Below are 57,047 nucleotides of genomic sequence, written 5' to 3'. Positions count from 1 at the left end.
TTTCGCCTGCTCAGCGGTCCTGGCCAGCGGCCGGGCGCTCGGGCTGATGCAGTGGGCTGTCTGACGACTTGGAATTGACCGAGACGGGATCGCCGGTACGGTCGGGAAGCATTCGAAACAGGCGAACGCCTCGATACTAGTCAAGGCCGGCGACGAACGCAAGCCCCGCCGACGCGGACGATTGACACGGCCCCGGGATGGCCGCACCCTTTTTTCCAGACACGCCGAAGGAACTGCCATGACCTCGCCACAGGACCCGGCCGGCGGCGCCGACAGCAGCGCAGCCCTCTCCCCTTCCAACCCGCGGCGGCTCGCCGCCATCGACCTGGGTTCCAACAGCTTCCACCTGCTGGTGGCCAACTACCAGGACGATCGCCTGCAGGTGGTGGCCCGCCTGGGCGAGAAGGTGCAGCTGGCCGCCGGGCTCGACGACGACGGCATGCTCGACGAGGCCACCATGGCCCGCGCCCTGGACTGCCTGGCGCGTTTCGCCCCCTTCCTCGAGGGCGTCACCCCCGACCACCTGCGCGTGGTGGGCACCAACGCCCTGCGCGAGGCCGCCAACAGCCAGGCCTTCATCGAGCAGGCCGAGGCCCAGCTCGGCCACCGCATCGAGATCATCGCCGGTCGCGAGGAGGCGCGCCTGGTCTACCTGGGGGCCGCCCATGCCCTGGCCGAGGAGGGGCGCCGGCTGATCGTCGACATCGGCGGCGGCTCCACCGAGTTCATCATCGGCGAGCGCTTCGAGCCCCTGGCCCTGGAGAGTCTGCGCATGGGCTGCGTGACCTTCACCCGGCGCTTCTTCGAGGGCGGCGAGATCACCGACCAGCGCATGCGCCAGGCCGAGCTGGCCGCCCTCTCCGAGCTGGCCAATATCCGGCGTCCCTACCAACGGCTGGGCTGGGCCGACCCGGTGGGCTCCAGCGGCACCATCAAGGCGGCGGCCGCGGTACTGGCGGCCCACGGCGAGGCCCCGGAGGGGGTGATCACCCGTCAGGGGCTGGCCAACCTGCGCCGGCGGCTGATCAAGTGCAAGCGGCTGGACAGGGTCGCCATGGAAGGGCTCAAGGCCGACCGCGCCCGGGTCTTTCCCGCCGGCATGGCGATCCTCGGCGCCCTCTTCGAGGCCTTCGACATCGAGCGGATGCGCTACTCCGACGGCGCCCTGCGCGAGGGGGTGCTCTACGACCTGGTGGGGCGCAACAGCCCCGAGGACTCGCGTCTCAAGACCCTCGACGGCCTGGCGCGCAGCTACCAGGTGGACGAGCGACAGGCACAGAGCGTCGCCGCCACGGCCCTGGCACTGTTCGAGCAGGTGCGCGACGCCTGGGGCCTGAACGATGACCAGGCGCGCTTCCTGGGCTGGGGCGCGCGGCTCCACGAGATCGGCCTGGCCATCTCCCACAGCCAGTTCCATCGCCACGGCGCCTACCTGGTCGAGCACTCCGACCTGCCGGGCTTCTCGCGCCCCGAGCAGCGCCTGCTGGCCTTCCTGGTGCGCGGTCATCGCCGCAAGTTCCCGTTCAAGGAGTGGCAGGCCCTGCCCGCACCGGATCGCACTTCCCACGCCCGCCTGGTGCGGCTGCTGCGCCTGGCGGTCATCCTCAACCACTCACGCCCCGAGCAGCCGCCGGCGGTGCCGCGGCTCACCGCCGACGGGGAGACCCTGGTCCTCGCCCTGCCCGGCGACGACGACCCGGCGCTGCTGCTCAACGACCTGGAGCAGGAGGCCGCCTACCAGCGGGCCGCCGGCTACTCCCTGGTGGTGTCACGCGCCTGACCAGCCCTCGGCCACGACCAGCCACCCCCCTTTGCAGGGGTCGAGCACCGCCACGGCCTCGTCGCCACGCCGTACCACCAACAACCGCCCGCGCACCCAGGGCGGCACCCCCAGCTCCTGCAGCAGCCGCTTGAGGTCTCGCCGGCCACGCCCGGCCAGGCGCAGGCGCTCGCCGCCCCGGCGGCCGCTCACCCGCAACGCCACGGGGCCCTCGGGGGACGCCAGCCATACCCGGCACTCCCCCAGGGGCGTGACCAGCGGCGAGCGGCCGTCCCACTCGACCCGCCAGCCCGCCGGCAACTCGGCCGGCGGCGCCAGCAGGTGGAGATGGCCGCGCCACACCCGCGCCTCGGCACCGGGCCAGGCGACCCGCACCCCGGCATCCGCACGCGCCGCCAGTTGGCCCTGCAGGGTCGCCAGGCGGCGCGACGGGGGCAGCGGCAGGCCCAGGCGCTCGCAGCAGTGGCGCACCAGCAGCCGCTGGCGCGCAGGCGACAGCGCGATCATGCCGCCGACGGGCAGGCGGGAGGGGTCGCCACCGAGTCGTTCCAGGTCCAGCCCGGCCAGGTCCGCCAGCAGGCCGTCGGCCTCGGCGGCCAGGGCGGCACTGCGCGCCAGGGCCTCACCGGCCCCGGGCCAGTGCCCGGCGAGCCGCGGCAGGATGTCATGGCGCAGGAAGTTGCGGTCCTGGGCGCGGTCAGCGTTGCTGGGATCGTCCACCCAGGCGAGCCCCAGGCGCGTCGCCTCGGCCTCGATCTCGGCACGCGAGACGCCGAGCAGCGGCCGCCTCAGCCGCCGCTTTCGCCAGGCCCGCGCCGACGGCATGCCGGCCAGGCCGCGCACCCCGCTGCCGCGCAGGGCGGCCAGCAGGAAGGTCTCGGCCTGATCGTCGCGATGCTGGGCCAGCCACAGGGACTCGCCAGGCGCCACCCGGCGGGCGAAGGCGGCGTAACGCGCCTCCCGCGCGGCACCCTCCAGCCCCCGCCCTGCCGCGAGGTCGACGCTCACCCGCTCGACGACCAGCGGCACCCCCAGGCGAGCACAGAGCTCGCGGCAGCGGGTCTCGAAATCGTCGGCGGCGGCCTGCAGGCCGTGGTGGACATGCAGCGCGTGGAGCGGACGGGAATGGCGCCGGCAGGCATCGACGGCGAGCGTCAGCAGCAGCGTGGAGTCGAGCCCGCCGGAGAGGGCCACCCAGACGCGACGCCCCGGCGGGGTCGCCGCCAGGGCGTCATCGATCAGCGACTGGAGGGGCATGGCCAAGCGCAGGACGGGCCGTTAAGCGGGCGCCCCATAGCTCATCAGCCGCCGATAGCGCCGCTCCAGCAGGGCATCGGTATCCAGGGCCTCGAGGCGATCCAGGCTGGCCAGCAGCGACTCCTGGATGCGCTCGGCGGTGGTGACCGGCTGGCGGTGGGCTCCGCCCAGGGGCTCCTCGATCAGGGTATCGACGAAGCCCAACTCCTTGAGGCGCTCGGCGGTGATGCCCATGGCATGGGCGGCGTCGGAGGCCTTCTCGGCGCTCTTCCAGAGGATGGAGGCGCAGCCCTCCGGCGAGATCACCGAGTAGGTGGAGTACTGCAGCATGGCCAGCTCGTCGCAGACGCCGATCGCCAGCGCCCCGCCGGAGCCGCCCTCGCCCACCACGGTGGCGACGATCGGCGTGCGCAGCCGCGACATCACCCCCAGGTTGTAGGCGATGGCCTCACTCTGGCCTCGCTCCTCGGCATCGATGCCGGGATAGGCCCCCGGGGTATCGATGAAGGTCAGCACCGGCATCCTGAAGCGTTCGGCCATCTCCATCAGGCGGCACGCCTTGCGGTAGCCCTCGGGGCGCGGCATGCCGAAGTTGCGGCGCACCTTCTCGTGGACGTCACGGCCCTTCTGGTGGCCGATCACCATCACCGGCCGGTCGTCCAGGCGTGCCACGCCGCCGACGATGGCGGCGTCGTCGGCGAAGCGACGATCGCCGTGGAGCTCGTCGAAGTCGCTGAAGACGTGTTCCAGGTAGTCCAGGGTGTAGGGCCGCTGGGGATGGCGGGAGAGCTGGGAGACCTGCCAGGCCGAGAGATCCTTGAAGATCGACTCGGTGAGCTTGCGGCTCTTCTCCTCGAGCCGCTCGATCTCCTCGCTGAGGCTGACCTGGCTGTCGTTGCCGACCAGGCGCAGCTCCTCGATCTTGGCCTGGAGCTCGGCGATGGGCTGTTCGAAGTCGAGATAGTTGGGATTCATTGGCACGTCGCCTTGTAGGGGAAACACTGCACGAATGTCGGCGCGCGGCAGTCGCCGCATGGCGCGGGCAGAATGGCAGGCATTATCGCACCCTCAACGCGCCACGCAAGGCGGCGAGAAGAGGGGCGAGAAGCGCCGGGGATAGCCCGAAAGGGAGGTCCGAGGACCAGGGATGGCCGAGGTAGCGCCCAGGGAGGGGTTCACAGCGCCTCCCTGAAGGGCTATCGCCGGGATAGCTTCGAGCCCGGCACCTTCCTGCGTCAGCGATACTTAAGCCTTACCCCGTCCTGCCCCTGCACCTCGCGCAGCCCGGTGAGCAGCTCGTCGCTGGGGACGACCCTCCACTCCTTGGCCAGTTCCAGCCAGCCGGCCGCCTCGGCGTTGCGATAGCGCAGCCGCACCGGCAGGCCCCCGGCGTCGCGGTGGGGGTCGAGGCTTTCACGCAGCGAGTCCACCAGCCGGCCGTTGATGGCCGCGCCGTCCAGGGAGAGCTCCACCGCCTGGCCGTAGCGGGTGCGTGCCGCCACCATGGGGGTGACCTCCTTGCCGCGCAGACGCAGGCCGCCGGAGTAGTCGTCGGTGGACACCTCGCCCTCGACGATCAGCACCTGGTCGGCCTCCAGCTGGCCGCGCAGCGAGTCGAAGAGCTCGCCGAACAGCGAGGCCTCGATGCGCCCGGTGCGGTCGTCCAGGGTCAGGAAGGCCATGGTGTCGCCGCGCTTGGACTTCATGGTGCGCATCCCCACCACCAGGCCGGCCACCCGCTGGGGCTCGCGGGACGGCTTGAGGTCGCCGATGCGCGTCGCGACGAAGCGCGCGAGCTCGCCCTCGTACTCGTCGATGGGGTGGCCGGTGAGGTAGAGCCCCAGGGTCTCCTTCTCGCCGGCCAGGCGCTCCTTGTCGCTCCACTCGCGCACCCGGCGGTAGTCGGCGTAGACGTCGCCACCCTCGTCCTCGTCGACGAAGGCCTCGCCGAACATGTCCAGCATGCCGAGGTTCTGGTTGGTCTGGGTCTGGGCGGCGGCGCGGAGGGCGTCGTCCAGGGCGGCGGCGAGCAGCGCCCGGCTGGGGCCCAGGTTGTCCAGGGCCCCGGAGCGGATCAGCGCCTCCAGGGTGCGCTTGTTCATGCGCCTGGGGTCGACCCGGCGGCAGAAGTCGAAGAGATCGGAGAAGGCGCCGTCGGCCTCGCGGGCCTCGACGATGGCGCCGATGGGCCCCTCGCCCACGCCGCGGATGGCCCCCAGGCCGTAGACCACCCGCCCCTGGGTATCCACGGTGAACTTGTAGCCGCCGACGTTGACGTCCGGCGGCGTCACGGTGAGCTTGAGGCTGCGGCACTCCTCGATCAGCGGCACCACCTTATCGAGGTTGTCCATCTCGGTGGACATCACCGCCGCCATGAAGGGCCCGGGATAATGCGCCTTCAGCCAGGCCGTTTGATACGACACCAGCGCATAGGCTGCCGAGTGGGACTTGTTGAAGCCGTAGCCGGCGAACTTCTCCACCAGGTCGAAGATATTGCCCGCCAGTTCCGCATCGATGCCGTTCTTCTCGCACCCCTCCATGAAGCCGGCGCGCTGCTTGGCCATCTCCTCGGGCTTCTTCTTGCCCATGGCGCGGCGCAGCATGTCGGCCTGGCCCAGGGAGTAGCCCGCCATCACCTGGGCGATCTGCATCACCTGCTCCTGATAGAGGATGATGCCGTAGGTGGGGGCGAGCACCGGCTCGAGCAGCTCGTGCTGGTAGTCCGGGTGGGGATAGGAGATCTCGGCGCGGCCGTGCTTGCGGTTGATGAAGTCGTCGACCATCCCCGACTGCAGGGGGCCGGGGCGGAACAGCGCCACCAGGGCGATCATGTCCTCCAGGGAGTCGGGCAGCAGGCGCTTGATCAGCTCCTTCATGCCGCGGGATTCGAGCTGGAAGACCGCCGTGGTCTCGGCGCGCTTGAGCATCTCGAAGGTCGGGACGTCGTCCAGCGGAATGCTGTCGATATCCAGCGCCCCCTCGCCCGCCGCGGCGCGCACCTTGTCGACCATCTCCAGGGCCCAGTCGATGATGGTCAGGGTGCGCAAGCCCAGGAAGTCGAACTTGACCAGCCCGGCTTCCTCGATGTCGTTCTTGTCGTACTGGACCCTCAGGCCGCTGCCGTCCTCGTCGCAGAGCAGCGGCGAGAAGTCGGTGAGCCGGGTCGGCGCGATCACCACGCCGCCGGCGTGCTTGCCGGTGCCGCGGGTGATGCCCTCGAGCTTCTCGGCCATCTCCCAGATCTCGGCGGCTTCCTCGTCGGCCTCGAGGAATTCCTTGAGCGCCGGCTCGGCCTCCAGTGCCTTGGCCAGCGTCATGCCCACCTCGAAGGGGATCAGCTTGGAGAGCTTGTCGCCCAGCGAGTAGGGCTTGCCCTGGGCGCGGGCCACGTCGCGCACCACCGCCTTGGCGGCCATGGTGCCGAAGGTGACGATCTGGGAGACGGCGTCGCGGCCGTAGCGGTCGGCCACGTAGTCGATCACCCGGTCGCGCTTCTCCATGCAGAAGTCGACGTCGAAGTCGGGCATGGAGACCCGCTCGGGGTTGAGGAAACGCTCGAACAGCAGGTCGTAGCCCAGTGGGTCGAGGTCGGTGATCTTCTGGGCATAGGCCACCAGCGAGCCGGCGCCCGAGCCGCGCCCCGGGCCCACCGGGACGTCGTTGTCCTTGGCCCACTGGATGAAGTCCATCACGATCAGGAAGTAGCCCGGGAAGCCCATCTGGATGATGATATCCAGCTCGAAGTCCAGGCGCTTGCGGTAGCGGGCATCGATCTCGGCATACTCGGCACCGTCCCGCGGGTACCGCTCCGGCGGGTAGAGGAAGTCGAGGCGTTCGGTGAGACCATCGTGGGAGATCTTGCGGAAGAACTCGTCCTGAGTCATGCCCTCGGGGATCTCGAACTCCGGCAGGAAGATCTCGCCCAGGCGCACGTCGACACTGCAGCGGGCGGCGATCATCACGCTGTTCGAGAGCGCCTCCGGCACGTCCGAGAACAACTCGGCCATTTCCTCGGGACTCTTGAGGTACTGCTCCTCGGTATACTTGCGCTCGCGGCGCTTGTCGTCCAGGGCCTTGCCCTCGCCGATGGCCACCCGGGTCTCGTGGGCCCAGAAGTCGTCCTTTTCCAGGAAGCGCACGTCGTTGGTGGCCACCACCGGGGTCGCGGTCTCCACGGCGAGGTCCACCGAGAGGTGCACGCACTCCTCCTCCAGGGGCCGGCCGGTGCGGGTCAGCTCCAGGTAGAAGCGCCCCGGGAAGGCGGCGTTCCACGCCTCGAGGAGCTCGCGTGCCTCGGCGTGGTGGTCGCTGAGCAGGTGGCGGCCGATCTCGCCGTCGCGCCCGCCGGACAGGGCGATCAGCCCCTCGCTCTGGGCCAGCACCCAGTCGCGCTCGAGCAGCGCCCGACCCTGGCGCTGGCCCTCCACCCAGCCCCGCGAGATCAGCTCGGTGAGGTTGCGATAGCCCACGTCGTTCATGGCCAGCAGGGTCAGCCGGTAGGGGTGCTCCTCGTCGTGGGGATTGGCGAGCCACAGGTCGGCACCGATGATCGGTTTGAGGCCGGCGCCCTGGGCGGCCTTGTAGAACTTCACCAGGCCGAAGAGGTTGGCCTCGTCGGTGACCGTCAACGCCGGCGCGCCCTGTCCCTTGGCCGCCTTGACCAGCGGCCCCAGGCGCACCAGGCCGTCGACCAGGGAGTATTCGGTATGGACGCGAAGATGAACGAAGGGCGTGGTCATAAGGGGCTCGAGGCTTGGCGGTAAATGGTCGGCACGGAAGCAGGCCGTGATTTCCGATTCAGTAAACTCCAGGCTGTTCCGGGAGCAGGCCCCGGAACGCCGGACCGTCGAGGAGGCGCTGTGAACCCCTCCCTGGGCGCTACCGATGCCATCCCTGGCATAGGACCTCCTCTTCGACCTGCTCCCGGCGCCTCTCGTGGCTGAGGTTTGCGAAACTTCAGAACAGCGCCAGTTGGCGCCTTACCGGGCCGAAGGTGCGGCGATGCTCCGGCAGCGGCCCCAGGCGCTCCAGGGTGGCCAGGTGCTCGCGGGTCGGGTAGCCCTTGTGGCGGGCGAAGCCGTAGTCGGGATGCCGGGCGTCGAGGGCCCGCATCTGGGCGTCCCGGGCCACCTTGGCGAGTATCGAGGCCGCGGCGATGGCCGGATGGCGGGCATCGCCCTTGACCACCGCCTGCCCGGGCACATGATGCCCGGGCAGGCGGTTGCCGTCCACCAGCAGGTACTCCGCCGCCGGCGCCAGGGCATCGATGGCCCGGCGCATGGCCAGGTGGGTGGCGTGGTAGATATTGAGGTCGTCGATCTCGGCCGCCGTGGCCTCGGCCACGGCCAGGGCCAGGGCCCTGCCGCGGATCTCGCCGTCCAGGGCCTCGCGGCGCTTCGCGGTCAGCGCCTTGGAATCGCCGAGCCCCGCGATCGGCCGGGCCGGGTCGAGGATCACCGCCGCCGCCACCACGCTGCCCACCAGGGGCCCGCGCCCCACCTCGTCGACCCCGGCCAGGCGCTCGCCCCGATAGCCGATCACCAGCGGCGGCAACCCACTTGCCCCTTTCCCCTTCATGGCGCCACCTCCGCGGCCCGCTCCGGGGAGACGCTTTCCGGCAGCGGTTCGCCCGCCACCAGCGCCTCGATGGCCTCCGCGGCGCGGCGACTGGCATCGCGCTGCAGTCCGGCATGCATCCCGGCGAAGCGCGCCTCCAGGGCCGCCCGCCCCTCGTCATCATCGAGCAGCGCGGCGAGCTGCCCGGCGATCGCCGCGGGGCTGGCGGCGTCCTGGATCAGCTCCGGCACCAGGGTCTCCCGGGCGATCAGGTTGGGCAGCGCGATCCATTCGGTCTTGACCAGCCGCTTGGCGAGCCAGTGCGTCGCCGGCGCCATGCGGTAGGCCACCAGCATGGGCCGATGGCAGAGCATCGCCTCCAGCGCCGCGGTGCCCGAGGCGAGCAGCACGCAATCGCTGGCCACCATGGCCTCCCGCGACCGGCCATCGACCAGGGTGACCCGGTCGCGCAACGCCGCGTGCCCGGCGAGCAGCGCCTCGAGCTCGGCTCGCCGGGCCGGGGTCGCCGCCGGCATGACGATCGAGAGCCCGGGACGCGCCGCACAGAGCCGCCCGGCGGCGGCGAGGAAGGTCTCGCCCAGGAAGCGAATCTCGTTGGCCCGTGACCCCGGCAGGAGCGCCAGCACCTGGCCCTCGGCGGGCAGGCCCAACGCGGCGCGCGCCGCCGCCCGGTCGTTCTCCAGCGGCAGCTCGTCGGCCAGGGGATGACCGACGAAGGCCACGGGAACATGGTGGCGCCGATAGAAGGCCGCCTCGAAGGGCAGGAAGGTGAGCATGGCGTCCACGGCGCGGGCGATGCCCTTGACGCGGCCCTGCCGCCAGGCCCACACGGAGGGGCTGACGTAGTGGGCGGTGGTCAGGCCCGCCTCGCGCAGCTGCCGCTCCAGGCCCAGGTTGAAGTCCGGGGCGTCGATGCCGATCAGGATATCGGGCTGCCAGGCCAGCGCATCGCGCTTCAGCTCGCGGCGCACGCCGACCAATCGGGGGAGGTGCTTGAGCACCTCGACCAGGCCCATCACCGAGAGGGTCTCCAGGGGAAAGCGGCCGTCGATGCCCTCCTCGAGCATGCGCGGACCACCGATGCCCCGGAACTCGATCCCGGGGTGGCGCGCCTTGAGGGTGCGCATCAGGCCGGCGCCGAGGATATCGCCGGAGAGCTCGCCGGCCACCAGATAGACGCGACGCATACCGGCCTCAGCGCACGATGCCGCGGGTGGAGATCTCGATGGAGGCGGCGAAGGCCTCGGTCTCGGGGAGCCGATAGCGCGCACGGATCTCGGCCAGCGCCTGCTCCACGGTGAGGCCCTGCCGGTAGACCAGCTTGTAGGCCTCGCTCAGCGAGCGGATCGCCTCCTTGGAGAAGCCGCGGCGCTTGAGGCCCACCAGGTTGAGGCCATGGACCTGGGCCGGGCTGCCGTTGATCATCACGTAGGCCGGGGTGTCCTTGGTGATGATGGAGCCGCCGCCGGCCATGGCGTGGGTGCCGAAGTGGCAGAACTGGTGCACCGCCGAGAGGCCGCCGAGGATGGCGAAGTCGCCCAGCCTGACGTGGCCGGCCAGGGTCACCTGGTTGGCCAGGATGCAGTCGTCGCCGATCACGCAGTCGTGCCCCACATGCACATAGGCCATGAAGAGGTTGCGCGAGCCGATGGTGGTCTCGCCGCGGTCCTGGACGGTGCCACGGTGCAGGGTCGCCCCCTCGCGGATGACGTTGTCGTCGCCCATCACCAGGCGGGTCGGCTCGCCGGCATACTTCTTGTCCTGGCAGGCCTCGCCCACCGAGGCGAACTGGAAGATGCGGGTCCGCGCGCCGAGCACCGTGGGCCCCTGGACCACCACATGGGGCCCGAGGCGCGAGCCGGGGCCGATCTCGACGTCGGGGCCGATCACCGTGAAGGGCCCCACCTCGACGTCCTCGGCCAGTCGCGCGGCGGGATCGATGAGGGCAGTGGGATGAATCAAGCGACCTTCCTCTCGGCACAGATGATGTCGGCCTCGCAGGCCAGCTCGCCGGCCACCGTGGCCCGGCAGGCGAATTTCCAGATGCCGCGCTTCTCGCGCACCACGTCGGCACGCAACTCCAGTCGGTCGCCGGGCATCACGGGACGCTTGAAGCGGACGTTGTCGCTGCCCACCAAGTAGTAGACGTAGCCGTCGGCGGGCAACTTGTTGACGGTCTTGAAGCCGAGGATGCCGCAGGCCTGGGCCAGGGCCTCGATCACCAGCACTCCGGGCATGATCGGATGATGCGGGAAGTGACCATTGAAGAAGGGCTCGTTGATGCTGACATTCTTGTAGGCAACGATGGACTCGCCGAGGGCCAGCTCGGTGACCCGATCCACCAGCAGGAAGGGATACCTGTGGGGCAGATACTCTCGAATCTCGTTGATGTCCATTACCATCGTCACAACCTCTGAAATGTCAGGATGCCCGCCATCGGGCAGGCGCGAGCCGACGGCGACGTCCGTCGGGCAGGCGGTGGATTATAGCGCCCCCGGCGGCCCCCTCAACCGTCACGCTGCTTCTCGAGGCGCGACAACCGCTTGGCGATCTCGTCGAGCTGCTTGAAGCGTACCGCATTCTTGCGCCACTGGGCATTGCTCATGGCGCCGGTGCCGGATGAGTAGACTCCCGGCGCGTGGATCGAGTTGGTGACCAGGCTCATGCCGGTGACCTGGACGCCGTCGCAGATCGTCAGGTGGCCGGCCAGCCCCACCCCCCCGCCGAGCATGCAGTGGCGCCCCACCCGGGTGGAGCCGGCGATGCCCACGCAGCCGGCCAGGGCGCTGTGCTCGCCGACCTGGACGTTGTGGGCGATCTGCACCTGGCTGTCGATCTTGACGTCGTCGCCGATCACGGTATCGCCCAGGGCGCCGCGGTCGATGCTCGAGCAGCTGCCCACTTCGACGTCGTCGCCCAGCACCACGCCGCCCAGTTGGGCGATCTTGTGCCAGCGCGCCCCGTCATGGGCAAAACCGAAGCCATCCCCGCCGATCACGCTGCCACTGTGCAGGATGACCCGGCGGCCGATCGCCACGCCGTGGTAGACGGTGACGTTGGCATGCAGCCGCGAGCCGGCACCGATGAGGGTGTCGGCACCCACCACCGAGCCGGGGCCGACCACCACGTCGTCCCCCAGCTCCACGCCGGCCTCGATCACCGCCTGGGGGCCGATCTCGACCCGCGCGCCCAGGGTGGCGGTCGGATCGACCACGGCGCTGGGATGAACGCCCGACGGCTCGCGGCCGACGAGGGGGTCGAAGAGGCGCGACAGGGCCGCATAGCCCAGATAGGGATTGTCGAGCTCGAGGCGGGCCACCGGGCAAGCCTCGGCGTGCTGCGAGTGGAGCAGCACCGCCGCGGCGCGGGTCGCCGGCAGGTCCTTGAGGTAGGTGCGGTTGGCCAGGAAGGCGATCTCGTCGGGGCCGGCATCCCGCAGGGTGGCCAGGCCGCCGACGCGTCGGTCGGCGTCGCCCACCAGCCGGGCCCCGAGCCGGTCGGCCAGGTCACCCAGGGTCAGCGTCGGAATGGCGTGTCGGGTCATGGCAGTGTGTCCGGGGCCGGGTCGATCAGAGCAGGGTGTTGAGAATCTCGGTCACTTCCTCGGTCACGTCCTGCAGCTCCCCCTCGGCGTGCAGCACCCCCTGGGGGTCCACCAGCACCTGGATGCTGTGGCGGGCGACGACCTGGTCGACCGCCTGTTCCAGGCGCGGCTCGGCACGCTCCAGGAACTGCTGCTCGGACTGCTGCTGGGCCTGCATGATCTCACCGCGCAGCCGCTCGAACTCGGCGCCCTTCTGCTGGAACTCCTGGATCGCCGCCTGGCGCTCGCTCTCCGACATGCCCTCGCCCTCCTGCTGCAGGCGCTGCTGCATCTGCTGCAGCTCCTGGCCCAGCGACTGGGCCTGCTGTTGCTGGCTGCCGATGCGGTTCTCCAGCTCGCTCATGGAGCTCTGGGCGGCATCGGTCTCCATCAGCGCACGGCGCCAATCGAGCGTGGCCACGTCGTCGGCCAGGGCCGGCAGGGCCAGGGTGGTCAGCAGCAGGGCGAGGACGGCGGTCAGTCTGGGCATGGCGTGGTTCCTCTTGGGGCCGCCGCGGGGGCGGCCACAGGGTGATGGTGGTCGGGGCCGGTCAGAAGGTCTGGCCGAGGGAGAACTGGAAGAACTGGGTGTCGTCGCCGCTCTCGGCGTTGATCGGCTCGGCGACGCTGAAGGTCAGCGGCCCCACCGGGGTCAGCCAGGAGAGGCCGACACCCACGCTGTAGCGCAGGTCGCCGAAGTCGACGCCGGAGCTGCAGCTGGAGCTGGCGTCATCGGGCACGTCGTAGCAGTCGGTGAGGAAGGTGTTGCCGGCATCCAGGAACAGTGAGGTCTGCACCGAGCGCTGGTCTTCGACGAAGGGGGTCGGGAAGAGCAGCTCGGCGCTGCCCTGCACCAGGACGTTGCCGCCCAGGGTACGGTCACGGCCGCCCTCCTCCGGTGGCGTGGTGCGCTGGCCCAGGGTGTTGGAGGTGAAGCCGCGCACCGAGCCCAGGCCGCCGGCGTAGAAGTTCTCGTAGAACGGATAGGGGTCGTTGCTGCCGAGGGTGTCGGCATAGCCGACCTCGCCGCTGAACTTCAGCGCCCAGTCCTGGTTGTCGTTCAGCGGGAAGAGCTGGCGCGCCTGGGCACGCAGTTTGGCATACTCGGCATCGCTGCCCGGCACCGCGGTCTCCAGCGACAGGCGCTGGTAGTTGCCGGCGGTGGGCATGATCCCGCGGTTGAGGTTGTTGCGGGTCCAGCTGGCGGTGAGCTTGAGGCTCTGGGCATCGGCCCCCTGGTCCTCCACGTACTGGGTGATCTCCTCGGCGGTGTCGTTGTAGGTCTTGATCGACAGGTCCTCCACCGAGGTGCCGAAGTTGAGGCGGGTGATCTCGTTGATCGGGTAGCCGAAATTGATCCCCGCTCCGTAGGCGTCGGTGGAGTAGGTGGAGATGTCCGAATCCTCGTAGTCGGACTCGCGGTAGTAGAGGTTGTAGCCCCGGGAGATGCCGTCCAGGGTCCAGTAGGGATCGGTGAAGCCGAAGTTGAGGCTGGTGAAGGTGTCGCTGCGCTGGGCGCCGACGTTCACCCGGTTGCCGGTGCCCAGGAAGTTGTTCTGGGACAGCCCCACCCCGTAGATGACCCCGGCGCTCTGGGAGAAACCCACGCTGGCCGAGATGGACCCCGAGGGCTGCTCCTCGACGCTGTAGGTGACGTCGAGCTTGTCCGGCTCGCCGGCCACCGGCTGGGTCTCCACCTCCACCTGGCGGAAGAAACCGAGGCGCTCGAGGCGCTGCTGGGACTGGCGGATCGCCTCGGTGGAGGCCGGGGCCCCCTCCATCTGGATCATCTCGCGGCGCAGCACCTCGTCCATGGTGGTGGTGTTGCCGACGAACTCGATGCGCCGCACATAGGCGCGTCGGCCGGGATCGACGCGGAACACCAGGTCGACGGTCTCGCCGTCGGCACCCGTCTCGGGGATGCCGTCGACGCTGGCGAAGGCGAAGCCGTCGGCGCCGAGCCGGGAACGCAGCGCCTCGGAGGAGGCGGTCACGTCGCTGCGCGAGAAGGTCTCGCCGGGCTCCACCTCCAGCAGCTCGCGGGCCTCGCGCTCGCTGATCGGCAGGTCGCCGGCGAAGCGTACATCGCCGAGGCGGTACTCGGTGCCCTCGTCGACGTTCACGGTGATGAAGATCTCGGACTTGTCGGGGCTGATCGAGACCTGGGTGGACTCGACGTTGAAGTTGACGTAGCCGCGGTCCAGGTAGAAGGAGCGCAGCCGCTCCAGGTCGCCGGCCAGCGCCTCGCGGGAGTACTGGTCATTGGAGAACCAGCCGAAGAACATGCCGGGGCGGTCGTCGAGTTCGAAGATCTCGCGCAGGGTCTCGTCGTCGAAGGCGCGGTTGCCGACGATGTTGATCTGACGGATCCTGGCCACCGCGCCCTCGTCGATCTCGATATCGACCTGGACGCGCCCCTCGTCGATCTCGCGCACGCTGGTCTCGATACCCGCGCTGTAGCGGCCCTGGGCCTGGTAGACCCCCTCGAGTTCGCGCTCGATCTCCTCCAGGGTCGAGAGTTGCAGCACCTGGCCCTCGGCCAGGCCGGCCTCGCTGAGCCCCTCGCGCAGCTGCTCGTCCTCGAGCTGGCGGTTGCCGGTGATGTTGAGGCGGCTGATGGTGGGACGCTCCACCACCTGGATGATCAGGACGTCGCCCTCGCGGGCCAGGCGAATGTCCTCGAACAGGCCGGTGGCGAAGAGTTCGCGGGTGGCCTCGGCGAGCTCGCGGTCATCGACCCGATCGCTGGCGCTGACAGGAAAGGCGTTGAACACGGAGGCGGCGGAAACCCGCTGGAGGCCCTCCACCCGAATGTCGGCAACGTCGAAAGGTTCCGCCTGGGCCGTAGCGGCCCCGGCAAGCAGCAGCGCCGCCAGTCCGATGGTCTTGATTTTCATGCAGTCGATTCGCTCGCGTTGATCTGCCAAACCTGTCCAGACAGGCACCTTATACACTTGTGCGGGTAACTGACAAGGCGAGGCCTCAGAGTTATCGCCGATAGCTTGAACCGCTCGCAGCCGATCCGGAGACCAGCGCTCCTCGCTTTGTGCAACTGCGATGGCACGGGCGATGCCCTGCCCTACCAGAGCCGCATCAGGTCGAAGTAGATCGCCATCAGCATCAGGCTGCCCACCAGCGCCAGGCCGATGCGCAACCCGATCGCCTGGGCACGCTCCGAGACCGGCCGGCCGCGCACCACCTCCATGGCATAGTAGAGCAGATGGCCGCCATCGAGCACCGGGATGGGCAGCAGGTTGAGCACCCCCAGGCTGATCGACAGGTAGGCCAGGAAGCTGACGAAGCTCTCCAGCCCCGCCCGGGCCGAGTCGCCGGAGATCTGGGCGATGGTGATGGGCCCCGAGAGGTTCGACGGCGAGATCAGCCCCACCAGCATCTTGCGGATGGCGTCGACGGTCAGCACGATCATCTCGCCGGTCCGCGACAGCGCCTGGCCGACGGCCTCCACCGGGCCGTAGCGGATCTCCCGACGGTACTCCTCGGGCCACTCGACCCGGGTCACGCCGGCGCCGATGTAGCCGATGGCCACCCCCGTCTCCAGTTCGTTGCGTCCCGGGGTGATGGCCAGCGTGCGTCGCTCGCCGTCGCGCTCCAGCTCGAGGGACAGCGTCTCGCCGGGGCTGCCGCGCACGATGTCGACGAAGTGCCGCCAGTCGTCCACCGGCTCGCCGTCAACGGCGAGGATCTCGTCGCCGGCCTCGAGACCCGCCGCCGCGGCGGCCTCGCCATCCACCACCTGGCCGAGCACCGCGGGAATGGGGGGCTGCCAGGGGGTGACGCCGAGGCTCGGCAGCGGCTGGGGGGGGTCCTGGCGTACCAGCCAGCTCTCCACCGGCAGCCGGTGCTCGCGGGGCTCGGCGGTGGCATCGTCGCGGGCCGCGACGCGCAGCGCCTCGTCCTCGCCGATGGCCGCCACCAGCTTGAGATTGATCTCGTCCCAGGAGCGCACCGCCTCGCCCTGCACCGCGGTGATCTCCTGGCCGGCGCGCAGGCCGCCTCGTTCGGCCGGGGAGCCGGGGGCCACCTCACCGATCACCGGCGCCACCGTGGTGGTACCGGCCACGAACAGCGCCCAGTAGGCGACGATGGCCAGCAGGAAGTTGGCCAGGGGCCCGGCGGCGACGATGGCGATGCGGGCCCACACCGACTTGCGGTTGAAGGCGCGATCGAGCTCCTCGGCCGGCACCGGTGCCTCGCGCTCGTCGAGCATCTTGACGTAGCCGCCCAGCGGGATGGCGGCCACGGCGAACTCCGTGCCGTGGCGGTCGACCCGCGACCAGATCGGCTTGCCGAAGCCCACCGAGAAGCGCAGCACCTTCACGCCGCAGCGCCGTGCCACCCAGAAGTGGCCGAACTCGTGGAAGGTGATCAAAAGGCCCAGCACCACGATCACGGCCAGGATGTTCTGGATCAGGCCCACGTCGGTCTCCTCCTGGAATCTCGGGTCGAAGGCGATGCCATCAGCGGCCTGCCAGCCAGGCGTGCGCGGCGCAACGGGCCTGGGCATCGGCCTCGAGGATGGTCTCGAGGTCGTCGGCCGGGCGCACCGGCTCGGCGTCGCACACCCGGGCCACCAGCTCGGCGATGGCGTTGAAGCCGAGGCGTCCCTCGAGGAAGGCCGCCACCGCCGCTTCGTTGGCGGCGTTGAGCACCGCTGGCGCCGTACCGCCCGCCGCCATGGCCTCGCGGGCCAGGCGCAGACAGGGAAAGGCGATCTCGTCCGGCGCCTCGAAGTCGAGCCGCGCCACGGCGAAGAGATCCAGCGCCGCGACCCCGGCATCGATGCGTTCCGGCCACGCCAGGCCATAGGCGATGGGGGTGCGCATGTCGGGGTTGCCGAGCTGGGCGATCACCGAACCGTCGCTGTAGGCGGCCATGGAATGGATCACGCTCTGGGGGTGCACCACCACCTGCACCTGGTCGGGACGGGCATCGAACAGCCAGCACGCCTCGATCAGCTCGAGGCCCTTGTTCATCAGGGTGGCGCTGTCCACCGAGATCTTGCGCCCCATGCTCCAGTTGGGATGGGCGCAGGCCTGCTCGGGGGACACCCCGGCCAGTGCCGCTCGGGACCAGCCGCGGAAGGGGCCGCCCGAGGCGGTCAGCAGCAACTGGCGTACCCCGTGACGCGCCAGGCCGCCGCGGTGCTCCACGGGTAGACACTGGTAGATGGCGTTATGTTCGGAGTCGATGGGCAGCAGGGTGGCACCAAAGCGCGCCACCGCTTCCATGAACAGGGCCCCGGACATCACCAGGGCCTCCTTGTTGGCCAGCAGCACCCGCTTGCCGGCGCGAACCGCGGCGAGCGTGGGCAGCAGGCCCGCGGCCCCCACGATGGCCGACATCACCACCTCGGCGTCGGAGGCCTCGGCGACCTCCACCAGGGCCCGGGGACCGCTGGTCACCTCGGTGACCAGTCCCGCCTCGGCCAGGCGCTCGCGCAGCCAGGCGGCGTCGGCCTCGCGCTCCAGCACCGCCACCTCGGGGCGGTGCCGGCGACACTGCGCCAGCAGGGCCTCGCGGGAGCGGTGGGCGGTGAGGGCGTGGACGCGGTAGCGGTCGGGGTGGCGGGCGATCACGTCCAGGGTACTGGTGCCGATGGAGCCGGTGGCGCCCAGCACGGTGACCCCCCGGCGGTGCGCGCTGCCTGCGAAGCTGTCCGCCATGCTAGAGCACCCCCAGCGACAGCAGGGCGAACAGCGGCAGCGCCGCGGTGAGGCTGTCGATGCGATCCAGCACGCCGCCATGCCCCGGCAGCAGCTGGCTGGAGTCCTTGATACCGCGATGGCGCTTGAGCATGCTCTCCAGCAGGTCGCCCAGCACCGACACCAGAGTCACCGCCAGGGTGGCCAGCACCAGCACCAGGCCGGCGCCGATGCCCAACCCCTGCCAGGCGGCGAACACCACCGCCAGGACGGCGGTGGCGGCCAGGCCGCCGAGTACCCCTTCCCAGCTCTTGCCGGGACTGACCTCGGGGGCCAGCTTGCGCTTACCGAAGGCGCGGCCGGCGAAGTAGGCGCCGATGTCGGCACACCACACCAGCAGCAGCACGAAGAGCAGCCAGACGGCACCGGTGTCGCGCAGCAGGTTGAGGCCCACCCAGGCGGGCAGCAGCACCCAGAGGCCCATGGCCAGCCGCCGGGCGGGGGCACGCCACTGCTCGAGCCGCTCGGGGTAATGCACCACCCAGTAGAGGTTGAGGGCCCAGCCCGCCGCGCCGAGCCACAGCGGCCAGGCGGCCAGCGCCGCCCCTCCCAGCCACAGTGCCAGCAGCAATGCCCCCAGGGCCGCCACCAGGGCCAGCCGCTCGGCCTGGCCGCGGACACCCGCCAGGTTGGTCCACTCCCAGCCGGCGAGCAGCACGATGGCCGCGGTGAACAGTGCGAAGGGGGCGCCCTGCAGGCCGAACAGCCCGGCCAGCATCAGGGGCGCCAGCCAGGCCGCGGTGATGATCCGCTGTCTAAGCACCTTGCTCCTCGATCTGTTCGTCGGTCATGCCGAAGCGCCGCTTGCGGCGCCGGAAGTCGGCCAGGGCCTCGTCGAAGGCCGCGGCGTCGAAGTCGGGCCACAGTCGCGGCGTGAAGTGGAACTCGGCATAGGCCAGTTCCCAGAGCACGAAGTTGGAGATGCGCTGCTCACCGCTGGTGCGGATGCACAGGTCCACCGGGGGCACGCCGGCCAGGCTCAGCTCCCCCGCCAGGGCCGCCTCGTCGATGGCCGCAAGATCGAGCTCCCCGGCCTCGACCCGCTCGGCCAAGCGGCGGGCGGCGCGGGCGATGTCCCACTGGCCGCCGTAGTTGGCGGCGATCACCAGGTGCATACGGGCGTTGTCGCGGGTCTTCTCCTCGGCACGGGCGATGTACTTCTGGATCGACTCGGAGAAGGCCGTCCGGTCGCCGATCACCGACAGGCGGATGCCATTGTCGTGGAGCTTCTTCACCTCGCGCTTCAGGGCCAGCAGGAAGAGTTCCATCAGGGCGCTCACCTCGGCCTTGGGCCGCTTCCAGTTCTCGCTGGAGAAGGCGAACAGGGTCAGGGTATCGACGCCCCGCTCGGCGGCGCGCCGGATGGTGGCGCGGACCGCCTCCACCCCGGCGTGATGGCCGCGCACGCCGGAGAGCCCTCGGGCCCGCGCCCAGCGGTTGTTGCCATCCATGATGATCGCCACGTGGCGTGGCAGGGCGCCCTCCGGTGCGGCGGTAGTGCCGTCCGTGGGGCGAGAGTCGGGGGAGTGCGGTGACGTCATGGGGTCTCGCATCGGGGGTGTGCCGCCACCGCCCGGCCGGGTCGCGGCCGGGCGGCCATCCTCAGACCTGCATCAGGTCGTGTTCCTTGGATTCCAGCGTCTTGTCGATCTCGGCGATGAACTTGTCGGTGAGCTTCTGGATCGCGTCCTCGGCCTGGTGCTGCTCGTCCTCGGTGATCTCCTTCTCCTTGAGCAGGGCCTTGATGTCGGCGTTGGCATCGCGGCGCACGTTGCGCACCGCCACGCGGGCATTCTCGGCCTCCTGGCGCGCCTGCTTGATATAGCCCTTGCGAGTCTCCTCGGTGAGCATCGGCATGGGCACGCGGATCACGCTGCCGGCGCTGGCCGGGTTGAGGCCCAGGTCGGAGGTCATGATGGCCTTCTCCACCTTGGGCACCATGCTCTGCTCCCAGGGCACCACCGAGAGGGTGCGGGCGTCCTCCACGTTGATCGAGGCCACCTGGTTGAGCGGCATCTGGCTGCCATAGTACTCCACGGTCACCGAGTCCAGGATACTGGAGTGGGCGCGCCCGGTGCGGATCTTGTTCAGATTGCCGTGAAGCGCCTCGACGCTCTTCTTCATGCGGCTTTCTGCGTCCTTCTTGATGTCATTGATCACGATGTCAACCTCTGTCTATCAGCGTGCCTTCCTCGCCGCCCACCACCAGGTTGAGCAGGGCTCCGGGCTTGTTCATGTTGAAGACGCGAACCGGCATGTCATGGTCCCGCACCAGGCAGATGGCGGTCAAATCCATCACGCCGAGCTTCTGGTCGAGGGCGTCGTCGTAGCTGAGCTGGTCGTACTTGATCGCCTCGGGGTGCTTGACCGGGTCCCTGTCGTAGACACCGTCCACCTTGGTGGCCTTGACCACCACGTCGGCATCGATCTCGATGCCGCGCAGGCAGGCCGCCGAGTCGGTGGTGAAGAAGGGGTTGCCGGTGCCGGCCGAGAACAGCACCACGTCGCCCGACGTCAGGTAGCGGATGGCGGTGCGCCGGTCGTAGTGTTCCACCACGCCGCTCATGGGGATCGCCGACATCACCCGCGAGCGGATGTTGGAGCGCTCCAGGGCATCGCGCATGGCCAGGGCGTTCATCACCGTGGCCAGCATGCCCATGTGGTCGCCGGTGACCCGATCCATGCCCGCCTCGTGCAGGGCCGCCCCGCGGAACAGGTTGCCGCCGCCGACGACGATGCCGACCTGGACGCCGATCCCCACCAGCTGGCCGATCTCCAGCGCCATGCGGTCCAGCACCTTGGGATCGATGCCGAACTCGGCGTCGCCGGTCAGCGCCTCGCCGGAGAGCTTGAGCAGGATTCGCTTGTACTTCGTCTTCTCGGAGCGGACCTTGGACGGGGCCTCGACGTGATCGGGTGCGGGCATGGCATCTCTCCTGGGCATCAGCGAATCTTGGCTGGGGGCCGGATGCACCGGCCGGATACGCGATGGCGTGCGCTCGCGCGCACGCCATCATCCTACAACGGAAACATCTGACCTCAGCTGCGCTTGGCCTGTTCCATCACTTCCTTGGCGAAGTCGACCTCTTCCTTCTCGATGCCCTCGCCCACCTCGAAGCGGGTGAAGCCGACCACCTCGCCGCCGGCCGCCTTGACGAACTCGGCGACGCTCTGGTTGGGGTCCTTGACGAAGGGCTGCTCGGTCAGGCTGTTCTCGGACAGGTACTTCTTCAGGCGGCCCTGGACCATCTTCTCGGCGATGTTCTCGGGCTTGCCGGCCATGTCCGGCTGCGCCAGGATGATCGCCTTCTCCTGGTCCAGCTGCTCCTGGGGCATGTCCTCGGGGCGCGCCACGGCCGGGTTGATGGCCGCCACGTGCATGGCGACGTCACGCGCCGCCTCGGCGCTGCCGCCCTTGAGCACGGTGAGCACGCCGATGCGGCCGCCGTGGACGTACTCGCCCACCAGGCCGCCGTCGCCGGCCTCGACCACCACGCTGCGGCGCACGCCGATGTTCTCGCCGATCTTCTGCACCAGTTGCTCGCGGTCGCTCTCCAGCTCGCCTTCCATGACGGCGGCCACGTCCTCGCTCTTGGCGGCGAAGAAGGCGTCGGCCACCTTGTCGGCGAAGGCCCTGAAGTTGTCGTCGCGGGCGACGAAGTCGGTCTCGGAGTTGATCTCGACCATCACGCCGTAGCTGCCGTCCTCGGCCACGCGGGTCACGACGGCACCCTCGGCGGCGGTACGACCGGCCTTCTTGGCGGCCTTGAGGCCGGAGCTCTTGCGCAGGTTCTCGATGGCGGCGTCGATGTCGCCGCCGGCCTCGGTGAGGGCCTTCTTGCACTCCATCATGCCGAGCCCGGTACGCTCGCGCAGTTCCTTGACCTGGGAGGCGCTGATAGCTGCCATGGGATTCACCTCTGACTGTCTCGGGAAGTGGGGTCCGGACCCATCGCAGGGGACGAATCCGGCGAATTCGGAGAAGAAAGGGGGCCGCGGCCCCCTTCTCGTCCAACCGGTGCCGATGGCAGCGACATGACGGGTCGCCGCGACGTCACCGACCAGACGGGCCGCGATCACTCGGCGGCGCTGTCGCTTTCCTGGGCGACCTCGTCGGTCACCTCGACGAACTCGTCGGGACGACCTTCCTTCGCACGGCCGCAGGCGTCGGCGATGGCCTTGACGTAGATCTGGATGGCGCGGATGGAGTCATCGTTGCCGGGGATCACGTAGTCGACGCCGTCCGGATCGGAGTTGGTGTCCACCACGCCGATGACCGGGATGCCCAGCTTGTTCGCCTCGTTGATGGCGATGCGCTCGTGGTCCACGTCGACCACGAAGAGGGCGTCGGGCAGGCCGCCCATGTCCTTGATACCACCCACGGACCGCTCGAGCTTGGCCTGCTCGCGGGTCGCCATCAGCACTTCCTTCTTGGTCAGCTTCTCGAAGGTGCCGTCCTGATGCATCGCCTCGAGTTCACCAAGGCGCTTGATGGAAACGCGGATGGTCTTGTAGTTGGTCAGCATGCCGCCGAGCCAACGATGGTTGACGAAGGGCTGACCGACGCGGTTGGCCTCTTCCTTGACGATCTTGCTGGCGCTGCGCTTGGTGCCGACGAACAGGATCTTGTTGTTCGCGGCCGCCATCTTCTCGACCACCTCGATGGCCTCGTTGAGGGCCGGCAGGGTATGCTCGAGGTTGATGATGTGGATCTTGTTGCGCGCGCCGAAGATGAACTTGCTCATCTTCGGGTTCCAGTACTTGGTCTGGTGACCGAAGTGAGCGCCTGCCTTCAGCAGGTCACGCATGTTGACGTGTGCCATGGATGACTCCTGGAAAATCGGGTTAGGCCTCCATGCACCCCATGGATCCGACCGCGGACGCGCCGCAGCACCCGGGACCATGTGCCGGTGCATGTGTGTTTTCAAGGCGTTGCATTGATTGACGCCATCATGATCGCCGGCCGATGGCCCGGCCGGACGACGGGGCGTCGAGGGGCTCGGTGCCGGCTGGCTCGGCGATTGCAGGAAGGCGCGCAGCTTTATACCATGGAACGACGCCGAGATGAAGTCGTCTGCGCTCCTTCCCCGCCGCGTCGGGCGACCCCACCCCCGATTCCGAGATTCCATGAACGTACCCATCAAGACGCCCGACGAGATCGAGAAGATGCGCGAGGCGGGCCGTCAGGCCGCCAGCGTGCTGGAGATGATCACCCCCCACGTCCAGGCCGGCATCAGCACCGGCGAGATCGACCGTCTCTGCCACGACTACATCGTCCACGAGCTGGGCTCCACCCCCGCCCCGCTCGACTACCACGGCTTCCCCAAGTCGGTGTGCACCTCCATTAATCACGTGGTGTGCCACGGCATCCCCGACGACGCCAAGAAGCTGAAGAAGGGCGATATCATGAACCTGGACGTCACCGTCAAGACCGCCGACGGCTACCACGGCGACTCCAGCGTGATGTTCGTGATCGGCGAGACCATCCAGGGCGAGCGGCTGTGCCGGGTCACCCAGGAGTGTCTCTACGAGAGCATCGCCCTGGTGCGGCCGGGTGTGCGCCTCTCCGAGCTGGCCCGTGCCATCCAGAAGCACGCCGAGGCCAACGGCTATTCGGTGGTGCGCGACTTCTGCGGCCACGGCATCGGTGCCAGCTTCCACGAGGAGCCCCAGGTGCTGCACTACGACGGCTATGCTCCGGAGGCGGATATCGAGCTCGCCGCCGGCATGTGCCTGACCATCGAGCCGATGATCAACGTCGGCGGCTACCGCACCAAGGTGCTGCGCGACGGCTGGACCGCGGTGACCAAGGACCGTAGCCTGTCCGCCCAGTGGGAACATACCCTGCTGGTCACCGAGAGCGGCGTCGAGGTGCTGACCGCCCGGAGCGACGAAGACTTCTCCTTCCTCGAGCGCTGAGCCCATGCTGCTCCACCACTACCGCTTCGTGCCCGACGAGACCCTGTTCGACGTCGCCGCCTTCCGCGAGGAGCTCACCGGCAGCCGCTCGCCCATCGCGCCCTTCAAGGCGGCCCTGGCCGAGATCCAGGCGCGACTCGACGCCCGCTTCCACGCCGGCGCCGACATCCGCGACCTGATCCACGGCCGCGCCTGGTGCCTCGACCGGCTGCTGGCGGTGGCCTGGGAGCAGCACGCCTGGCCCGACGACGGCATCGCCCTGCTCGCCGTGGGCGGCTACGGCCGCGGCGAGCTGCACCCCCACTCGGACATCGACCTGCTGCTGCTGCTCGAGGACGATGACGACACGCCCTACCGGGAAGCGCTCACGGCCTTCATCACCTTGCTGTGGGACATCGGACTGGAGATCGGCCACAGCGTGCGCTCGCTGGCCGATTGCGAGCGCGAGGCCGAGGCCGATGTCACGGTGATCACCAACCTGCTGGAGAGCCGCACCCTGGCCGGCCCCGAGCGCCTGCGCGAGGCCATGCAAACGCACCTGTCCACCGACCGCCTCTGGCCCGCCGACCGCTTCTTCGAGGCCAAGTGGCAGGAACAGATCAGCCGCCACTACCGCCACAACAACTCCGAGTATCACCTGGAGCCCAACATCAAGAGCGCCCCCGGCGGGCTGCGCGACATCCAGATGATCGGCTGGGTGGCCAAGCGCCACTTCGGCAGCGAGCGCTACGAGGACCTGGTGGCCATCGGCTTCATGAACGACGCCGAGCTGCGCATTCTCAGCCAGGGCCAGGCCTTCCTGTGGCAGGTACGCTACGCCCTGCACATGCTCACCGGCCGCGCCGAGGACCGCCTGCTGTTCGACCACCAGCGCACCATCGCCGAGCGGTTCGGCTTCCGCGACACCCCGGAGCGGCTCGCCGTGGAGCAGTTCATGAAGTGCTACTACCGCCACGTCACGGCGCTGGCCGGCCTCAACGACATGCTGCTGCAGCACTTCGACGAGGCGATCCTCCACGCCGGCGAGGCGCTGCCGATCGTGCCGCTCAACGACCGCTTCGAGATCAAGGACGGCTTCATCCAGGCGCGCTCGCGCAGCGTCTTCCGCGAGCGCCCCTCGGCGCTGCTGGAGCTCTTCCTGCTGATGGCCGAGCACCCCGAGATCGAGGGCGTGCGCGCCGACACCATCCGCCTGATCCGCGACCACCGTCACCTGATGGACGACCTCTACCGCGACGACGTGCGCCACCAGAGCCTGTTCATGGAGCTGCTGCGCTCCGGGGGCAACGTGGCCCGCCAGCTGCGGCGCATGAACCGCTACGGGGTGCTCGGCAAGTACCTGCCGGAGTTCGGCCGCGCCGTGGGCCTGATGCAGCACGATCTCTTCCACATCTACACCGTCGACGCCCACACCCTGCGCCTGCTGAAGTTCATCCACGGCTTCCGCAAGCCCGAGGCCCGCGAGGCCTTCCCGGTGGCGGCGGCGCTGATCCACCAGGTGCCCAAGCTCGAACTGCTGTGGATCGCCGGCCTCTACCACGACATCGGCAAGGGGCGCGGCGGCGACCACTCGCTGATCGGCGCCCGGGACGTGGAGGCCTTCGCCGAGCGCCACGGCCTGTCGGGTCGCGATACTCGCCTGGTGAGCTGGCTGGTGGAGCAGCACCTGACCATGTCGATGGTCGCCCAGAAGCGCGACATCACCGACCCCGACGTGATCGCCGACTTCGCCCGCCTGGTGGGCGACGAGACCCGCCTCGACTACCTCTACCTGCTCACCGTGGCCGATATCAACGCCACCAACCCCACGCTGTGGAACGGCTGGCGCGCCTCGCTGCTGCGCCAACTGTACGCCGAGACCAAGCGCGCCCTGCGCCGCGGCCTGGAGAACCCCCTGGAGCGCGATGACTGGGTGCGCGAGACCCGCGACGAGGCCCAGTCGCTGCTGGCCGCGGTGGGCACCGACATGGAGCGCGTCGAGCGGCTCTGGGAGTCGCTGGGCGAGGAGTACTTCCTGCAGTACGCCCCCAGCGAGATCGTCTGGCAGACTCAGGGCATCCTGGCCCACGGCGACTCGGAACTGCCACTGGTGCTGGCCAGCGCGCCCACCGACGACATGGTCGAGGGCGGCACCAAGCTGTTCATCCACACCCGCTCGGTGAACGACCTCTTCGCCGCCACCGCCGCCGCCCTGGATCAACTGAACCTCTCGATCCACGACGCGCGCATCGCCACCTCCAGCAACGACCGGACGCTCAACACCTTCATCGTGCTCGACGACGAGGGGCGCGCGATCCGCGAGCCCTCGCGCCTCGAGGCGATCCGCGCCCACCTGGTGGAGGAGCTCGACGACCCGGACGACTACCCCCAGATCGTCACCCGCCATACCCCGCGCCAGCTGCGCCACTTCCGGGTGCCCACCGAGGTGATCCTCGAGCAGGACCCGGCCAACGAGCGCACCCTGCTGGAACTGATCGCCCCCGACCGCCCCGGCCTGCTGGCCCGGGTGGGACGCATCTTCATGGAGCAGGACATCGCCCTGTCGGCGGCCAAGATCGCCACCCTGGGCGAGCGGGTGGAGGACGTCTTCTTCATCACCACCAAGGCCGGCGAGCCGCTCACCGACCCCGAGCGCCAGGTGCGCCTGCGCGAGCGCCTGGTGGAGGTGCTGGACGTTTCGGGCTAGCTGGCCGCGTTTGAGGCCGCCTCCGGCCTTCCCTATAATCGACGCCCTGCCGACCACCATAACGACGCCCCGGGCCCTGGCCGCCGAGGGCGCGCCTGGACACCCATGAATCCCGACCTCGACGCCCTCAAGCCCTACCCCTTCGAGAAGCTCGCCGCGCTCAAGGCCGGCGTGACGCCCCCCGCCGGGCTCTCGCACATCCCGTTGACCATCGGCGAGCCACAGCATGCGCCCTACCCCGCGGCGCTGGCGACCCTCACCGAGCACCAGGCCGCCTTCGCCCGCTACCCGGCCACCGCCGGGCTCCCCGAGCTGCGCCGGGCGATCGGCACTTGGGCGACGCGGCGCTTCGCGCTTGAAGCGCTCGACGCCGACGCCCAGGTGCTGCCAGTGAACGGCACCCGGGAGGCGATCTTCGCCTTCGTCCAGGCGGCGCTGGACCGCACCCGCCCGGCGAAGGTGGCGGTGCCCAACCCCTTCTACCAGATCTACGAGGGGGCGACCCTGCTGGCCGGCGGCGAGCCGCTCTACCTGGACTGCACGGCCGAGAGCGACTTCCGTCCCGATCTCGACGCCGTGCCTGCCGAAACCTGGCGCGAGGTGCAGATCGTCTTCCTCTGCTCGCCGGGCAACCCCACCGGGGCGGTGACGCCGCTCGCCGACTTCGAGAAGCTCATCGCGCTGGCCGACGAATTCGACTTCATCATCGCCTCGGACGAGTGCTACTCGGAGCTCTACCTGGACGAGGCCGCCCCGCCGCCTGGGCTGCTGGAGGCCTGCGCGACGCTCGGCCGCCACGATTACCGGCGCTGCCTGGTGTTCCACTCCCTCTCCAAGCGCTCCAACCTGCCGGGGCTGCGCTCCGGCTTCGTGGCCGGCGACGCCGGGCTGATCGCCCCCTTCAGGCGCTACCGTACCTACCACGGCTGCGCCATGGCGCTGCCGCTGCAGCACGCCTCGATCAGCGCCTGGGACGACGAGGCCCATGTCCGCGCCAACCGCGATGCCTATCGCGAGAAGTTCGCCGCGGTCACCCGAATCCTCGCCCCGGTGCTGGACTTCCCCACGCCGGAGGCGAGCTTCTACCTGTGGCCGGCGGTGCCCGGCGGCGACGACGAGGCCTTCGCCAGAGAGCTGTTCGCCGGGGCCCACGTCAGCGTGCTGCCGGGGTCCTATATGGGCCGTCCCGGACGCGACGGCGTGAATCCCGGCAGCGGCCGGGTACGCCTGGCCCTGGTGGCCGAATCCGACGCCACCCTGGAGGCGGCCCGCCGCATCCGCGACTTCATCGAGAGGAGGCAGTGATGGTCACCCTGTATGGCCTCAGGAACTGCGACACCTGCCGCAAGGCACGCAAGGCAATGGACGGCTCCGGCATCCCCTACCAGAATCACGACCTGCGCGAGGACGGCCTCTCGGCGCCGCTGCTGGAGCACCTCCTCGAGAAGGTACCGGTGCTCACGCTGCTCAACAGGCGCAGCACCACCTGGCGCAACCTGGCCGACGAGGACAAGCGGGAGATGGACGCCAACAAGGCTCGCGAGCTGATGCTCGCCCACCCCACCCTGATCAAGCGCCCGCTGCTCGACACCGGCGACGAGATCCGCGTCGGCTATCGTGACGGCGACTATGACGACATCCAGGGCTGACGCCGCGGCGCGGCCCTTTCCCCTTGGCGAGACAAACCATTTCCAGAAGGACATATGACATGCTGAGCTTTGCACTCGGAACCGGCACCCAGAACACCCAGGGCGACTGGCTGGAGATCTACTACCCGGCACCGCTGCTGAATCCCGACGACGGCCTGATCGCGGCGGTCAAGCGGGTGCTGGACGTGCCGGATGGCAACGCCGCGGTGAGCTTCCTGCCCGAGCAGTGCAGCGAGCTGGCCGGCGCGCTGAAGGCCGCCGGTCACGCCGACCAGGCCGAACTGGCCGAGGCCTTCGCCGCCGCCCGGCGCCCGCTGGTGGCCATGTTCCTGGTCAAGGACCTGCCCCCGCAGAGCGCCCCGGAGGTCTACCTCAAGCTGCACCTGCTCTCCCACCGCCTGGTGAAGCCCCACGACCTGGACCTCACCGGCATGTTCGGCCTGCTGCGCAACGTGGCCTGGAGCAGCGAGGGTGCCATCGACATCGAGGAGCTGCCGACACGGCGCCTCAAGGCGCGCCTGGAGGGCCGCTCCCTGTCCGTGGACTGCATCGACAAGTTCCCCAAGATGACCGACTACGTGGTGCCCGGCGGCGTGCGCATCGCCGACACCGCCCGGGTGCGCCTGGGCGCCTACCTGGGCGAGGGCACCACCGTGATGCACGAGGGCTTCGTCAACTTCAACGCCGGCACCGAGGGCCCCGGCATGATCGAGGGCCGCATCTCCGCCGGCGTGATGGTGGGCAAGGGCTCCGACCTGGGCGGCGGCTGCTCCACCATGGGCACCCTCTCGGGCGGCGGCAACATCGTCATCAAGGTGGGCGAGGGCTGCCTGATCGGCGCCAACGCCGGCATCGGCATCCCGCTGGGCGACCGCTGCACCGTGGAGGCCGGCCTCTACATCACCGCCGGGGCCAAGGTCACCCTGCTCGACGACCAGGGCCAGGAGGTCAGGACCGTGGCGGCCCGCGAGCTGGCCGGCCAGGACGACCTGCTGCTGCGCCGCAACTCCCAGAACGGCCGCATCGAGTGCCTCACCAACAAGAGCGCCATCGCGCTCAACGAGGCGCTGCATGCCAACGACTGAGCCACGGGACCTCTCGCCGACCCTGCAGCTGGCCTGCGAGTTGATCCGGCGTCCCTCGGTGACCCCGGACGACCTGGGCTGCCAGACCCTGATGATCGAGCGCCTCGAGGCGCTCGGCTTCCGGGTCGAGCGCCTGCCGTTCGGCGACGTGGAGAACTTCTGGGCGACCCGCGGCCACCACGGCCCGCTGCTGGCCTTCGCCGGCCACACCGACGTGGTGCCCAGCGGCCCCCACACCCGCTGGGACTTCCCGCCCTTCGAGCCGCGCCTCGACGACGACGGCATGCTCAGGGGCCGGGGCGCCGCCGACATGAAGGGCAGCCTGGCGGCCATGGTCACCGCCGTGGAGCGCTTCGTCGCCGCCCATCCGGACTACCACGGCAAGATCGCCTTCCTGATCACCTCCGACGAGGAGGGTCCGGCGGTGGACGGCACCCGCGCGGTGGTCGAGCACCTGCGCGAGGCCCACGAGCGGCTCGACTACTGCATCGTCGGCGAGCCTTCCTCCACCGCGCGACTCGGCGACGTGATCAAGAACGGCCGGCGCGGCTCGCTGGGCGGGGTGCTGCACATCAGGGGGGTCCAGGGCCATGTGGCCTATCCCCACCTGGCGCGCAACCCCATCCACCTGGCGATGCCGGCCCTGGACGCCCTGGTCCGCGAGCACTGGGACGACGGCAACGCCTTCTTCCCCGCCACCAGCTTCCAGGTCTCCAACATCCGCTCGGGCACCGGCGCCACCAACGTCATCCCCGGCGAGGTGGAGGTGGTGTTCAACTTCCGCTTCTCCACCGAGGTGACCCACGACCAGCTCAAGGCGCGCACCGCGGCGATCCTCGACGCCCACGGCCTGGAGTACCAGCTGGACTGGACGCTCAACGGCGAGCCCTTCCTCACCGCCGAGGGCGAGCTGGTGGAGGCCGCCATTGGCGGGGTGGAAGCGGTGACCGGCCAGCGGCCGGAGCTGTCGACCAGTGGCGGGACCTCCGACGGGCGTTTCATCGCCACCCTGGGCAGCCAGGTGGTGGAGCTGGGGCCGCTCAACGCCACCATCCACCAGGTCAACGAGTGCGTCCGGGCCGCCGACCTGGACACCCTGAGCCGGATCTACGAGGCGATCCTCGAACGGCTCTTCGTCGACGGCAGTGCCCGCCCCTGAGGTCCCCATGGCAGACGACAGCGACACCCGCTATCCCGATATCGAGGTCTACCTGGCCAGGGTCGAGGCGCAGCGCCTGGATGCCTGGCTCGCCGAGGCGATCGACGCCGAGCCCCTGGCCCCGGCCGGCAAGGGCAAGCGACGCACCCGTGGCCGCCTCGAAGGCCGGGAGATCCCGGTGCTGCTGGTGGAGCGCGCCGCCGACGGCTACGCCAGCCTGTGGTTCGACAGCGACGCCACGCCCTGGGCGAGCGACCGCGCCTGCGCCCGGGCCGCCGCCGCGCACCTGGGCTGCGAGGTGCGTTGCTCGCTGGGCGGCTGGCAGCCCGGCGACGACCCCGACCGCTTCCTGCGGGTGCTGCCCGACGGCAGCGAGGCCGAGATCGACTGGCCCGATTCCGGGCATTGACCCCGGGACCGGTAGCCCAGACGCACGGCGCCCCGCACGATGGCGGGGCGCCGTGTTTGAGCGTGGGCAGACAACGGGCCGAGCGAAGCTCGGGCCCCTCTGCTCAGGTGATGACCGTTACGTCGTCGGCCTGCAGCCCCCGCTCGTTCTCGATGACGTGGTAGCGTACCTTCTGCCCCTCGGCCAGGGTGCGATGACCGCGACCGCGGATGGCGCGGAAGTGGACGAAGACGTCCTCGCCACCGTCGCGGGTGATGAAGCCGTACCCCTTGTTGACGTTGAACCACTTCACCTCGCCGATCTCGCGATCGTCGTTCTCGACCTCGGCCAGGTTGACCAGTTGCGGGGTGAGGACGTTGACCGCCAGGGTCGCCACCACCAGCAGCAGGAAGACCGCCAGGGCGGCGGCGAAGTAGACCACGGCGACGCCGCCGACTTCGAGGCTGGCGAACAGGGCCTCGGCGAGCTCGCCGCCGGCCAGGTGCACGAACAGGGCGATCAGCAGGGGGGCCGGCGCGGCGAGCAGCAGGCTGACCAGGCTACAGCGAAACATGACCTTGCGATTCATGGACTCCAGTGACTCTCTTGTGTGTGATGAACGAAATTGACAACCTCGGGAAGGTGCCACGATGAACGGTGACACTCAGCGACCGGATTCTAGCATGAGCGCGCAGCAGGCGTCCGATGCCCTGGCCGAGCGCCTGGAAGCGCTGGAGAGCCGCCTCGCCCACCAGGAACATTGGCTGGACACCCTGGACCGGGCGGTGGCCACCCAGGAACGGCGACTGGCCCAGCTGGAGCGGCTCAACGAGCTGATGCAGCAGAAGCTGCGCGAACAGCACCGCGCGCTGCGGGAAATGGACGCGGACACCCCCCGCCCCGAGGACGAGGTGCCGCCGCACTATTAGCGCCGAGCGCCGCATGATGATGTCACGGCCGTTCCGGGCGTCAACGAAGAAACCCACCGGACTCGACTTCCGGTGGGTTTCTTGTTGGCCGCCGCGACACCGGCTGCCCGTCACTGAGCAGCTTGGCGCTTGTAGCTCGGCGCTAGGCGCTTACAGCTCGTCCAGATAGCGCTCGGCGTCGAGGGCCGCCATGCAACCGGTGCCGGCGGAGGTGACCGCCTGGCGGTAGACATGATCCATGACGTCGCCGGCGGCGAACACGCCCGGCACGCTGGTGGCGGTGGCATTGCCCTCCAGCCCCGACTTCACCTTGATGTAGCCGCCGCTCATGTCCAGCTGGCCCTCGAAGATGCCGGTGTTGGGGCTGTGGCCGATGGCGATGAACAGGCCGGGCGCGGCGATCTCCTTGGTCTCGCCGGTCTCGGTGGACTTGACTCGCACCCCGGTAACGCCGGAGTTGTCGCCCAGCACCTCGTCCAGGACGTGGTTCCACTCCAGCACTATCCTGCCCTCCTCGGCCTTCTGGAAGAGCTTGTCCTGGAGGATCTTCTCGGCGCGCAGGCTGTCCCGGCGGTGCACCAGGGTCACCTTGGAGGCGATGTTGGCGAGGTACAGGGCCTCCTCCACGGCGGTGTTGCCGCCCCCCACCACCACGACCTCCTGGTTGCGATAGAAGAAGCCGTCGCAGGTGGCACAGGCCGACACGCCCTGGCCCATGAACTTCTGCTCCGATTCCAGCCCCAGATAGCGCGCGCTGGCACCGGTGGCGATGATCAGGGCATCGCAGGTGTAGGTGCCGGCATCGCCCTTGAGGGTGAAGGGACGGCGGCGAAGCTCCACCTCGTGGATATGGTCGAACAGCACCTCGGTGTCGAAGCGCTCGGCATGACGCTTCATGCGCTCCATCAGCTCCGGGCCCTGGACGCCGGTGTCGTCGCCGGGCCAGTTGTCCACGTCGGTGGTGGTGGTGAGCTGGCCACCGGCCTGGATGCCGGTGACCAGCAGCGGCTTGAGGTTGGCGCGGGCCGCATAGACGGCAGCGGCATAACCCGCCGGACCGGAGCCGAGAATGATCAAGCGTTCGTGACGCGCATCGCTCATGGAGGACCTCGTAATGGATCGGGGTGAATCGGTCGGGCGACGCCCGGCGGGAGAGCCTACAGCACTTCGTCGTCGCGCCCCAGCGTCACCTGGAAGGCGCTCTCGTCCTCCAGGTCGACCTCGACCCGGACCTGGATCGGCGCACAGCAGATGTGGCAGTCCTCCCAGGTGACGTGGCTACCCTGGGTGGTATCGACCAGCAGGTCGAAGGGCGCATCGCAATAGGGACAGTGCACGCGACGCGACGTCAGCTGTTCCTCGTGCATCGAGTCCTCCCGGCTCGCCCCGAGGGGGCGTCGTCGCCCTGTCATGGGGCGGTGTCATCCTGCCGGCGGGCCGGCGTGACGGATGCTGCCAAGATGGCGGCACGTGCCGCCCATTTCAAGTGGTGCCACGGGCAGCGCTTGAAAAGGGCGCCTATCATGACCATGTGTACCCGAGTACCAGGAAGGTTCGACCACTCTCCGTGACCAGGAGGACATCGATGAGCACCGACCCCACCCCCGATACGCGACAGACCCTCGAGGCCGACGGGACCACCTACCACTACTACAGCCTGCCGAAGGCCGCCGAGGCGCTGGGCGACATCGACCGCCTGCCGATGACCCTGAAGATCCTGCTGGAGAACCAGCTACGCTTCGCCGACGATCCGAGCGTCGCCCGGGAGGACATGCAGGCGCTGGTGGACTGGCAGAAGGAGGCGCGCTCCGACCGCGAGATCGGCTACCGTCCGGCGCGGGTCCTGATGCAGGACTTCACCGGCGTGCCCGGGGTGGTGGACCTCGCCTCCATGCGCGCCGCCGTGGAGAAACTCGGCGAGGATCCGGCGCGCATCAACCCGCTGTCGCCGGTGGACCTGGTCATCGACCACTCGGTGATGGTCGACAAGTTCGGCAACCCCACGGCGTTCAAGGACAACGTCACCATCGAGATGGAGCGCAACCGCGAGCGCTACGAATTCCTGCGCTGGGGGCAGCAGGCCTTCGACAACTTCCGCGTGGTACCGCCCGGCACCGGCATCTGCCACCAGGTCAACCTGGAGTACCTGGGCAGGACGGTGTGGACCCGGGAAGAGGACGGCAAGACGCTCGCCTACCCCGATACCCTGGTGGGCACCGACTCCCACACCACCATGATCAACGGCCTGGGCGTGCTCGGCTGGGGCGTGGGCGGCATCGAGGCCGAGGCCGCCATGCTCGGCCAGCCGGTCTCCATGCTGATCCCCGAGGTGGTGGGCTTCAAGCTCACCGGCAAGCTGCGCGAGGGCATCACCGCCACCGACCTGGTGCTGACGGTCACCGAGATGCTGCGCAAGAAGGGCGTGGTGGGCAAGTTCGTGGAGTTCTACGGCGACGGCCTCGCGGACCTGCCGCTGGCCGACCGCGCCACCATCGCCAACATGGCCCCGGAATACGGCGCCACCTGCGGCTTCTTCCCGGTGGACGACGAGACCCTCACCTATATGCGCCTGACCGGCCGCGACGATGCCCAGCTCGCCCTGGTCGAGGCCTACAGCAAGGCCCAGGGGCTGTGGCGCGAGCCGGGCCATGAGCCGATCTTCAGCGATACCCTGCACCTCGACATGACCGAGGTGGAAGCCAGCCTGGCCGGTCCCAAGCGGCCCCAGGACCGCGTCGCCCTGAAGGACATGCCGACGGCCTTCGCCAAGGTGATGGAGGACGACGGCAAGCAGTCCTCCTCTTCCACCGAGAACGGCAAGCTGATGTCCGAGGGCGGCCAGACCGCCGTGGGCGTCGAGGAGAGCTACGAGCACCACGACAGCCAGGAGGTCGACCTGGACGGCGAGGCCTTCCGGCTCGATCCCGGCGCCGTGGTGATCGCCGCCATCACCTCCTGCACCAACACCTCCAACCCCAGCGTGATGATGGCGGCGGGCTTGCTGGCCCGTAACGCCCTGGCCAAGGGGCTCACCACCAAGCCGTGGGTCAAGACCTCCCTGGCCCCCGGCTCCAAGGTGGTCACCGAGTACCTGGCCGCCGGCGGCGTCCAGGACGACCTCGACGCCCTGGGCTTCAACCTGGTGGGCTACGGCTGCACCACCTGCATCGGCAACTCGGGGCCGCTGGCCGAGCCCATCGAGCAGGCCATCAACGACGGCGACCTGGCCGTGGCCTCGGTGCTCTCCGGCAACCGCAACTTCGAGGGCCGGGTCCACCCCCTGGTCAAGACCAACTGGCTCGCCTCACCGCCCCTGGTGGTGGCCTACGCCCTGGCCGGCAACGTCCAGAAGAATCTCGCCCGGGATCCGCTGGGTGTCGATCGCCACGGCAAGCCCGTCTACCTGCAGGACATCTGGCCCTCCCAGGCGGAAATCGCCGAGGCCGTGGAAAAGGTCAGGACCGAGATGTTCCGCAAGGAGTACGCCGAGGTGTTCGACGGCGACGCGACCTGGAAGGCCATCGAGGTGCCCGAGAGCCGGGTCTACCAGTGGTCGAAGGACTCCACCTACATCCAGCATCCGCCCTTCTTCGCGGGCATGGGCCGGACCCCCGAGGCCATCGAGGACGTCAGGGACGCCCATGTGCTGGCCATGCTGGGCGACTCGGTGACCACCGACCACATCTCCCCGGCCGGTGCCATCAAGCCCGACAGCCCCGCCGGGCGCTACCTGCAGGAGCGCGGGGTCAAGCCGGTGGACTTCAACTCCTACGGCTCGCGCCGCGGCAACCACGAGATCATGATGCGCGGCACCTTCGCCAACGTGCGCATCAGAAACGAGATGCTCGACGGCGTGGTCGGTGGCGAGACCCGCCACGTGCCCTCCGGGGAGCAGATGGCGATCTATGACGCCGCCATGCAGTATCAGCAGGAAGGCACGCCCCTGGTGGTGATCGCCGGCAAGGAGTACGGCACCGGCTCCTCCCGCGACTGGGCCGCCAAGGGCACCCGCCTGCTCGGCGTGCGCGCCGTGCTGGCGGAGTCCTTCGAGCGCATCCACCGCTCCAACCTGATCGGCATGGGCGTGGTGCCGCTGCAGTTCCCCGAGGGCGAGAACCGCAAGACCCTGAGCCTGACCGGCGACGAGCGGGTCTCCATCGAGGGCCTCGACGAGCTCACCCCGGGCGGCAGGGTCAAGGTGACCATCAAGTCCGACAAGGGCGAGAAGAAGCTCGAGGCGCTGTGCCGCATCGATACCGCCAACGAGCTGGAGTACTACCGCCACGGCGGCATCCTGCACTATGTGCTGCGCAGGATGATTGGGACCGCCTAGGTGGGTCGGCCTGACAGAACCGCATAAGCGAAAGGCGTCGGGAACAGGCCGCAGAGGGAGTCCTATACCAGGGGTGAGGAGGATTTCTCCGAACGGGCTGGCCATGGATGGCCAGCACCGGTCCTGCAAGCGAAGCGGGACGCGAGAGCGCAGCAGGGCATCGGTAGCGCCCAAGGATGGGGTTACAGCGTCCCCTCGCAGGCCTGTCGCCGAAACAGCCTTGAGCTTTTACGATTGACACCTATCGTAAAAGGCCCCGCCGGGTTACCAGCGGGGCCTTCGTCATTGCAAACGGAACGTCAGAACGAACGGCGACGGTAGCGCCGATACTCCGGCGTCCAGCTATTGCGCTCGATGGCCGCACGCAGCTTGGTGCCGTCGGTCTTCAGCGCCATGCCTTCGCCCTGGGCCTGGGCGGCCACGTCGAAGGCGATCGCCTTGGAGAGCTCGCGGATCTTCCCCAACGCCGGCAGCAGCGCGCCCTTGCCTTGCTTGACGATGGGGGCCTCGCGGGCCAGCGCCCGGGAGGCGGCCATCAGCATGTCGTCGGTGACGCGCCTGGCACCCGCGGCCACCACCCCCAGGCCGATGCCGGGGAAGATGTAGGCGTTGTTGCACTGGGCGATGGGGATCGTCCGGCCATCATGCTCCACCGGCGCGAAGGGGCTGCCGGTCGCCACCAGGGCGGCGCCGTCGGTCCAGCGGATCACGTCCTCGGGCAGCGCCTCGGCCCGGGAAGTGGGATTGGAGAGCGGCATGATCACCGGATTCTCGCAGGCGGCGTGCATGGTCCGCACCACCTCCTCGGTGAAGATGCCCGGCTGGCCACAGACGCCGATCAGCACCGTGGGCCGGATGCGTCGCACCGTCTCGGCCAGCGCCTGGCCGTCCCAGCCCTCGGTGAGGGCGGGGTCGTGGGCCAGGCGGACCTGGAAGTCACGCAGCCAGGCCTGGTCGGCGGTCACCAGCCCCTCGCGATCCACCATGTAGACGTGCGCACGCGCCTCCTGCTCGGCGAGCCCCTCGGCCTGCATGGCCACCACCACCTGCTCGGCGATGCCGCAGCCGGCGGAGCCCGCCCCCACGAAGACCACGCGCTGATCCGCCACGGTCTCGCCACGCGCCTGGCAGGCCGCCATCAGGGTCCCCACCACCACCGAGGCGGTGCCCTGGACGTCGTCGTTGAAGCAGCATAGCCGGTCGCGGTAGCGCTCCAGCAGCGGCACGGCATTGGCCTGGGCGAAGTCCTCGAACTGCAGCAGCACCCCCGGCCAGCGACGCTTGACGGCGTCGATGAAGGTCTCGAGGAAGGCGTCGTACTCCGCCTGGCCGATGCGCTCATGACGCCAGCCCATGTACATGGGGTCGTCGAGGAGCTCGCGATTGTTGGTGCCCACGTCGAGGGTGATCGGCAGGGTGTAGGCGGGGCTGATGCCGCCGCAGGCGGTATAGAGCGCGAGCTTGCCGATGGGGATGCCCATGCCGCCGATGCCCTGGTCGCCGAGCCCCAGGATGCGCTCGCCGTCGGTGACCACGATCACCTTCACCCTGTCCTTGGTGGCGCTGCGCAGGATGTCGTCCATGCGATCGCGGTCGGTGTAGCTGATGAAGAGCCCGCGGTGGTTGCGGTAGATGTTGGAGAACTCCTCGCACGCCTTGCCCACCGTCGGCGTGTAGATGATCGGCAGCATCTCCTCCAGGTGCTCGGAGACCAGGCGAAAGTAGAGCGTCTCGTTGTCGTCCTGGATGGCGCGCAGGTAGATGTGCTTGTCCAGGTCCGTCTGGCACTGGCGATACTGCCGATAGGCCCGTTCGGCCTGTTCCTCGATGGATTCCACGTTCTGCGGCAGCAGGCCGATCAGGTTGAACTCGATGCGCTCCTCCCGCGTGAAGGCGCTGCCCTTGTTGAGCAGCGGCATCTCCAGCAGCGGGGGTCCGGCGTAGGGAATGTAGAGGGGACGCTTCTGTTCAGTGGTCATCTCTGCTCTCGGTAGGGTGACTGGAACGGGCCATTGACGCTCTCGGGGCGCCTTGACCGCACACTCTACCATGCTCGCAGCGACCGCGCCCCGGCCAGGGCCGGGGCGCATGCGAACGGATCCCGGGCGACGGGTCTCAGCAGCCCTTGGCCGCGGGCCGACGCCCGGCCTCGCCGGCGAAGAAGAGGGGCCGCAGCTTCACGCCCAGCATGTTGCCGGCAAAGCCCGCCACCAGCCACACCCAGCCGTGCAGGCTGCCCGAGGCGATGCCGCTGAAGTAGGCGCCGATGTTGCAACCGAAGGCCAGACGGGCGCCATAGCCGAGCATCAGCCCACCGATCACCGCCGCCAGCACGGACCTGGCCGGGATGCGGAAGTTGGGCGCGAAGCGACCCGCCAGCGAGGCCGCCGCCAGGGCCCCGAGCATGATGCCGACGTTCATCACCGTGGTGATGTCGCTCCAGGCACTGGCCTCCAGGGCCGCCGCATTGCCCGGCGACTGCCAGTAGCCCCAAGCGGAGACGTCGCCGCCGAGGGCCTCGAACCCCTTGGCCCCCCACAGCGCGAAGGCGGAGGTGATGCCCCAGGGACGCCCCGCCAGGGCCAGGGTGGCGAAGTTGAGCAGGGCGAGTGCCACCGCACCGGCCAGCAGCGGCCAGGGGCCGGTCAGCCAGCGCCGCCGGCCGGCATCCACCCTGGGGGCCTGCTCCAGCCCGCCATGCCGGCGCTTCTCCAAGACCAGGGTGAAGGCGGCGATGGCAGCGAACAGGGCCAGGCTGATGGCGATGCCGCCACCGGTGCCGGCGACGCTCACCAGGGAGACCGGCCGGAAGGCCGGCAGGCCCTGCCACCAACTGAAGTGGGCGGTGCCGATCAGCGAGCCGACGATGAAGAACAGCAGGGTGATCAGCATGCGGGCATTGCCGCCGCCGGCGGTGAACAGGGTGCCGGAGGCGCAGCCGCCGCCGAGCTGCATGCCGACGCCGAACAGGAAGGCACCGACCACCACCGAGACGCCAATGGGCGCCACGAAGCCGTAGACCGATTGGCCGAACAGGCTGCCGGCCCCCAGGGCTGGGAAGAACAGCAACACGGCGATGGCCAGCATCACCATCTGGGCACGCAAGCCGCGGCCACGCCGCTCGGTGATGAACACCCGCCAGGCGGCGGTGAAGCCGAAGGCGGCATGGTAGAGCGCCATGCCCAGCAGGCCGCCCACCACCATCAACACGCCACTGCGCGCCCCGAAGACGCTCCCCACGGCCAGGGCGCCCAGCAACAGGGCGGCGATGGCGACCGGCACGAGCGGCGACGACCGGCGCGATAACAGGGCTTGCGTCATGGCATCCTCCAGTGTCGGGAATCGGAGCGGGGCCCGGACACGCCCCCGAGGCCGAATACCTTAGTATTTTACTCAGGATAAGGGAAATGCATAAAGACTATGACGAGCATTGCCTCCCGGCATGAGAAACCACCGGAGGGAGCGCTCCGATGGTATCCGGGTCGCGGCGCAATCGGGCTCGGTCAGGCGAAGCGGCCGAGCCCCGCCGCCTGGCGCAGGCGATCCATGAAGGGGGCCGCCTCGGCACGGGCGCGCTCGGCGCCCTTCTGCAGCACCGTCTCGATGTAGCCGGGATCCTCCATGAGGGCCTGGTAGCGCTCGCGGGGTTCGCGGAGGTGCTCGTTGAGGTACTCGAAGACGCGGTTCTTGGCCTCGCCCCAGCCGATGCCGCCCTCGTATTCCTGACGCATGGCGGCGGTCTCCTCCGTGGTGGCGAAGGCGGAGTAGATCTGGAACAGGGTGCAGGTATCGGGATCCTTGGGCTCCCCGGGCTCCAGGGAGTTGGTCTTGATCTTGCGCACCAGCTTGAGCAGCTTCTTCTCGGAAACGAACAGCGGGATGGTGTTGTTGTAGCTCTTGGACATCTTGCGCCCATCGAGGCCGTTCAACACCTCCACCCGCTCGTCCACCACCGCCTCGGGTTGGGTGAAGTACTGGCCCTTGTAGAGGTGGTTGAAACGGCCGGCCATGTCGCGGGCCATCTCGATGTGCTGGATCTGGTCGCGGCCCACCGGCACCTTCCGGGCGTTGAACATCAGGATGTCGGCGGCCATCAGCACCGGGTAGCCGAACAGGCCCATGGTCACGCCGCGGTCGGGGTCCAGGTCGCCGGCGGCCTCGTTCTCCGCCACCGCCGCCTTGTAGGCGTGGGCGCGGTTCATCAGCCCCTTGGCGCAGACGCAGGAGAGCATCCAGGTGAGCTCGGGAATCTCGGGGATGTCCGACTGGCGGTAGAAGACGGCGTTGTCGGTATCCAGGCCCAGGGCCAGCCAGGTGGCGGCGATCTCCCGACGCGACTCCTGGACGCGCCGCGGATCCTGGCACTTGATCAGGGCGTGCAGGTCGGCGAGGAAGTAGTAGGACTGGACGCCGGGATCCTGGCTCGCGGCGATGGCGGGCTTGATGGCCCCCACGTAGTTGCCCAGGTGGGGCGTGCCGGTGGTGGTGATGCCGGTAAGAACGCGTGTCTTCTCGGAAACTGCACTCATGGGGTAGGCGGACTCTGCTGTTCGGGAATGCCCGCTATGGTAACGCGAGGCCCCGATCAAGGCGACCGGAGCCCCCGCTTCAACTCAACAGGTCCGTGGCATCGACGCTCTCCAGGCCGAAGGCCTCGGCCACTGCGGCGTAGGTCACCTGGCCGTCGTGGACGTTGAGGCCGGCCGCGAAGTGCGGATCATCGGCCAGCGCCTGCTTCCAGCCCTTGTCGGCGAGCGCGATCACGAACGGCAGGGTGGCGTTGGTCAGCGCCAGGGTGGAGGTGCGCGCCACCGCGCCCGGCATGTTGGCCACGCAGTAGTGGACGATGCCGTCCACCACATAGGTGGGCTCGGCGTGGGTGGTGGGCCGGCTGGTCTCGAAGCAGCCGCCCTGGTCGATGGCCACGTCCACCAGCACGCTGCCCGGCTGCATGTCGGCCAGCATGGCGCGGGTGATCAGCTTGGGCGCGGCGGCGCCGGGGATCAGCACGGCGCCGACGATCAGGTCGGACTCGCGCACCGCCTCGTCGATGGCGTCGGCGGTGGAGAACACCGTCTTCATGCGGCCTTGGTAGCGGTCGTCGAGGGTCTCCAGGCGCGGGATCGACTTGTCCAGCACGGTGACCTCGGCACCCAGGCCCAGCGCCATGCGCGCGGCGTTCTCGCCCACCACGCCGCCGCCGATCACGGCGACCCTGGCCGGCGCCACGCCGGGCACCCCGGGCAGCAGCACCCCGGCACCGCCCTGGGCCTTCTCCAGGCTGTGGGCGCCGGCCTGGATGGCCATGCGACCGGCCACGGTACTCATCGGCGCCAGCAGCGGCAGGCCGCCCTGGCGGTCGGTGATGGTCTCGTAGGCGATGCAGGTGGCCCCGCTTTTCAGCAAACCGCGGGTCAGCGACTCCTCGGCGGCCAGGTGCAGGTAGGTGAACAGGGTCTGGCCCTGCCTCAGGCGCGCGACCTCCTCGGCCTGGGGCTCCTTGACCTTGAGGATCACTTCGGCCTCGTCCCAGACCCTGGCCACGTCGGCCTCGAGGCGGGCACCGGCGGCTTCGAAGGCGGCGTCCGGAAAGCCGGCCCCCTCGCCCGCCCCGGCCTGGACGGTGACCCGGTGGCCACGCGCCACCAGCTCCCGGGCGCCGGTGGGCGTCAGGGCGACACGGTACTCGTGGTTCTTGATCTCCCGGGGAACGGCGATCTGCATGGGCTCCTCCTGCGTACTCTTGTTGGGTAGGTTTCCTCCCCATTACAGCACAGGCAGATCATCCACGAAGAGCCCAGGCGCCACTTCAATAAAAGTCCATGGATCCTCGCTGCTTAGCCAAAAATCCTCCGATCCAGAGGGCGGCCGACAGAAAACCTTCCGGCGGCCGGGCGGGCGAGGCGACGGAGATCAGTCGGGGCGGTGAGCGCCACAGTTCCAGCAGGTGTCGAAGGTCCCCTCCAGGTGCTCTCCGCAACCGGGGCAGGTCCAGGCAGGCGCCTCGCTGCGGCCCTCCAGGGCATCGTGGATCAACGCCTCGGCGCGCGCTCGGTTATGGGGCCTGACCCACACTTCGGGCTCGCACTCGCCGAGGGGCAACTCACCGGCGCCACCGCCCAGGGTCAGGTTGCGCAGCTCCGCGGGGATGCCGGCCGCGGTCAGCACATTGTGGATATGGCTGACCAGCAGGGCATTGGAGTGGGCGAAGACGCGTACAGGCTGAAAGTCCGTCATAGACGTAGTGACATTGCGAGCGCCGCCATTTCACCTCAATCGCGGAAGACCCGCACACCCAGGGCCTTGAGGTAGGCGGTCTCGGGGATCGCCGGATGCACCGGATGGTCCGGCCCCTGGTGGCCCTGGAAGAGGATCTGGCCGTGACGGTCCTGGTGGCGCACCGCACCGCGCACCACCTCCACCAGGCGTTCCGGCGCCAGGTGCATGGAACACGACGCCGAGAGCAGCAGGCCATCGCGCCCCAGCAGGCGCATCGCCTCGCGGTTGAGCCGGCCGTAGGCGCGCTCGCCGTTGGGGATGTCCTTGCGCTTCTTGATGAAGGCCGGCGGATCGAGGATCACCACGTCGAACTGCTCGTCCTCGGCCTTGAGCGCGGCCAGGGCCTCGAAGGCGTCGCCCTCGCCCACCGCCACCTGCTCGTGCAGGCCGTTGAGGGCGGCATTCTCGGCCACCCGCTCCAGGGCGGCACCGGAGGCGTCCACGCAGAGCACCTCGCGGGCACCGTGGGCCGCCGCCTGCACGCCCCAGCCCCCCACGTAGCTGAACAGGTCGAGCACCCGCTTGCCGGCCACCAGGCCATTGAGCCAGGCGCGGTTGACCCGGTGATCATAGAACCAGCCGGTCTTCTGGCCGTCGAGCACCGGGGCGGTGAAGCGCACGCCGTTCTCCTCCAGCAGCACCGTTTCGGGCAGCTCGCCCCTGACCACCTCGACGCCGAGCTCGAGCCCCTCCTGGCGACGCCCGGAGGTATCGTTGCGCAGCACGACGGTGGTCGGCGAGAGCACCTTGTCCAGGGCGTCGAGCAGCTCTTCGGCCACTGCCTGCATGCCGGCGGTGTTGAGTTGCACCACCAGGACATCGCCGAAGCGGTCGACCACCAGGCCCGGCAGCAGATCCCCCTCGCCGTTCACCAGGCGATAGAAGGGCTGGGCGAAGAGGCGCTCGCGCAGGGCCAGTGCCTGGTTGAGGCGATGTACCAGCAGCGAGCGATCGAGCCCCTGCTTCGGGTCGCGGGAGACCAGGCGCGCACAGATCAGCGAGTGCGGGTTGACGTAGGCCACGCCCAGGGCCTTGCCATTGGCGGCCTCCACCACCACCTGCCGGCCCGGCTCGAGGCCCTTGAGCGGCGTGGCCTCGGTGTCGATCTCGTTGGAGTAGAGCCACAGGTGGCCGGCCTTGAGGCGACGGTCGGCGTTCTTCTTCAGGCGCAGGGAGGGCAGGGTCATGGGATTCTCTCGACAGGAGGAAGGATCAGGTCTGGCAGTGGCCACAGAACACGCTGGCCCGCTGGCCCAGGGTGACGAGGCGCAGCTCGGCGCCGCAGCGCCGGCACGGCTGGCCGTGGCGCCCGTAGACGTTGAGGCGCTGCTTGAAGTAGCCGGGCTCACCGGTGCCGCCGACGAAGTCGCGCAGGGTGGTACCGCCCTGGGTGATGGCGGCGGCCAGCACCTCCTTCGCCGCCGCGACCAGGCGCGCGTAGCGCTCGAGCGAGATGCGCCCGGCGGCGCGCCGCGGGTCGATGCCGGCCAGGAACAGCGCCTCGGCGGCGTAGATGTTGCCCACCCCCACCACCACGGCGTTGTCCATCAGGAAGGGCTTCACCGCCAGGCGGCGACCGCGGGAGAGGCGATGGAGGCGTTCGCCGTCGAAGGCGGTGGAGAGCGGCTCCGGGCCCAGGCGCGCCAGGCGCGGGTCGCCCTCGACGCCGTCCGCCAGCCAGTCGACGAAGCCGAAGCGGCGTGGGTCGTGGTAGCGCAGGATGGCCCCGTCGTCGAGTACCACATCGAGGTGGTCGTGCTTCCTGGGCAGTTCACCGAGCCGCGCGATGCGCAGGCTGCCGGACATGCCCAGGTGCCAGAGCAAGGTGCCGGCCTCGCCGCCTTCGCCCCCCGTGGTCAGGGGCACCAGCAGGTACTTGGCGCGTCGCGAGAGCGCACCGACGCGCGCCCCCACCAGGCGATCGACGAGGTCGGCCGGCACCGGCACGCGCAACCGCGGCTGGCGCACGATCACCTCGCCGATCTCGCGCCCCTCCAGGTGGGGGGCGATGCCGCGGCGGGTGGTCTCGACTTCGGGCAGTTCGGGCATGATTCGCTCGCTACAAACGCCTGAACCCGACCACGAGGCCGGGTTCAGGGAGTCAGGCAAGAACACCTGCGGAAGACGACCAAGGCTTACTTGATCTTGGCTTCCTTGTACATCACGTGCTTGCGGACCACCGGGTCGAACTTCTTCATCTCGAGCTTGTCCGGGGTGTTCCGCTTGTTCTTGTCGGTGGTGTAGAAGTGGCCGGTACCGGCACTGGACACCATTCTGATCTTGTCGCGCATGACTGCTGCTCCCTAGGTGGAAATCGCTTAGACGGCTTCGCCGCGCTTGCGGATGTCGCCGAGCACCGCCTCGATGCCCTTCTTGTCGATGATGCGCATGCCCTTGGAGGAGACGCGCAGCTTGACGAAGCGATTCTCGGACTCCACCCAGAAGCGATGGGTGTGCAGGTTCGGCAAGAAGCGACGGCGGGTCTTGCGCTGGGAGTGTGAAACGTTGTTACCAGTCACCGGGCGCTTGCCGGTAACCTGACATACTTTGGACATGGGAGCCTCCAACCACTGGGCCAGGCGTTCAATAACCTGAGTGTTCAAAACCTGTCGGGCAAACCGGGTGACCCCGTGACATTTGACCCAAGGGAATTCAAAGGCTGCACTTTATACCAGAGACCGCCTCGCCGGACAAGCCCGGTGCACATGGACGTGGCGCGACCCGCGACGGCGGGGACGACGCGGAAGGCGACTGACGGATGGCAGGCGGGATAGGATTCGGCCCCGACCTTCCGGGGCCGAGCGCAGCCGAGACGCCATTATAGAGGAAGCGACGCCCGGCGTCATGTCTGTGAAAAGGGGCTACAGCCAGCCGCGCTCGGCGAAGGAGACGACTTCGCCATCGCCCACCACGAAGTGGTCGAGCACGCGGATCTCGAACAGCGACAGCGCCTCGCGTAGCCGCTCGGTGATGCGCCGGTCGGCGTCGCTGGGCTCGGCCACCCCGGAGGGATGGTTGTGGGCGAAGATCAGGGCCCCGGCGCCCAGTTCCAGCGCCCGGCGCGCCACCTCCCGGGGATAGACCGAGGCGCTGTCCAGGGTGCCGCGGAACAGCGACTCATAGCGGATCACCCGATGCTGGGTGTCGAGAAACAGCGCGGCGAACTCCTCGTGGCCCAGGTGGCGCAGCTGCGCGGCCAGGTAGGCGCGTACCAGCGACGGCGAGGTGAGGGCCTCGCCGCGGGCCAGCTGGCTGGCCAGGTGGCGCCGCGACAGCTCCAGCACCGCCTGCAGCTGCACGAACTTGGCCGCGCCCAGACCGCGCTCGGCGCAGAAGCGCTCGCGGTCCGCCTCCAATAGCGGACGCAGCCCGCCGAAGGCGGCGAGCAGGTCGCGGGCCAGGTCCACCGCCGAGCGCCCGGCCACCCCCACACGCAGGAAGATCGCCAGCAACTCGGCATCCGACAGCGCCTCCGAACCCAACGCCAGCAGCTTCTCCCGGGGGCGTTCGCCCTCCGGCCAGTCCCTGATCGACATTTTCGCCTCCCTGCCTGTCTTTCCTGTCCCCAGTGTAGCCGCCTCGCCGGCTACGCAAGGTGCGACGCCGATGGTAAGGTAGGCGCCTGACCAGCTTCCCGGGGTCTCGCCCATGTCTTCGCTTTCCGGACGGCGCCTGCTGCTCGGCATCAGTGCCGGCATCGCCGCCTACAAGAGCGCCCAGCTCGCCCGCCTGCTCAAGCAGGCCGGGGCCGAGGTGCGGGTGGTCATGACCGAGGGCGCCCAGGCCTTCATCGCCCCCCTGACCCTGCAGGCCCTGACCGGCGAGGCGGTGCGCACCTCGCTGCTCGACCCCGAGGCCGAGGCCGGCATGGGGCATATCGAGCTGGCCCGCTGGGCCGATATCATCCTGATCGCCCCCGGCACCGCCGACCTGATGGCGCGGCTGGCGGGTGGCCTGGCCGACGACCTGCTCACCACCCTGTGCCTGGCCAGCGAGGCCGACAAGGTGATGGCCCCGGCCATGAACCAGGCCATGTGGCGCCACCCGGCCACCCGTCGCAATGCCGCACGGCTCGCCGAGGACGGCTGGACGCTGCTGGGTCCCGACAGCGGCGACCAGGCCTGCGGCGACGTGGGGCCGGGGCGCATGCTGGAGCCCGAGGCGATCCTCGCCGCCCTGCCCGGCACCTCGACGGCCGGCGGCCTGACCGTCACCATCACCGCCGGCCCCACCCGGGAGCCGCTGGATCCGGTGCGCTACCTCTCCAACCACAGCTCCGGCAAGATGGGCTACGCCCTGGCCGAGGCCGCCGCCGCCCTGGGCGCGCGGGTGCGCCTGATCAGCGGCCCGGTCACCCTGCCCTGCCCGGCCGGTGTGGAACGCACCGAGGTGGAGACGGCGCTCGAGATGCACGAGGCGGCCCTGCGCCTGGCCGGGGAGAGCGAGCTGTTCATCGGCTGCGCCGCCGTGGCCGACTACCGCGCCGAGAACGCCGCCGCGCACAAGATCAAGAAGGTGGAGGGCGAGGACGGCCTGACCCTGCGCCTGGTGAAGAACCCCGACATCATCGCCGAGGTGGCCGCCCTGCCCGAGGCGCGCCGCCCCCTGGTGGTGGGCTTCGCCGCCGAGACCCGCGACCTCGAGACCTACGCCCGGGACAAGCTGACCCGCAAGGGCCTGGACATGATCGTCGCCAACGACGTCTCCCGCGCCGGGCTCGGTTTCGGGAGCGACGACAACGCCGCCCTGCTGCTGTGGCGGCGCCCCTCGACCCGGGACGAAACGTCGCCGAGCGGCGACGATCTGGACCGGGAATCCCTGGCGCCGCAACCCAAGCGCGAGCTGGCCCGGGCGGTGATGCGCCGCGCCCTGGCCTGCCTGGCCGACCGCCACCCCACCTGAACGCTTCCAGGAACGACCCGATGCCCGACACCCCCCCCTCCCGACCGCGCCTGGCCGTCAAGCTGCTCGACGAGCGCCTGCGCGACTTCATGCCCCACTACGCCACCGCCGGCTCCGCCGGCATGGACCTGCGCGCCCTGCTCGATGCCCCGCGGTGCCTGGCCCCCGGCCAGTGCGAGCTGGTACGCACGGGGCTCGCCATCCACATCGCCGACCCGGGCCTGGCCGGCATGATCCTGCCCCGCTCGGGGCTGGGCCACAAGCACGGCATCGTGCTCGGCAACCTGGTGGGGCTGATCGATTCCGACTACCAGGGCGAGCTGATGGTCTCGGTGTGGAACCGCGGCACCGCCCCCTTCACCCTGGAACCCTTCGAGCGCCTGGCACAGTACGTGCTTGTCCCGGTGGTGCAGGCCGAGCTGGAGCTCGTCGACGACTTCGACGCCAGCCTCCGCGGCGCCGGCGGCTTCGGCAGTTCCGGACGCCATTGAGACTGCCCCGACACCCCGATCACAGCGAAGGAGTTGCGACATGAGCGCCGACCCGACCGTACCCGCCTCCATTTTCCGCGCCTACGACATCCGTGGCATCGTCGACGACACCCTCACCGAGCCGACCGTCGAGGCGATCGGCCGCGCCATCGGCAGCGAGGCCGCCGCCCGCGGCGAATCCCGCGTGGTGGTGGCCCGCGACGGCCGCCTCTCCGGCGAGCGCCTCAAGGCCGCCCTGGTGCGCGGCCTGACCGCCGCCGGCCGCGACGTCGTCGACATCGGCATGGTGCCCACCCCGGTGCTCTACTTCGCCACCCATGTGCTCGACGGCACCGCCTCCGGCGTGATGGTCACCGGCAGCCACAACCCGCCGGACTACAACGGCTTCAAGATCGTGCTGGGCGGCGAGACCCTCTCGGGGGATGCCATCACCGCCCTGCATGCCCGCATCGCAGAGGGCGACCTGGTCTCGGGCCAGGGCCGCGTGAGCGAGCAGGACCTGCGCGAGACCTACCTGCAGCGCATCCTCGGCGACGTGGTCCTCACCCGCCCGCTCAAGGTGGTGGTCGACTGCGGCAACGGCGTGGCCGGCGAGCTGGGCCCGCAGCTGGTCGAGAAGCTCGGCGCCGAGACCCTGCCGCTGTTCGCCGAGATCGACGGTACCTTCCCCAACCACCACCCGGACCCGGGCAAGCCCGAGAACCTCCAGGACCTGATCCGCACGGTTCAGGAGAGCGGCGCCGACATCGGCCTGGCCTTCGACGGCGACGGCGACCGCCTCGGCGTGATCACGCCCGCCGGACGGCTGATCTACCCCGACCACCTGCTGATGGCCTTCGCCGAGGACATGCTGTCGCGCAACCCCGGCGCCCGGGTGATCTTCGACGTCAAGTGCACCGGCAACCTCACCCGGGTGATCGAGGAGGCTGGCGGTACTCCCGAGATGTGGCGCACCGGCCACTCCCTGATCAAGGCGCGCATGAAGGAGACCGGCGCCCTGCTGGCCGGCGAGATGAGCGGCCACATCTTCTTCAGGGAGCGCTGGTACGGCTTCGACGACGGCCTCTACGGCGCCGCCCGCCTGCTGGAGATCCTCTCCCACCAGGATGCCGACGCCGACGCCTTCTTCGACCGCTACCCCCAGGACAAGGGCACCCCGGAGATCAACATCGCCGTCAGCGACGAGACCAAGTTCGATCTGGTGGCGCGCCTGGCCCGTGAGGGCGACTTCGGCGAGGAGGGCGTCAAGACCACGCTCGACGGCATCCGCGTCGACTATCCGGACGGCTGGGGCCTGTGCCGCGCCTCCAACACCACGCCGGTGCTGGTGCTGCGCTTCGAGGGCAAGGACGACGCCGCCCTCGAGCGCATTCGCGGCCGCTTCGCCGCCGCCCTCGAGGCGGTGGCGCCCGAGCTTGACGTGGCGCTGTGAGGCGCCGAGATCGATCGCCCGCCGTGGCAACGCCCGCGGCGACGGCATGACGAGGGAACCCAGATGAGCGAACAGACCCGCGATCCGCGCCTGGTGGTGGAGGTGCTCTCCGAGGCGCTGCCCTACATCCAGCGCTTCTCCGGCAAGACCGTGGTGGTGAAGTACGGCGGCAACGCCATGACCGAGGACACCCTGATCGACTCCTTCGCCCGCGACATGGTGCTGATGAAGGAGGTGGGCATCAATCCGGTGGTGGTCCATGGTGGCGGCCCCCAGATCGGCGATCTGCTAGAGAAGCTCAACATCGAGTCGCGCTTCGTGGGCGGCATGCGGGTCACCGATGCCGAGACCATGGACGTGGTCGAGATGGTCCTCGGCGGCCTGGTCAACAAGGGCATCGTCAACCTGATCAACCAGTGCGGCGGCAAGGCCATCGGCCTGACCGGCAAGGACGGCGCCCAGATCCGCGCCCGCCAGCTCAGGGTGGAGCACCAGACCCCGGAGATGACCGCCCCGGAGATCATCGACATCGGCCATGTGGGCGAGGTGGAGCACATCTCCACCGACCTGATCGAGATGCTGGCGGCCCGCGACTTCATCCCGGTGATCGCCCCCATCGGCGTCGACGCCGCGGGCCGCAGCTACAACATCAACGCCGACCTGGTGGCCGGCAAGGTGGCCGAAGCGCTCTCCGCCGAGAAGCTGATGCTGCTGACCAACGTGGCCGGCCTGATGAACGCCGAGGGCGAGGTGCTCACCGGCCTGACCACCGCCCAGGTGGACGCCCTGATCGCCGACGGCACCATCCACGGCGGCATGCTGCCCAAGATCCGCTGCGCCCTGGACTCGGTGAAGGGCGGCGTGGCCAGCGCCCACATCATCGACGGCCGGGTGCCCCACGCCACCCTGCTGGAGATCTTCACCAATGCCGGCGTCGGCACCCTGATCACGGATGCCGGCCTGGAGGGCTGAGGGGCACGGCCTTTGCCTTGGCGCGAGGCCGCGGCTAGCATGGGTCGACCATTAGAAAAGAAAAGAGCGATATGACGCAGGCAACCCCTACCTCCGGCCGTCGCGAGCAGATCCTGCAGGCGTTGGCCCTGATGCTGGAGGAGGACAGCGGCAAGCGCATCACCGTGGCCGCCCTGGCGAAGCAGGTCGGCGTCTCCGAGGCCGCCCTCTACCGCCACTTCCCCAGCAAGGCACGCATGTTCGAGGGCCTCATCGAATTCATCGAGGCGACGCTCTTCGAGCGCATCACCCGCATCCTCGAGGAGGTCCCCGAGGCGCTGCCGCGCTGCGGCCAGCTGCTCACCCTGCTGCTGGCCTTCGCCGAGAAGAACCCCGGCCTGTCGCGGTTGCTCGATGGCGATGCCCTCACCGGCGAGACCGCCCGGCTGCGGCTGCGCATCCACCAGCTCTTCGAGCGCCTCGAGACCCAGCTCAAGCAGATCCTGCGCGAGGCGGAGCCGCGCGAGGGACGCCGTCCCAGCCTGCCCGCCTCGGCGGCCGCCAACTTGCTGCTGGCCGCCGCCGAGGGGCGCATCGCCCAGTACGTGCGCAGCGACTTCAAGCGCCGCCCCACCGAGCACTGGGAGGACCAGTGGGCGCTGCTCTCGGCCCAACTGCTCCGGGAGAGCCCGCAGCCGGCCTCGGCCTGAGCACCTGGCGCCTCAGGGTCCCGGTGCCCGGCGCAATAGCCGCAAGGCCAGGCCGGCCACCAGGGCGGCGCCGCCGACCAGCACCGCCCACAGCAACCAGGTGGTCCAGTCGCGCTCGGGGCGCAACGCCCCCTTCCCCGCCAACTCCCGCGCCTCGCCGAGCGTCGCCGGGGACGGCCGCCAGGCGTCGCCGTGTCGCTCACGCAGCGACGCCAGCACCGGCGCGACCGGCGCCTCCTGGCGCCGCGCCCGGAGGCTGCCGGCGGCCAGGCGGAACGGCACCTCGCCCTGGGCCAGGAACACCAGTCGCTCGGGGCGATAGCCCAGCCGCAGGCGCGGTGGCTCTCCCGTCAACGCCTGAGCGGCGGTGAGCCGCCAGTCGCGGTCCCGCACCGGGCCCCGCAGCGGCTGCGGCGGCGAGCGCAGCACGCCCGCCGCGTCGTCCAGCCGATACCCGATCCAGGGGCTGGCGCGCCGCCGCCAGGCGTCCTCCTCGTCCTCCCGACTCCGCAGCGTCCAGCTCGCCGTCCCGGTCCCCTCGATATCGGCCAGGTCGACCGGGAAGCGTCCGTCCAGGCGGTAGTGGAAACTGCCATCCGCCTGGCGTCGTCCCTCCAGGACGCGCCACTCCCGGGGGGCCACCGGGCGCTCGGGCGCCGGCACGGCGCCGATGCCGGTCAGCGGCACCGCCGGTTCACCGGGCAGGGGACGCAGTCGCAGGTAGGTCGCCGACACGCCTCCCAGCGACAGGCGGCGCCGGACGATCCGCTCCCCCTGGTGGGCCAGGTCCAGCAGCCGGCCGCGCGACTGCACCGTGCGCCACCGCTCGAGGTCGTCGCTGGCCTCGACGCGGTAGCTGCTGTCCACGGGCGACGCCGCGGCGTCCCAGGCCAGTTCCAGCGCCACCACCGGCGCCGCGAGATCACTCAGGTCCACCAGGGCCGCCCCGGCCTGCCGCTCGCCGGCCGGCGCTTCGCCCCCGCGGGTCTCGACGCGATACAGCCGCCCCTGGGCATCGGTCTCGCCGATCAGCTCCCAGCGTGCCTCTGGTGCCTCGGGGACCGGCAGCGGGAACCAGGGCACCGCCCGGGGCTCGGCGACCTCGACGGCCTCGATCTCCGCCGGCCCCACCCGGGTCGGCACCGCCGCGCCCCGCGCATCGAAGACCTGCAGGTCGCCCAGGTCGGGCGCCTGGATGCTGCGGTAGAGGGCCGGCGTCAGTTCCAGCCGATAGGCCGCCCGGCCCTCTTCCAGCGCGAGGGGCCACTCGCGCACCCAGTCCGCCTCATGGTCGCCGGCCAGGGCCAGCGCCGACCAGGCCCAGGCCAGCCAGACACCGGACCAGCGCTTCATGCCGTTTCCTCCGCGCGACGTGGCGGCGCGGGTGCCGCATAGCCCACGCCGATGCACAGCAGCCCGTAGCCGATGAAGGAGACGATGCCGACCAGGTTGCCGAGATGACTGCGATCGACCAGCACCAGCTTGGCCAGCACCGCCGTCATCAGCAGCGCCGCCACCAGCCAGACCGCGCGCTGTCGCCGTCGCGAGCCATGGATCCAGCCGGCCACCCCCAGCACGCTCCACAGCAGGGTCAGCCCGGTCTGCACCAAGCCACTGGAGAGCAGCTCCGGCGACCAGGGCAACCCCGCCCTCAGGTGCATGCCGCGCAGCACCGTCGAGGACAGCAGCACGAAGCCCGCCACGGCCAGCAGGGCGATGCCCTGGGGCCGCAGGCGCTCGGGCCAGAGCGCCGAGCGCTGCAGCTGCCAGAGCACCAGCAGGATCGCCCACTGAGCCAGCTCCAGGGGGTTGAGCAGGGGCCACCAGGGCAGCGGCGCCGGGTCGCCCGGCAGGGCCAGCGCGCCCAGCCAGGCCGGCACCAGCGCGGCCAGGAAGGAGGCGACCAGGGGCCCTCGCCACGCCTCGGCCTCGTCCGCCAGGGGCATCAGGGCCCAGCCGGGGCGATGCAGCAGCAAGGCCACCATGACCAACCAGGGCAGCAACCCGGCGGCCAGATGCCAGGCCGGGCCGAGGGGCAACAACGACGGCTGGGCCAGCAGCCCCGACCAGAACAGCGGCCAGGCCCACAGCCAGGCCCCCTGGGCCCATGCCACGGGGTGCGCCCGCGCCCCCGTCGGCACCGTCGCCGCCAGCACCACCAGCTGGCGATAGCCCAGCAGCACCAGGAACGCCCAGGCCCAGGGCGCCGTGACCGCCGACCCATCGGGCGAGGAGAACTCAACCAGCAGCGGCCGGGCGAGCAGCGGCAGGGCCAGCAGCAGCCCCCCGGCGAGGCTCCAGGCCAGGGCCGGCGCCGGTCGGCGGCGCTGGAGCTCGCCGATCAGCGCCCCACTGGCCGCCAGGAACACCAGGACCCCATCGGCCTGCGCCGACGGCGCCACGAAACGCAGGATCTCGTGCAAGCCATTGCCCAACCACCACGCCATCCCCCAGCCATAGCCGAGCAGCGCCAGGCGGGGCCGTCCCGCCCGCCAGTAGTTCCAGGCACTGGCGAAGCCCGCCACGGCGATCAGCAGGCCGCCCATGAAGGTGGCATTGGCCAGCGGGCGCGCCTCGGCGCCGGCGAGGAACTGGCCGCCGAGCAGGGTCAGGCCGGCCAGCAGCTGCAGCCCCAGACCGGCCGCCTGCGGCAGCCGGCGCCGCTGGCGCAGCCCCAGCCAGATCAGCGCCGCCCCCTCCAGGGCGAAGACACTGGCGCTGACCCGGGCAGAGAGCGCCAGGGGCACCGCCAGGGTGGCGAAACCCACCGCCAGGATGGCGTGAGACTGGCCCAGGTAGCGCATGGCCTCCCGGTGCAACAGCCGGGACGCCAGCAACACATAGATCAGGGCCAGGCCCAGGGCGCAGAAGGCCAGCGGCAGGCGCGCCCCTTCCAGCAGGGCGGCCTGCAGCCCGAAGGCCACCAGGGGAGTGCCGAACACCAGGCTGCCGTCGACGCGGCGACTGTCGGCGATGCCGCCGGCGCGCGGCGGCCGATGGCGGGCATGGAAGACCGGGATCAGCAGATAGAGGCCGAAGAACAGCAGCAGGAACGGCTGGGCGATGGCGAAGTCGGCCGGCCGGTAGCTCAGCACGCCCCAGCCGGTGGCGATGACGAAGGTGGCCAGGAAGCCCAGCAGATTGAGGACGCGCCAGGGCCGGAACCAGGCCATGGCGAAGATACCGATATTGAGCAGCGCATAGTAGCCGAACAGCACCGCCGGCTGGCCCGGGCCGGAGGCGAGCCAGAGCGGCGCCAGGAAACCGGCGAGCGTGCCCAGCACCGCCAGGACCAGGGCATTCTGCATGACCCCGAGAACGCCCAGGCCGGCCACCAGGACGACGCTCAGGCCGAAGGCGGGGGGTAACGGCAGCAGGGCGTAGCGCTGCGACGCGGCGAACAGCACCATCAGCAGCACGCCGATGGCCCCGCCCTGCAGGCTCAGGGCGAACGCCCGCCGCCGGGCACGCTGCCGCCAGCCGAACCCCAGGCCCAGGGCGGCGAGCGCCGCGATGCCGGCCAGGCGCAGCTCGATGGCCATCGCCAGCCAGCCCTGCTCGGCGGCATGCCGGATCAGGGCCGCCACCCCGGCGAAGAGCACCAGGACGCCCACCTTGACGGGCACATTGCCCTCGCTCAGCCAGCGTCGCGCCACCGACCGCCCCCGGGACAGCCAAGGCTTGATGAAGCGATCGATCGGCGCCGTGGAGGGCGCGGCCGAGGCGGCCCGAGCCTCGGCCTCCTGCCGGGAGACGGAACGCGGCCCGTCCGCCTCCTCGGCGCCTGGCGCGGGGGCGGCCGCCTCCCGTCCACTCGCCAGGGCGTCCTCGAGGGCCGCCACGCGCCTCTGCAGCCTGCCGACCCTGGCCAGCGCGGCGATCGCCAGGACGCTCGGCGTCCCGACGATGACCAACAACAGCAGCAGTATGCCTTCCATGAGCCGACTCTCCCACGACGGTGCCGATGCCGCACTTCCCTACTCTAAACGAAAACGGCCCGTTCCACCGAAGGGGGAACGGGCCGCCGGGGCGAGACGCCGGTCGGGTTTCAGGCCACCAGGGCGTCGCCGATCCGCTGGCGGATCTTCTTCATGGCGTTCTTCTCGAGCTGGCGGATACGCTCGGCGGAAACCCCATAGACATCGGCCAGGTCGTGCAGGGTGGCCTTGTCCTCGGCCAGCCAGCGCCGCTGCAGGATGTCCCGGGAACGCTCGTCCAGGGCCTCCAGCGCCAGCTGCAGGCGGCGCGTGGCATCGCCCTCCCAGTCGCTCTCCTCGAGCTGGGTGGCCGGATCGGAAGCGGCGTCGTCCAGGAAGTGCACCGGCGCCTGCCAGCCGGTCTCCTCGTCGTCGCTGGGCGAGACGTCGAAGCCGGCGTCGTGGGCCGACAGACGGCCTTCCATCTCGCGCACCACCTCGGGCTTGACGTCGAGGTCCTTGGCGATGGCATCGACCTCGTCGTTGTTCAACCAGGCCAGGCGCTTCTTGGCGCTGCGCAGGTTGAAGAACAGCTTGCGCTGGGCCTTGGTGGTAGCGATCTTGACGATACGCCAGTTGCGCAGCACGAACTCGTGGATCTCGGCCTTGATCCAGTGCACGGCGAAGGAGACCAGCCGCACGCCCTGGTTGGGATCGAAGCGCTTGACCGCCTTCATCAGGCCGACATTGCCCTCCTGGATCAGGTCCGCCTGGGGCAGGCCGTAGCCGGAGTAGCTGCGGGCGATGTGCACGACGAAACGCAGGTGCGACAGGACCAGGCGGCGTGCCGCCTCCAGGTCGCCCTCATCGTGCAGGCGGAAGGCCAGCTCACGCTCCTCCTCGGCGGTGAGCATGGGGATGCCGTTCACCGCCTGGATGTACCCGTTGAGGTCATGCCCCGGGGATAGGTGGCCTACCGGCAGAAGACTGGTGCTCATGTGCAGGGTGTCTCCTTTTCCGGGCCCGGTGTCGCCGGACCCTCGCTATTGGCCCAAGTGGATGTTTCGGTCGCTGCCTTTGATGACGATGACCGGAGAATGTTCCGTACTGATATTCCGTACTTGGGGCAGTCGACCTGTCGAATATACGGCGGGTGCCCAGGGGCGGCAACCGAACGGTCCTCATGGCATCGATAGGCCGGGCGAATCGTGCGCGACCCTGTCGCCGCCGACCGTCCCGGCACTAGCGTGGCCTGACCTCCGCGAGGTGCCGGCTCACCGCGATCCAGGCGCCCAGCCAGCCCAATAGTATACTACAGCTCACCAGGGTTGCCGAGCCTCCCGGCCCCAGGCGCGGCAGGCCGAAGCTGGCGCCGTAGCTGGCCGCCAGCGCCGCCACCGGCGCGGAGAGCCACTCCCCGCCCAGCGCCAGCAGCGCCCAGGCCAACAGGCCGCCGCCCAGGCCGTACCAGGCACCGCTGTAGAGGAAGGGGCGGCGCACGAAGGCATGGGTGGCGCCGATCAGGGTGACCACCTCGATCTCCTGGCGACGGCTCTCCACCGCCAGGCGGATGGTGTTGCCGACCACCAGCAGCACGCCGCCGCCGAACAGCACGGCCAGCGCCAGGGCCAGGCGCCGCCCCAACTCGGCCAGGTGGCGCAAGCGCTCGATCCAGGCCAGATCGAGGCGTATCTCCGCGACGCCGGCGATCGCCTCCAGCTCCCCGGCCAGGGCCCGCACCGCCTCCGGGGCCGGATCCGCCGGGGTCACCACCACGCTGGCCGGCAGCGGGTTCTCCTCGAGCCGCTCCAGGGCGTCGGCCAGCCCCAAGGCCTGCTGGAACTCGGCCATGCCCTCAGCGGCGGTGATCAGCCGGGTTCGCGCCACCCCCTCCTGGGCAGCCAGGGCCTCGTCGATGCGCCCCGCCTCGGCGGCGTCGACCCCGACCTCCAGGTAGGCGGTCAGGGTGGCGCTCTCGGTGAGTTCGGCGTCGAGCAGCCGGGCGCCGTCAAGGGTCAGCCACAGCGCCGCCGGCAGCACCAGGGCGATGGCGATGGCCAGCATGGTCACCAGGCTGCCGATGGGCGCCCTCACCAGGCGCCGGGCACTGTCCAGGCACATGGCACGGTGGTGGCGCAGCCAGCCACGCACCCGGCTCGACGAGCGGGTGCGGTGGCTGCGGGCCCCGCGGGGCGGCGCCTCGGGACGTCGACTCATGCGGCCTCCTGGTCGGCCACCAGGCGCCCCTCGCGCAGGCGCAGGGTGCGGTGGCGCAGCCGGGCGATCAGCGCCAGATC

Annotated in this window: 50 protein-coding genes; 15 read left to right on the top strand and 35 right to left on the bottom strand. The window is 69.8% G+C overall.

Annotated elements, in window-relative coordinates; genetic code table 11:
- Positions 1 to 238: 238 nt before the first annotated feature.
- Positions 239 to 1,780, top strand: a complete 1,542-nt coding sequence (ppx, locus tag QWY80_RS07595; protein WP_290230148.1) for an exopolyphosphatase — start codon at positions 239 to 241, stop codon at positions 1,778 to 1,780.
- Here ppx and tilS read toward each other — a convergent pair.
- The 18 genes from tilS to rpsB all read right to left on the bottom strand — a co-directional run bounded on the left by tilS (position 1,769) and on the right by rpsB (position 22,743).
- Positions 1,769 to 3,037 (bottom strand): tRNA lysidine(34) synthetase TilS, encoded by a 1,269-nt coding sequence (gene tilS / locus QWY80_RS07590; protein WP_290230278.1) that lies wholly within the window; start codon positions 3,035 to 3,037, stop codon positions 1,769 to 1,771. The genes ppx and tilS overlap by 12 nt on opposite strands.
- 21 nt (positions 3,038 to 3,058) lie before the next feature.
- Positions 3,059 to 4,012, bottom strand: a complete 954-nt coding sequence (accA, locus tag QWY80_RS07585; protein ID WP_290230147.1) for an acetyl-CoA carboxylase carboxyl transferase subunit alpha — start codon at positions 4,010 to 4,012, stop codon at positions 3,059 to 3,061.
- Positions 4,013 to 4,272: 260 nt separating this feature from the next.
- Positions 4,273 to 7,776, bottom strand: coding sequence for a DNA polymerase III subunit alpha (dnaE, locus tag QWY80_RS07580; protein WP_290230146.1), 3,504 nt, complete (start codon positions 7,774 to 7,776; stop codon positions 4,273 to 4,275).
- Between the two features lie 217 nt (positions 7,777 to 7,993).
- Positions 7,994 to 8,614: a ribonuclease HII gene (gene rnhB / locus QWY80_RS07575; RefSeq protein WP_290230144.1), complete on the bottom strand. Its 621-nt coding sequence runs from the start codon at positions 8,612 to 8,614 to the stop codon at positions 7,994 to 7,996.
- Positions 8,611 to 9,801 carry a lipid-A-disaccharide synthase gene (lpxB, locus tag QWY80_RS07570; protein ID WP_290230143.1) on the bottom strand — a complete coding sequence of 397 codons (1,191 nt, stop codon included), beginning with the start codon at positions 9,799 to 9,801 and terminating at the stop codon, positions 8,611 to 8,613. The genes rnhB and lpxB overlap by 4 nt, the downstream gene beginning before the upstream one ends.
- A 7-nt stretch (positions 9,802 to 9,808) precedes the next feature.
- Positions 9,809 to 10,576, bottom strand: a complete 768-nt coding sequence (gene lpxA, locus QWY80_RS07565) for an acyl-ACP--UDP-N-acetylglucosamine O-acyltransferase (protein WP_290230141.1) — start codon at positions 10,574 to 10,576, stop codon at positions 9,809 to 9,811.
- Entirely contained in the window at positions 10,573 to 11,016 is a 444-nt protein-coding gene (fabZ, locus tag QWY80_RS07560; protein ID WP_290230140.1) for a 3-hydroxyacyl-ACP dehydratase FabZ, read from the bottom strand. Before fabZ ends, lpxA begins: the two co-directional genes overlap by 4 nt.
- A gap of 104 nt (positions 11,017 to 11,120) precedes the next feature.
- On the bottom strand, positions 11,121 to 12,158 hold the full coding sequence (gene lpxD / locus QWY80_RS07555) for a UDP-3-O-(3-hydroxymyristoyl)glucosamine N-acyltransferase (RefSeq protein ID WP_290230139.1): 1,038 nt from the start codon (positions 12,156 to 12,158) through the stop codon (positions 11,121 to 11,123).
- Between the two features lie 25 nt (positions 12,159 to 12,183).
- Complete coding sequence (locus QWY80_RS07550; protein WP_290230137.1) at positions 12,184 to 12,687, bottom strand: OmpH/Skp family outer membrane protein; 504 nt, start codon at positions 12,685 to 12,687, stop codon at positions 12,184 to 12,186.
- A gap of 61 nt (positions 12,688 to 12,748) precedes the next feature.
- Positions 12,749 to 15,094, bottom strand: coding sequence for an outer membrane protein assembly factor BamA (gene bamA, locus QWY80_RS07545; protein ID WP_290230136.1), 2,346 nt, complete (start codon positions 15,092 to 15,094; stop codon positions 12,749 to 12,751).
- A 182-nt stretch (positions 15,095 to 15,276) separates the two neighbouring features.
- Entirely contained in the window at positions 15,277 to 16,635 is a 1,359-nt protein-coding gene (rseP, locus tag QWY80_RS07540) for a sigma E protease regulator RseP (RefSeq protein WP_290230277.1), read from the bottom strand.
- Between the two features lie 40 nt (positions 16,636 to 16,675).
- On the bottom strand, positions 16,676 to 17,881 hold the full coding sequence (ispC, locus tag QWY80_RS07535) for a 1-deoxy-D-xylulose-5-phosphate reductoisomerase (RefSeq protein WP_290230134.1): 1,206 nt from the start codon (positions 17,879 to 17,881) through the stop codon (positions 16,676 to 16,678).
- Between the two features lies 1 nt (position 17,882).
- On the bottom strand, positions 17,883 to 18,683 hold the full coding sequence (locus QWY80_RS07530) for a phosphatidate cytidylyltransferase (RefSeq protein ID WP_290230133.1): 801 nt from the start codon (positions 18,681 to 18,683) through the stop codon (positions 17,883 to 17,885).
- Positions 18,676 to 19,461, bottom strand: a complete 786-nt coding sequence (gene uppS, locus QWY80_RS07525) for a polyprenyl diphosphate synthase (protein WP_290230132.1) — start codon at positions 19,459 to 19,461, stop codon at positions 18,676 to 18,678. The genes QWY80_RS07530 and uppS overlap by 8 nt, the downstream gene beginning before the upstream one ends.
- A gap of 61 nt (positions 19,462 to 19,522) precedes the next feature.
- Positions 19,523 to 20,080 (bottom strand): ribosome recycling factor, encoded by a 558-nt coding sequence (frr, locus tag QWY80_RS07520; protein WP_290230131.1) that lies wholly within the window; start codon positions 20,078 to 20,080, stop codon positions 19,523 to 19,525.
- Between the two features lie 4 nt (positions 20,081 to 20,084).
- Positions 20,085 to 20,846 (bottom strand): UMP kinase, encoded by a 762-nt coding sequence (pyrH, locus tag QWY80_RS07515; protein WP_290230130.1) that lies wholly within the window; start codon positions 20,844 to 20,846, stop codon positions 20,085 to 20,087.
- 113 nt (positions 20,847 to 20,959) lie between these two features.
- Positions 20,960 to 21,829 (bottom strand): translation elongation factor Ts, encoded by an 870-nt coding sequence (gene tsf, locus QWY80_RS07510; protein ID WP_290230129.1) that lies wholly within the window; start codon positions 21,827 to 21,829, stop codon positions 20,960 to 20,962.
- A gap of 167 nt (positions 21,830 to 21,996) precedes the next feature.
- A complete protein-coding gene (gene rpsB / locus QWY80_RS07505) occupies positions 21,997 to 22,743 on the bottom strand; it encodes a 30S ribosomal protein S2 (RefSeq protein WP_290230128.1) in 747 nt (248 codons plus the stop codon).
- 304 nt (positions 22,744 to 23,047) lie between these two features.
- Here rpsB and map point away from each other — a divergent pair, with 304 nt between their 5' ends.
- The 7 genes from map (at position 23,048) to QWY80_RS07470 (ending at position 30,827) form a co-directional block, all read left to right on the top strand.
- On the top strand, positions 23,048 to 23,839 hold the full coding sequence (gene map, locus QWY80_RS07500; protein WP_290230127.1) for a type I methionyl aminopeptidase: 792 nt from the start codon (positions 23,048 to 23,050) through the stop codon (positions 23,837 to 23,839).
- A 4-nt stretch (positions 23,840 to 23,843) separates the two neighbouring features.
- Positions 23,844 to 26,525 (top strand): [protein-PII] uridylyltransferase, encoded by a 2,682-nt coding sequence (locus QWY80_RS07495; RefSeq protein ID WP_290230126.1) that lies wholly within the window; start codon positions 23,844 to 23,846, stop codon positions 26,523 to 26,525.
- Positions 26,526 to 26,630: 105 nt separating this feature from the next.
- A complete protein-coding gene (gene dapC / locus QWY80_RS07490; RefSeq protein ID WP_290230125.1) occupies positions 26,631 to 27,830 on the top strand; it encodes a succinyldiaminopimelate transaminase in 1,200 nt (399 codons plus the stop codon).
- Positions 27,830 to 28,174 (top strand): arsenate reductase, encoded by a 345-nt coding sequence (locus QWY80_RS07485; protein ID WP_290230124.1) that lies wholly within the window; start codon positions 27,830 to 27,832, stop codon positions 28,172 to 28,174. The genes dapC and QWY80_RS07485 overlap by 1 nt, the downstream gene beginning before the upstream one ends.
- A gap of 59 nt (positions 28,175 to 28,233) precedes the next feature.
- Positions 28,234 to 29,259, top strand: coding sequence for a 2,3,4,5-tetrahydropyridine-2,6-dicarboxylate N-succinyltransferase (dapD, locus tag QWY80_RS07480; protein WP_290230123.1), 1,026 nt, complete (start codon positions 28,234 to 28,236; stop codon positions 29,257 to 29,259).
- Positions 29,246 to 30,418, top strand: a complete 1,173-nt coding sequence (gene dapE / locus QWY80_RS07475) for a succinyl-diaminopimelate desuccinylase (protein ID WP_290230122.1) — start codon at positions 29,246 to 29,248, stop codon at positions 30,416 to 30,418. The genes dapD and dapE overlap by 14 nt, the downstream gene beginning before the upstream one ends.
- Positions 30,419 to 30,425: 7 nt before the next feature.
- Positions 30,426 to 30,827 carry a hypothetical protein gene (locus QWY80_RS07470; RefSeq protein WP_290230121.1) on the top strand — a complete coding sequence of 134 codons (402 nt, stop codon included), beginning with the start codon at positions 30,426 to 30,428 and terminating at the stop codon, positions 30,825 to 30,827.
- 103 nt (positions 30,828 to 30,930) lie between these two features.
- Here the strand turns inward: QWY80_RS07470 and QWY80_RS07465 are convergent, their stop codons facing one another.
- A complete protein-coding gene (locus QWY80_RS07465) occupies positions 30,931 to 31,395 on the bottom strand; it encodes a cold-shock protein (RefSeq protein WP_290230120.1) in 465 nt (154 codons plus the stop codon).
- Between the two features lie 94 nt (positions 31,396 to 31,489).
- On the opposite strand from QWY80_RS07465, the gene QWY80_RS07460 reads away from it, so the two are divergent.
- The gene (locus QWY80_RS07460) at positions 31,490 to 31,735 is read left to right on the top strand and encodes a SlyX family protein (protein WP_290230119.1); all 246 of its coding nucleotides are present in this window, start codon (positions 31,490 to 31,492) and stop codon (positions 31,733 to 31,735) included.
- A gap of 150 nt (positions 31,736 to 31,885) precedes the next feature.
- On the opposite strand, the gene trxB is transcribed toward QWY80_RS07460, so the two are convergent.
- Entirely contained in the window at positions 31,886 to 32,836 is a 951-nt protein-coding gene (gene trxB, locus QWY80_RS07455) for a thioredoxin-disulfide reductase (RefSeq protein WP_290230117.1), read from the bottom strand.
- 56 nt (positions 32,837 to 32,892) lie between these two features.
- A complete protein-coding gene (locus QWY80_RS07450; protein ID WP_290230116.1) occupies positions 32,893 to 33,102 on the bottom strand; it encodes a zinc ribbon domain-containing protein in 210 nt (69 codons plus the stop codon).
- A gap of 218 nt (positions 33,103 to 33,320) precedes the next feature.
- Here QWY80_RS07450 and acnA point away from each other — a divergent pair, with 218 nt between their 5' ends.
- On the top strand, positions 33,321 to 36,068 hold the full coding sequence (gene acnA / locus QWY80_RS07445; RefSeq protein WP_290230114.1) for an aconitate hydratase AcnA: 2,748 nt from the start codon (positions 33,321 to 33,323) through the stop codon (positions 36,066 to 36,068).
- A 299-nt stretch (positions 36,069 to 36,367) separates the two neighbouring features.
- On the opposite strand, the gene QWY80_RS07440 is transcribed toward acnA, so the two are convergent.
- The 10 genes from QWY80_RS07440 to radC all read right to left on the bottom strand — a co-directional run bounded on the left by QWY80_RS07440 (position 36,368) and on the right by radC (position 45,883).
- Positions 36,368 to 38,047 (bottom strand): NAD-dependent malic enzyme, encoded by a 1,680-nt coding sequence (locus tag QWY80_RS07440; RefSeq protein WP_290230113.1) that lies wholly within the window; start codon positions 38,045 to 38,047, stop codon positions 36,368 to 36,370.
- A gap of 136 nt (positions 38,048 to 38,183) precedes the next feature.
- The gene (locus QWY80_RS07435) at positions 38,184 to 39,389 is read right to left on the bottom strand and encodes a YeeE/YedE family protein (protein ID WP_290230112.1); all 1,206 of its coding nucleotides are present in this window, start codon (positions 39,387 to 39,389) and stop codon (positions 38,184 to 38,186) included.
- A gap of 182 nt (positions 39,390 to 39,571) precedes the next feature.
- Positions 39,572 to 40,597 carry a tryptophan--tRNA ligase gene (gene trpS / locus QWY80_RS07430; protein WP_290230111.1) on the bottom strand — a complete coding sequence of 342 codons (1,026 nt, stop codon included), beginning with the start codon at positions 40,595 to 40,597 and terminating at the stop codon, positions 39,572 to 39,574.
- 79 nt (positions 40,598 to 40,676) lie between these two features.
- Positions 40,677 to 41,792, bottom strand: a complete 1,116-nt coding sequence (gene ald / locus QWY80_RS07425; protein WP_290230109.1) for an alanine dehydrogenase — start codon at positions 41,790 to 41,792, stop codon at positions 40,677 to 40,679.
- A gap of 189 nt (positions 41,793 to 41,981) precedes the next feature.
- Positions 41,982 to 42,305, bottom strand: coding sequence for a putative signal transducing protein (locus tag QWY80_RS07420; RefSeq protein WP_290230108.1), 324 nt, complete (start codon positions 42,303 to 42,305; stop codon positions 41,982 to 41,984).
- Positions 42,306 to 42,340: 35 nt separating this feature from the next.
- Entirely contained in the window at positions 42,341 to 43,534 is a 1,194-nt protein-coding gene (locus tag QWY80_RS07415; RefSeq protein WP_290230107.1) for a class I SAM-dependent rRNA methyltransferase, read from the bottom strand.
- A gap of 25 nt (positions 43,535 to 43,559) precedes the next feature.
- Positions 43,560 to 44,396, bottom strand: coding sequence for a bifunctional DNA-formamidopyrimidine glycosylase/DNA-(apurinic or apyrimidinic site) lyase (gene mutM, locus QWY80_RS07410; RefSeq protein WP_290230106.1), 837 nt, complete (start codon positions 44,394 to 44,396; stop codon positions 43,560 to 43,562).
- An 86-nt stretch (positions 44,397 to 44,482) separates the two neighbouring features.
- Positions 44,483 to 44,638, bottom strand: a complete 156-nt coding sequence (gene rpmG / locus QWY80_RS07405; RefSeq protein ID WP_021819788.1) for a 50S ribosomal protein L33 — start codon at positions 44,636 to 44,638, stop codon at positions 44,483 to 44,485.
- A 27-nt stretch (positions 44,639 to 44,665) separates the two neighbouring features.
- Positions 44,666 to 44,902 (bottom strand): 50S ribosomal protein L28, encoded by a 237-nt coding sequence (rpmB, locus tag QWY80_RS07400; RefSeq protein ID WP_023007520.1) that lies wholly within the window; start codon positions 44,900 to 44,902, stop codon positions 44,666 to 44,668.
- 306 nt (positions 44,903 to 45,208) lie between these two features.
- Complete coding sequence (gene radC / locus QWY80_RS07395) at positions 45,209 to 45,883, bottom strand: RadC family protein (RefSeq protein WP_290230105.1); 675 nt, start codon at positions 45,881 to 45,883, stop codon at positions 45,209 to 45,211.
- A gap of 112 nt (positions 45,884 to 45,995) precedes the next feature.
- Between radC and coaBC the strand changes: the two genes are divergently transcribed.
- From coaBC to slmA, 5 genes are all read left to right on the top strand, one after another.
- On the top strand, positions 45,996 to 47,249 hold the full coding sequence (gene coaBC, locus QWY80_RS07390; protein WP_290230104.1) for a bifunctional phosphopantothenoylcysteine decarboxylase/phosphopantothenate--cysteine ligase CoaBC: 1,254 nt from the start codon (positions 45,996 to 45,998) through the stop codon (positions 47,247 to 47,249).
- Between the two features lie 20 nt (positions 47,250 to 47,269).
- Positions 47,270 to 47,740 (top strand): dUTP diphosphatase, encoded by a 471-nt coding sequence (dut, locus tag QWY80_RS07385; RefSeq protein WP_290230103.1) that lies wholly within the window; start codon positions 47,270 to 47,272, stop codon positions 47,738 to 47,740.
- Positions 47,741 to 47,780: 40 nt separating this feature from the next.
- Positions 47,781 to 49,172, top strand: a complete 1,392-nt coding sequence (locus tag QWY80_RS07380; protein WP_290230102.1) for a phosphomannomutase/phosphoglucomutase — start codon at positions 47,781 to 47,783, stop codon at positions 49,170 to 49,172.
- Positions 49,173 to 49,235: 63 nt separating this feature from the next.
- A complete protein-coding gene (argB, locus tag QWY80_RS07375; RefSeq protein WP_290230101.1) occupies positions 49,236 to 50,144 on the top strand; it encodes an acetylglutamate kinase in 909 nt (302 codons plus the stop codon).
- A 71-nt stretch (positions 50,145 to 50,215) separates the two neighbouring features.
- Entirely contained in the window at positions 50,216 to 50,833 is a 618-nt protein-coding gene (slmA, locus tag QWY80_RS07370) for a nucleoid occlusion factor SlmA (RefSeq protein ID WP_290230100.1), read from the top strand.
- Positions 50,834 to 50,845: 12 nt separating this feature from the next.
- Here the strand turns inward: slmA and QWY80_RS07365 are convergent, their stop codons facing one another.
- The 4 genes from QWY80_RS07365 to ftsX all read right to left on the bottom strand — a co-directional run bounded on the left by QWY80_RS07365 (position 50,846) and on the right by ftsX (position 56,967).
- Complete coding sequence (locus tag QWY80_RS07365; protein WP_290230099.1) at positions 50,846 to 52,186, bottom strand: DUF3999 domain-containing protein; 1,341 nt, start codon at positions 52,184 to 52,186, stop codon at positions 50,846 to 50,848.
- Positions 52,183 to 54,771 carry a DUF2339 domain-containing protein gene (locus tag QWY80_RS07360; protein WP_290230098.1) on the bottom strand — a complete coding sequence of 863 codons (2,589 nt, stop codon included), beginning with the start codon at positions 54,769 to 54,771 and terminating at the stop codon, positions 52,183 to 52,185. The genes QWY80_RS07365 and QWY80_RS07360 overlap by 4 nt, the downstream gene beginning before the upstream one ends.
- A gap of 110 nt (positions 54,772 to 54,881) precedes the next feature.
- Positions 54,882 to 55,748, bottom strand: a complete 867-nt coding sequence (gene rpoH, locus QWY80_RS07355) for an RNA polymerase sigma factor RpoH (RefSeq protein WP_290230097.1) — start codon at positions 55,746 to 55,748, stop codon at positions 54,882 to 54,884.
- Between the two features lie 244 nt (positions 55,749 to 55,992).
- Positions 55,993 to 56,967 carry a permease-like cell division protein FtsX gene (ftsX, locus tag QWY80_RS07350; protein ID WP_290230095.1) on the bottom strand — a complete coding sequence of 325 codons (975 nt, stop codon included), beginning with the start codon at positions 56,965 to 56,967 and terminating at the stop codon, positions 55,993 to 55,995.
- Positions 56,968 to 57,047: the final 80 nt, after the last annotated feature.

Source organism: Halomonas ramblicola (assembly GCF_030409215.1).
GTDB classification, from domain to species: domain Bacteria; phylum Pseudomonadota; class Gammaproteobacteria; order Pseudomonadales; family Halomonadaceae; genus Halomonas; species Halomonas ramblicola.
The sequence above is the reverse complement of the archived record's forward strand: the minus strand, read 5'-3'. Positions and strand labels throughout refer to the sequence as shown.

Coding starts and splice junctions, on each gene's coding strand:
- ppx (WP_290230148.1), top strand. CDS start 239: ATGACCTCGCCACAGGACCCGGCCGGCGGCGCCGACAGCAGCGCAGCC.
- tilS (WP_290230278.1), bottom strand. CDS start 3,037: ATGCCCCTCCAGTCGCTGATCGATGACGCCCTGGCGGCGACCCCGCCG.
- accA (WP_290230147.1), bottom strand. CDS start 4,012: ATGAATCCCAACTATCTCGACTTCGAACAGCCCATCGCCGAGCTCCAG.
- dnaE (WP_290230146.1), bottom strand. CDS start 7,776: ATGACCACGCCCTTCGTTCATCTTCGCGTCCATACCGAATACTCCCTG.
- rnhB (WP_290230144.1), bottom strand. CDS start 8,614: ATGAAGGGGAAAGGGGCAAGTGGGTTGCCGCCGCTGGTGATCGGCTAT.
- lpxB (WP_290230143.1), bottom strand. CDS start 9,801: ATGCGTCGCGTCTATCTGGTGGCCGGCGAGCTCTCCGGCGATATCCTC.
- fabZ (WP_290230140.1), bottom strand. CDS start 11,016: ATGGTAATGGACATCAACGAGATTCGAGAGTATCTGCCCCACAGGTAT.
- lpxD (WP_290230139.1), bottom strand. CDS start 12,158: ATGACCCGACACGCCATTCCGACGCTGACCCTGGGTGACCTGGCCGAC.
- QWY80_RS07550 (WP_290230137.1), bottom strand. CDS start 12,687: ATGCCCAGACTGACCGCCGTCCTCGCCCTGCTGCTGACCACCCTGGCC.
- bamA (WP_290230136.1), bottom strand. CDS start 15,094: ATGAAAATCAAGACCATCGGACTGGCGGCGCTGCTGCTTGCCGGGGCC.
- ispC (WP_290230134.1), bottom strand. CDS start 17,881: ATGGCGGACAGCTTCGCAGGCAGCGCGCACCGCCGGGGGGTCACCGTG.
- uppS (WP_290230132.1), bottom strand. CDS start 19,461: ATGACGTCACCGCACTCCCCCGACTCTCGCCCCACGGACGGCACTACC.
- pyrH (WP_290230130.1), bottom strand. CDS start 20,846: ATGCCCGCACCCGATCACGTCGAGGCCCCGTCCAAGGTCCGCTCCGAG.
- tsf (WP_290230129.1), bottom strand. CDS start 21,829: ATGGCAGCTATCAGCGCCTCCCAGGTCAAGGAACTGCGCGAGCGTACC.
- rpsB (WP_290230128.1), bottom strand. CDS start 22,743: ATGGCACACGTCAACATGCGTGACCTGCTGAAGGCAGGCGCTCACTTC.
- map (WP_290230127.1), top strand. CDS start 23,048: ATGAACGTACCCATCAAGACGCCCGACGAGATCGAGAAGATGCGCGAG.
- QWY80_RS07495 (WP_290230126.1), top strand. CDS start 23,844: ATGCTGCTCCACCACTACCGCTTCGTGCCCGACGAGACCCTGTTCGAC.
- dapC (WP_290230125.1), top strand. CDS start 26,631: ATGAATCCCGACCTCGACGCCCTCAAGCCCTACCCCTTCGAGAAGCTC.
- QWY80_RS07485 (WP_290230124.1), top strand. CDS start 27,830: ATGGTCACCCTGTATGGCCTCAGGAACTGCGACACCTGCCGCAAGGCA.
- dapD (WP_290230123.1), top strand. CDS start 28,234: ATGCTGAGCTTTGCACTCGGAACCGGCACCCAGAACACCCAGGGCGAC.
- dapE (WP_290230122.1), top strand. CDS start 29,246: ATGCCAACGACTGAGCCACGGGACCTCTCGCCGACCCTGCAGCTGGCC.
- QWY80_RS07470 (WP_290230121.1), top strand. CDS start 30,426: ATGGCAGACGACAGCGACACCCGCTATCCCGATATCGAGGTCTACCTG.
- QWY80_RS07465 (WP_290230120.1), bottom strand. CDS start 31,395: ATGAATCGCAAGGTCATGTTTCGCTGTAGCCTGGTCAGCCTGCTGCTC.
- QWY80_RS07460 (WP_290230119.1), top strand. CDS start 31,490: ATGAGCGCGCAGCAGGCGTCCGATGCCCTGGCCGAGCGCCTGGAAGCG.
- trxB (WP_290230117.1), bottom strand. CDS start 32,836: ATGAGCGATGCGCGTCACGAACGCTTGATCATTCTCGGCTCCGGTCCG.
- QWY80_RS07450 (WP_290230116.1), bottom strand. CDS start 33,102: ATGCACGAGGAACAGCTGACGTCGCGTCGCGTGCACTGTCCCTATTGC.
- acnA (WP_290230114.1), top strand. CDS start 33,321: ATGAGCACCGACCCCACCCCCGATACGCGACAGACCCTCGAGGCCGAC.
- QWY80_RS07440 (WP_290230113.1), bottom strand. CDS start 38,047: ATGACCACTGAACAGAAGCGTCCCCTCTACATTCCCTACGCCGGACCC.
- QWY80_RS07435 (WP_290230112.1), bottom strand. CDS start 39,389: ATGACGCAAGCCCTGTTATCGCGCCGGTCGTCGCCGCTCGTGCCGGTC.
- trpS (WP_290230111.1), bottom strand. CDS start 40,597: ATGAGTGCAGTTTCCGAGAAGACACGCGTTCTTACCGGCATCACCACC.
- ald (WP_290230109.1), bottom strand. CDS start 41,792: ATGCAGATCGCCGTTCCCCGGGAGATCAAGAACCACGAGTACCGTGTC.
- QWY80_RS07420 (WP_290230108.1), bottom strand. CDS start 42,305: ATGACGGACTTTCAGCCTGTACGCGTCTTCGCCCACTCCAATGCCCTG.
- QWY80_RS07415 (WP_290230107.1), bottom strand. CDS start 43,534: ATGACCCTGCCCTCCCTGCGCCTGAAGAAGAACGCCGACCGTCGCCTC.
- mutM (WP_290230106.1), bottom strand. CDS start 44,396: ATGCCCGAACTGCCCGAAGTCGAGACCACCCGCCGCGGCATCGCCCCC.
- rpmG (WP_021819788.1), bottom strand. CDS start 44,638: ATGCGCGACAAGATCAGAATGGTGTCCAGTGCCGGTACCGGCCACTTC.
- rpmB (WP_023007520.1), bottom strand. CDS start 44,902: ATGTCCAAAGTATGTCAGGTTACCGGCAAGCGCCCGGTGACTGGTAAC.
- radC (WP_290230105.1), bottom strand. CDS start 45,883: ATGTCGATCAGGGACTGGCCGGAGGGCGAACGCCCCCGGGAGAAGCTG.
- coaBC (WP_290230104.1), top strand. CDS start 45,996: ATGTCTTCGCTTTCCGGACGGCGCCTGCTGCTCGGCATCAGTGCCGGC.
- dut (WP_290230103.1), top strand. CDS start 47,270: ATGCCCGACACCCCCCCCTCCCGACCGCGCCTGGCCGTCAAGCTGCTC.
- QWY80_RS07380 (WP_290230102.1), top strand. CDS start 47,781: ATGAGCGCCGACCCGACCGTACCCGCCTCCATTTTCCGCGCCTACGAC.
- argB (WP_290230101.1), top strand. CDS start 49,236: ATGAGCGAACAGACCCGCGATCCGCGCCTGGTGGTGGAGGTGCTCTCC.
- slmA (WP_290230100.1), top strand. CDS start 50,216: ATGACGCAGGCAACCCCTACCTCCGGCCGTCGCGAGCAGATCCTGCAG.
- QWY80_RS07365 (WP_290230099.1), bottom strand. CDS start 52,186: ATGAAGCGCTGGTCCGGTGTCTGGCTGGCCTGGGCCTGGTCGGCGCTG.
- QWY80_RS07360 (WP_290230098.1), bottom strand. CDS start 54,771: ATGGAAGGCATACTGCTGCTGTTGTTGGTCATCGTCGGGACGCCGAGC.
- rpoH (WP_290230097.1), bottom strand. CDS start 55,748: ATGAGCACCAGTCTTCTGCCGGTAGGCCACCTATCCCCGGGGCATGAC.
- ftsX (WP_290230095.1), bottom strand. CDS start 56,967: ATGAGTCGACGTCCCGAGGCGCCGCCCCGCGGGGCCCGCAGCCACCGC.